Below are 57,671 nucleotides of genomic sequence, written 5' to 3'. Positions count from 1 at the left end.
AAAAGGCTACCGGCAGGGTCACGAACATGAGCCCCGGGCCGGAGGCCGGATCCATGCCCTGGGAGAAAACGATCGAGAAGATGGCAACGCCCGCCAGCAGCGCCACCAGAATATCCAGCAGTGCGACGGTGACCACGGCGCGGGGCACGCTCTGGCCTTCCGGCATATAAGCGCCGTAAGCCATCAGCGCGCCGGCGCCCACGGCCAGGGTAAAGAAGGCATGCCCCATGGCATTGAGCACCACCATGAAGGAAATGGCCCTGGGGTCAGGCCAGAAAAGCCAGTTCAGCGCCGTACCGAACCCTGTGGTGGTGGCCGCATAGCCGACCAATACCAGAAGCAGCAGGTACAAAAGCGGCATCAGGAGATTATTGAGTCGCTCAAGACCACTGCCCACCCCGAAGGCCACTACGGCCATCGTCAGCACCATGAAAAGGGTCTGGTTGAAGATGACCCGCCCGGGGCTTGCCAGAAAGGCATCAAAGGCGGCACCGATCTCCTCGGGCGAGCGGGAGGCGAAATCGCCGCTGAACGCATCGACCAGATATTCCAGTGACCAGCCCGACACGACCGCATAGAAGGAGAGAATCAGAAAAAGCGTGATCCCCCCCAGCAGTCCCAGAAGCCGCCAGTGCCGGCTGCCACCCGCCTCGCAGGCCAGAAAGGTCAGGGCCTGCATGGGCGTGCGCCGTCCTGCCCGCCCAATCAGGATTTCAGCCACCATGACCGGCAACCCCAGCAGCAGCACAAAGGCCACATACAGCAGAAGAAAGACCGACCCTCCGTTTTCACCCACCATCCAGGGAAAGCGCCAGATATTGCCCAGACCCACTGCCGCACCCGTCACCGCTATAATGAACGCACGGCGCGACCCCCAGCGCTCTACCACTTCGGACATGTCCTGCATCCCTTCCATCGCGCCATGATGCGCACTGAATCAACTCACGCTGCCGCGCGCCTGCATTGAAACCGGCACCCGACACCCTCATTGTCAGCAGTATATCTTTCGCCAACCGCGAGGTCGCTCCATGTCTACCAATCCCCTGCTCGAATCCCATGCGCTTCCTCCGTTCGAGGCCATCACGCCCGATATCATCGAGCCGGCCGTGGACGATCTGCTCGCGCGTAACCGGGCCGCCATTGAAACGCTGGTCGAGAAAGGCGACTACACTTGGCAGGGGCTGGCCGCACCGCTTGAAGCCATCAATGACCAGCTCTCCCAGGCCTGGTCGCCGGTTTCGCATCTCAATGCCACCATGAATTCACCGGCACTGCGCGAGGCCTATCAGGCCTGTCTGCCAAAGCTCTCGGCCTATGGCACCTGGCTGGGTCAGCATGAAGGGCTTTTCAAGGCCTTCCAGACACTGGCCGACAGCGATGAATACGCGCAGCTGGATCAGGGTCAGCGCAAGTCGATCGACAATACCCTGCGCGATTTCCGCCTGGCAGGGGTCGATCTGCCCGCTGAAAAGAAAGCCCGATTCGGCGAAATCCAGGCAAGGCTATCAACGCTTTCCAACACCTTCTCCAATAACGTGCTCGATGCCACCCAGGCCTGGCACCTGGATGTCCCGCGCAAGCGTCTGGGCGGTCTGCCGCAGAGTGCGCTGGAGACTCTGGCCGCCAATGCCGAGGCCAAGGGCGTCGAGGGCTATCGCATCACGCTCGACTTCCCGAGCTTTTTTCCGATCATGAGCCATGCCGACGATCGCGCCCTGCGCGAAGAGGTGTATACCGCCTTCGTCACCCGGGCCTCCGATCAGGGTCCCGGTGCCGGCGAATTCGACAACTCGGAGGTCATGGCCGAGATCGTAACGCTGCGCCAGGAGATCGCTTCACTGGCCGGCTTTGACACCTACGCCGACTACTCGATGGCCACCAAGATGGCCGACAGTCCGGATCAGGTGCTCGACTTTCTTCATGACCTGGCTGAGCGCGCGGTCCCGCAGGCCACGAAAGAATTTCGCAATCTCAGCGACTTCGCCCGCGATGAGCTGGGCATCGAGACTCTGGCCCCCTGGGATACCGGCTATGCCAGCGAAAAGCTGCGCGAAGCGCGCTACGCCATTTCACAGGAAGAATTGCGCCCCTACTTTCCTGCGCCCGGCGCGGTTGACGGGCTTTTTCGGGTCATCGGCAAACTCTTTAACGTCAGCTTTCGCGAAAACACCCAGGCCCCGCGCTGGCACAGCGATGTACGCTTTTTCGATATTCTGGAAGGTGACGACGTCATCGCCGGGTTCTATCTCGATCTCTATGCCCGGGAAAGCAAGCGCGGGGGCGCATGGATGGATGAATGTCGTGTCAGACGCGTTCGTGGCGATGGCGACATTCAGCTGCCGGTCGCCTACCTGACCTGCAACTTCACCCGACCAGTGGGCGATCGACCGGCCCTTCTGACCCACGATGAAGTTCTGACGCTGTTCCACGAGTTCGGCCACGGCCTGCATCACATGCTGACCCGCCAGCAGGTGGCGGACATTTCCGGCATCAATGGTGTGGCATGGGACGCCGTCGAGCTGCCCAGCCAGTTCATGGAAAACTACTGCTGGGTACGCGAAGGCCTTGATCTGATCGCCTCGCATGTCGATACCGGTGAGCCCCTGCCGGATGACCTGCTGGAGCGCCTGCAGGCGGCCCGCAACTTCCAGTCCGCCATGACCATGGTGCGTCAGCTCGAGTTCTCGCTGTTTGATCTGCGTCTGCACCGTGAACACCAGACGCCTGATGCCGGGGACATTCAGTCCCTGCTGGACAGCGTTCGTCAGCAGGTCTCGGTGGTGCCCAGAGTCGAGTTCAACCGCTTCCAGCACGGCTTCAGTCATATCTTTGCCGGTGGCTACGCGGCCGGCTACTACAGCTACAAGTGGGCCGAAGTGCTTTCGGCAGATGCCTGGTCGGCCTTTGAAGAGGCCGGCGTTTTCGATCAGACCACCGGCATGCGCTTTCGCACCAGCATCCTGGAACAGGGCGGCGCTCGCGATGCCGCGGTCCTGTTTGAGGAGTTTCGTGGACGTGAACCCAGCATCGAACCGCTGCTGCGTCACAGCGGCATTGTTCAAACCACCTGATCCCTGTATCACGACCGGCAGATCATCCCTGCCGGTCAGGAGATTTGATGAGCCAGTCAACACCCAAACGCTTTATTGCCGGCGCCATCTGCCCGCGCTGCAGTGCCATGGACCGTATCCGTAGCTGGGAAAGCAATGGCACCCGCTATCGGGAATGTGTCAGCTGCGACTTTTTCGAGCAGTTACCCATGACCGAAGAGGCGCATGACGCGCTGGAGACGCGCGTCTCCAAAAGCCAGCCGGCCGAGGAGAGCGAAGATTTCCAGCCCGTCAGGATCATCGACCCCGGCAAGCACTAGAAACCGGACGATACAACAGCCACAAAAAGGCCCTGCCGGTTATCCCGGCAGGGCCTTTTAACGAACGATCAGCTGTCCTGACTCAGCGGGCGCCTTCGATCACGCCGCAGGCCCAGCGTCCACCGCCGCCGCCCAGATGCGGGGGCTCATTATAGGTGTCGCCGCCTTCATGAATGATAACGGCGTGACCGGCGAGATCACTCTCTTTCAGGCGAGGTGCCAGCACCGGCGTTCTGATGTTGCCATCATTGTCCGCGACCACCAGCGGCATGTCGCCCAGATGGCTGTCCTCGACATAGGGGCCGGCGTGCGCACCTGTCTCTTCCGGATCAAAGTGGCCACCGGCGGCGCCGGCCGGGGTCACTTCACCATCGTCGGTGGAGGGATCACAGCTGGGGTTGGTGTGCAGATGAAAACCATGCATGCCAAAACCCGGCAGACCGGAAATATCGGGCGTGGCCAGAAGCCCGTAATCGGTATCCTCGAAGGTTACGGTCCCCACGGAGTCACCAACGCCCTCATCCGTTGCCTTGTGCAGCTCTACAGTGGTGTCGGCCATGGCCAGTGGACTCAGTGCCAGCAGTGCTGAAGCCAGAAACAGTCTTTTCATTGGAAGTCCTCTCGATGCGGCTCATTAACAATTACCGTACCCACAAGACTAGTTCGTCTATCCGAACGCCACCAATCAATGGCCAATCTTATCAAGCGAGAGATCAGTCACGATATTCGTACAGGTCTCTGCCTGGTTAAGCGTGTAAAAGTGCAGCCCCGGCGCGCCCTGATCCAGCAGTTGCTGACAAAGGCGTGTCACTACGTCATGGCCAAAGGCCCGAATGCTCTCACTGTCATCGCCGTAGGCTTCAAGTTGTCGACGCACCCAGCGCGGAATCTCGGCACCACACATTTCGGAAAAGCGAGCAAGCTTGGTGTAGTTGGTAATCGGCATGATGCCCGGGATGATCGGCACATCCACGCCGCGGGCGCGAACCCGATCCACGAAATGATGGTAGGCGTCCGGATTGAAGAAATACTGCGTGATGGCCATGTCAGCGCCGGCACGCACCTTGTCGGCAAAATGATCGATATCACGCTCGAAGCTGCTCGCCTGTGGGTGGCACTCGGGATAGGCCGCCACGGTCAGATCAAAATGATCTCCGGTCTCTTCACGAATGAAGTCGACAAGATTGCGCGCGTAGCGAAACTCCCCGACCCCCAGCATGCCCGAAGGCATGTCACCACGGAGGGCCACGATTCGCTTGATGCCATGCTCGCGATATTGCCTCAGGAGCCTGCGAAGATCGTCCTTGTCGCTGGCCACGCAGGAGAGATGCGGCGCCGTACAGATGCCGGTATCACGTGACATGCTTTTAACCGCATCAAAGGTGAAATCACGCGTTGTCCCCCCGGCGCCAAAGGTTACCGAAAAAAAGCGCGGATTGAGTTCAGCCAGGCGGGTATAGACCTCCGGCAGCCGGTCACGGCCCGCGTCGGTACGCGGCGGAAAGAACTCGAAGCTGATGTCGGGTGAACGAGGGTCACTCATGGGTCTAAAGATCCTTTTGACAAGTCACGCCGTTGACCGAACCAAAGCACTTAGCACCTCTGGCCTGCCGATGGCCGGCAGCGGTCAATCATCGATTGATGCCGTGTATTGTGACGACGCCAATGGATCAAACCAAATGAAAGATTCGGGGGGTCTTATCAAGCAGGATTCATGATCAAACGCGGGAGGGGTATTTGAAAGGAGATCAGACGGCAGGGAAATCCCTGCATTGACACTGGACTGAAATGGCGGAAAGGCGTGGGAGTCGAACCCACCAGGGACTGCTGGCAGCCCCTCTCGGGTTTGAAGCCCGAGCGCCCCACCGGGGAACGAAGCCTTTCCGCAACCAGACGATTTCAGCAGGTGTTACAACGTGGCCGCATGATAGCCTAATTAATGCCACATGTCGGCCCGACGCACGATATGATCATCGCGTACCCGCCGTGTATAGCCGATTCGATCAAAAAATTCGAGGATCAGAACAGCCAGCTTGCGCCCGACACCCAGCTGATCCCGAAAGCTTGCCACATGCGCAGCCCCCTGCTGTGCCTCAAGCTGCTGAATCATGTCGGCCATGTCATGCACTGACCGGGCCAGGAAAAAATGGTCCCGGCGCACATGATAGACACGCCCCAGACGAGCGGCGGAGGTTAACATCTGGCGCACCTGCGCCTCTTCGATATTTTCCAGACCGGCCAGATCACGCACTCTCGGCGGGTCAAAGGGCGCTGCGGAAAGGTGCGGCTCTATCTGCTGCCAGAGCCTTTCATCCTCGGCCGAAAGCGCCGCCTGATGCTCCGGCAGTGACAGAAAGGGCCCCTGCTGTTTCAACGTCCCCGCTGTCATCAGCGGCTGAACGATCTGACGAAACAGGGCACTGGGCAGCCCCGGCATCACCTGACGACGCAGACGCTCACGCTCGGTACCCAGCATGGCCGGCTCACGCTCGTGGTTGTCGGTGACCACCTCGAGAATCCGTGCCCGCAGCGACTCCAGCGCCTGTGGTGAAAAGGCCCGCATGTCCTGCCCGGCACTGATGACCCGGGCGCCGAGAGCCTCGAATTCCCTGGCCAGCGAGGCCGGGGTGCGATTGAAGTTTCGCGCCAGGCCATAAACGTCCGGACCGTCCTGGCGCAGCGTCAGGGCCACCCTGAGCGGCTCGGCCAGAGGCATGTCATTGGAGCTGTCCATGACCGCCTGCCGACAGCTTTCGAGCCATTGAAGTCGTGCCGGCGAGCGCTGTCCACGACGCGGCGGGGCACCATCAAGCACGACGGCACCGCCAATGGTATGGCGCGCACCATGATCACGGACAATGACCCGATCCCCCATGCAGGCGTGTAATGGCGTCTCCAGTATCATCTGGGCCAGCATACGCTGGCCGGGCAGTAGCTGCTGCCCCTCCAGCAGGGAAATGCGCCCGGTGACATGCGACGCGCCCAGATGCAGATGCACACCCGACCAGTGACTCAAGGGCGGTGCATCCTCGAGAAGCTCAAGCGCAATATCCACGCGCGTCAGCGACGGTGTAGGGAGTGCCTGGGCCACCACCCAGTCACCGCGCTGAACGGTTTCCCGATCAACGCCGGGACCTGCCAGGTTCAGGGCAAGCCTGTCACCCTGACGAGCATGTTCTGCCACCCGCCCCTGGCGACGAAGCCCTCTGACGCGCGCATCGCGACTTGAGGGAAACAGTCTGACGCTGTCGCCGACCGAGATGTCGCCGGCCACAACCGTGCCCGTGACCACCAGCCCCGAGCCGGTCTTGGTGAAGGCGCGATCCACGGCCATACGAAAGTTGCCCTGAGCTACCTCAATATCGCTGGCCTGCGCCCGTTGCCAGAGCTCGTCCTTCAGTTCGGCAATACCTTCACCGGTACGGCTGGACACTTCAAAGATGCGCGAGTCTGCCAGTGGCGAGCCTGCCAGCAGGAACTGAATCTGCTCACGCACCTCGACAAGCCGCTGCCGCTCGACCAGATCACACTTGGTCAACGCCACCACACCGCGACCGATGCCCAAAAGACGCAGTATCTGCATGTGCTCCCGGGTCTGGGGCATGACGCCATCATCGGCGGCTACCACCAGCAGCATGGTATCAATGCCCGCCACGCCCGAGAGCATGTTGTGGATAAACTTTTCGTGCCCGGGCACATCGATAAAGCCCAGTTCGAACTCGTCAACCAGTTCGGGATAGGCATAGCCGGCCTCAATGGTCAGGCCGCGTGCCTGCTCTTCCTGCAGACGATCGGTACTGATGCCGGTCAGAGAGTGAATCAGGGCTGTCTTGCCATGATCTACATGGCCTGCCGTTCCTACGATCATGATCCCTGTTCCCGATTGAGCGAGAGATGGCAAAGCTGTTCCATGAAGGCATGTTCATCGGACTCGCTCTGAAGACAGCGCAGATCAAGCCACAGTGCACCATCATGCAGCCGCCCGATCACGGGTCTTGGCAGCTGCCTGAAAGCGGCCTCGATCTGGCGTAACGAGCGCTCACCAGAGCGGCGCTCATGCGTTGCCGGGGTGATGACGAGGGCGCGACTGGGCAGACGATCCACCGGCAGCGCGCCACTGCCCAGCTGGCTTTTGCACGCGGCGATGCTGACCTGCATCTGAGGCAGACGCTCGGCAACGATGGGCAGCAGACGCTCGGCCGTGGCCGCGATGTCGGCCTCGGCACGCGTCAGTAGCGCCAGGGTCGGAATATCGCGCTCGATCTCGTCGCTGTCCCGATAAAGCTGGAGGGTAGCCTCCAGCGCGCTCATGATCAGCTTGTCCACACGCAACGCACGCTTGAGCGGATGGCGACGGATCCGATCGATACAGTCACGGCTGCCCACGATCAGACCGCACTGAGGCCCGCCAAGGAGCTTGTCACCGCTGAAGGTCACCACGTCGGCCCCGGCCTCGATACTCTGCCGGGGGCGTGCCTCGTCGGGCAGCCCCAGGGCGGCCATGTCGGTGAGCGCACCGCTGCCCAGATCAACGATAAAGGGGACATCGCGTGCATGCGCAATGCGCGCCAGCTCGCTCTCTTCCACGGCAGCCTTAAAGCCTTCGACGGCATAGTTGGAGGTATGCGCCTTGAAGATCATGCCGGTGGCCTCCCCCATGGCCTGCTCGAAATCACGCGCGTGTGTGCGGTTGGTCGTCCCGACTTCGCGCAGATAGCAGCCCGAGGTATGCATGATGTCGGGCAGGCGAAACGAGCCGCCGATCTCGATCAGCTCGCCACGTGAAATGACGGCTTCGCGACCGGCGCCCAGCGCCGACAGTGTCAGCACGACGGCCGCGGCATTGTTGTTGACCACGGTGGCGGCTTCGGCACCGGTCAGTTCACACAGCAGCGATTCAACGACCTGGTCGCGATCGCCCCGCTGCCCGCTGTCGATATCGTATTCCAGCGCCAGCGACTGCCGAGCAGCACGTGTCAGGGCTTCGATGGCGGATTCAGCCAGCGGCGCTCGTCCCAGATTGGTATGAATCACGGTGCCGGTCAGGTTGAAAACGCTGGGCGCATTGGAAGCGGCCAGCGCCTTTGCCCTGACAAGCGCCCTCGTGGCCAGCTGCTCCTGATCGAGGGACGTCGCGTTGGCTTGAGAAAGACGCTTGCGTTCCTCGATCAGGAGGTCGCGTACGGCGCGTCTTTTGAGACGACGGCTGACCTGCGAGCGTTCCATCGCCTGATGGGACAGCAATACATCAACTGCCGGCAGATAACGTCGCGGGTCATCCATCGAGAGCTCCTTTCATGGGACGAGGGCGTTCATGCATGACACACGTCTCATCTTGTAATACAGGCACTACCATTCATCCAGACGCATGCGAGAGGACAGGCAGTGACAGACGGGATTTGAACCATATGGTACACCATCGTTCAAGCCGGTCATCATCCCTTAAAAAAGTATTGAAACAAGCGCCGGGCATCGTTTTCAGAGACCGTTTTAATATAACAACATAAAAAAACGCGCTCATATTGAGCGCGTTAACAACAGCAGGCCGCAGGGATCAGCCGGCAATCAGCCAGGGGTTATAGCTGCTGCGTCCGATATCACGTTCATTGGCAATCATGATATCAAGCCCAAGACTGGCCAAGTCATCCGCCAGGGCATCGGCATCTACCTCGGTGTCAAGATGCACGATCTTCACATAGCTTTCGCAGGCGCCGCAGGTTTCCGCCCTTACCGGAAGCGGACGCTTGCCGTCCTCGCCTTCAAGACTGACGTAATCCAGCTGACCGGTTTCAAAGCAGGTCGTACAGCGCGCCCGTTCCATATACCACTCGGCGGCACAGATCGAGCACTGCATATAGCGCACACGTGAACGCTCCCGCCCTACCTGAATGAGACTCGCCACCGGCAGCGCACCGCAGCAGGGGCAGACAGTCTGCGCCGTGCCTTCTGCTCGTTTGGGAGGGCGCGGCAGAACGCTGCACTGACGCAGCCAGGCCACCTGCAGGGCAGCGGCCACCAGAGGCATGAAGGCTCGAGTATCCTCCGTACCGCTGCCGGCACTGAGCACCTCGCTCGCGATCTCTCGACGTACAGCAGGGTCCAGCGCCCGCAGCTGGTGAATCAGCTGCTGCTGGGCCTGTCCCACGTTGAGCTCCAGGGCGTCACAAATCGCGTCCAGATCCTCCTGCCAGTCCAGGTCCGTCTGCAGTGACTGTACCGAAAGCGGCGGCATACCGTGCTCCAGTGCCAGATCAAAGGCCTGACTGTCCGGCTGGAAAGTGCTGGTACGCTTTTGTAATACCTGATGCTGGGCCTGTGCCAGGCGCGCGGCAAAACCGAGAAAATCGGCCATCGAGCGCATACGCCTGGAAAGATCGCGCAGACGTCGCGCCCGCTGGCTGAAAAGACGCCGTTCGGGCAGCACCACGGCGGGGGGTTCAACAACCCCGCCGGGGGCAGCACCATAATCATGTTCAGCCTGATGTTCGGCCGTCATTGCGAGCTCCGTGATGGGATGTCGTGTCACGCTCGGAAGCGTCCTCGTCTCCCGCACGCTGCGAGGGCTTTTCCATTTCTTCTTCATACCAGAGCGGATGATGATGCTTCGCCCAGGCATGGGTCACCCGACCTCGGGTCATGGCCTTGACCGATCCCTTGACCCAGATGGCGGCATACACATGCACGATAATGGTCGCAATCCCGATAAAGGCGGCCAGTGCGTGCACAAGACTTGCCACACGAATCAGCGGGATGGGAAAGAAACCGGCAAACCAGGGTCGCCACATGATCACACCCGTGATCAACAGCACCGGAATGCACAGGATCAGCGCCCAGTAGACCATCTTCTGGCCCGGGTTGTACTTGCCAATCGGCGGCAGCTTGTCATCCCGGTTGTTGAGCACATCGCCCATCTGGCGCATCCACTGCACATCGTTTTTCATCAGCATGTTGTACTTGAGCTGTCGCACTGCAATGATGACAAACAGCACAAACAGCACCACGCCGATAAAGGGGTGCAGGACCCGCGACCAGACCGGCCCGCCCAGCGAGTGACTGAAAAAGAAAAACGGTGGATGAAAGAAGGCAAGTCCTGACAGCGTCAGCAAAATGAAGGCGCCTGCCATGGCCCAGTGGTTGGCCCGGGTCCCCGGGCCGTAACGCAGCATGGTCTTTTGTTTCTTGAAATTCATGACCGATGCTCCTCTTCACGTGACACACGATGATGATCATCGTCTTCGCCGAAGACTTCCTCATCCGTGGGCTCTTCCTTCGGGCCCTTGGTGATGTAGTGGAAGAAACCGGCAAACGCCGTGATCCCCAGAATGGCGGACATGATGGGCTTGGTAATGCCCTTCCAGGCACCGACGACCGGCGAAATGCGCGGATCCTTCGCCAGACCGCTGTAAAGCCCGGGCTCGTCGCTGTGGTGCAGCACATACATGACGTGCGTGCCGCCCACACCGGCCGGATCATAGATCCCGGCCTGCTCGTAGCCACGCTCTTTCAGGTCGTTCACGCGCTTGTCGGCGCGCGCCAGCATGTCCTTCTTGCTGCCAAACTCGATGCAGTTGGTCGGACAGGCCTTGACGCAGGCCGGCTCCAGTCCCACGTTGACGCGATCAGAGCACAGGGTGCACTTGTAGGACTTGCTGTCCTTTTCCGAGATGCGCGGAATATTGAACGGACAACCCGTGATGCAATAGCCGCAGCCGATGCAGTTGTTGGAATCAAAGTCGACGATGCCGTTGGCATACTTGACGATCGCACCCGGGGCCGGGCAGGCCTCAAGACAGCCCGGCTCGGCGCAGTGCATGCAGCCATCCTTGCGGATCAGCCAGGAGAGTTCCTTCTCCTTGCTGACATCCTCGCCGCCCACGAAGTCCGTTTCGACTTCGTTAAAGCGCATCACCGTCCATGAATCGGCCGTCAGGTCCATGGGGTTGTCATACACCCCATGGCACTCGCCGACCTCATCACGCAGATCATTCCACTCCATGCAGGCGACCTGGCAGGCCTTGCAACCGATGCACTTGGAGACATCGATAAGCTTGGCCACTTCCACCACGTCGTCACGTACATGGGGTGCCGGCAGTGTCGTCGCGGAACGGGCAACGATATTTTGTGAGTTGATCATATGCCCTCCCTTATGCCTTTTCGACCTTGACGATGAATGACTTGTATTCCGGTGTCTGGGTATTGGCATCCCCCACGACAGGCGTCAGGGCATTGATCAGATAGCCCTTTTTCGCCACGCCGGTGAAGCCCCAGTGAATCGGAATACCCACGTGATGCACATCACGATCCCCGATGCGCAGTGGCTGCATGCGTTTGGTCACCACCGCCACGGCCTTGATAAAGCCGCGATTGGAGGAGACTCGCACCCAGTCACCCGCTACCACGCCGACTTCCTCGGCAAGCTGATGGCTGATTTCCACAAACTGCTCCGGCTGCACGACAGCGTTGAGACGGGCGTGCTTGGTCCAGAAGTGGAAATGCTCGGTCAGACGATAGGTCGTGGCGGCATGCGGGAACTCTTCTCGAGTGCCCAGCGCCTTGCGATCCTCGTCATAGATCCGGCCTGCCGGATTGTTTTTCGCCAGCGGGTTGTTCGGATGCAACGGGTTGTTGTCGATCGGCGATTCGAACGGTTCGTAGTGTTCCGGGAACGGACCATCCACCATGCTCTGGCCGGCGAAGAAGTGACCCACGCCTTCCGGCTGCATGATAAACGGGCCCTGGCCCAGCGCAGGATCGGAGGTGACCGGGAAGTCCGGAATATCGGCACCCACCCAGCGGCCCTGCTCACTGCTCCACCAGACAAACGCCTTCTCCTTGCCCCAGGGCCTGCCCTGCGTATCGGCACTGGCGCGGTTGTAGAGCACGCGGCGATTGGCCGGCCATGCCCATGCCCAGCCCAGCGTATTGCCGGTCCCGTAAGGATCAGAGTTGTCGCGCCGCGCCATCTGGTTGCCGTCCTGGGTCCAGGCACCGGAAAATATCCAGCAGCCCGAAGCCGTACGGCCATCAGCGGTCATTTCCGAAAAGCTCGACAGCAGCTCGCCGGCCCGACGGGTGACGTTGCCGTTATCGTCGGTCAGATCGACCAGCGCACGCCCGTTATACTCCTGCGCCAGCTCTTCCGAGGAAGGCGCTTCGGGGATGTCGTAATCCCAGTCCAGATTCAGGATCGGGTCGGGGAAAACGCCACCCTCCTCGCGATACAGATCACGAATACGGATGAAAAGCTCACCCATGATGCGTGTATCCGGACGCGCCTCTCCCGGCCCCTGAGCGGCCGCCCAGTGCCACTGCAGCCAGCGGGCACTATTGGTGATCGAGCCGTCATCCTCGGCAAAGCAGGTCGTGGGCAGACGAATGACTTCGGTCTGGATCTGTGAAGAATCCACATCGTTGTATTCGCCGTAGTTTTTCCAGAACTCGCTGGTTTCGGTATTCAACGGGTCCATGACGACCAGATACTTCAGCCTGGAAAGTCCCTCGGTCACCTTCTGGCGATTGGGGAACGATGCCAGCGGATTGAAGCCCTGACAGAAATAGCCGGTGAGCTCGCCCTTGTGCATGCGCTCAAAGGTATCGAGCACGTCATACAGCGGCTTGGAAAGCTTGGGCAGCCAGTCAAAGCACCAGTTGTTGTCCTCGGTGGCGGCATCGCCGAACCAGGACTTCATCAGGCTGACATGGAATTTCTCGTAGTTTTTCCAGTACGAGACCTCGCCTTCCAGAATCGGCTGCTTGGCACGCTTTTGAATGTAGGCGCTATAGTCCTGTTCTTTTGCGTTGGCCAGCGACATGTAGCCCGGCAGCAGCTGAGACAAAAGACCCAGGTCCGTCAGACCCTGGATATTGGAGTGACCGCGCAGGGCGTTGATACCGCCCCCCGGCATCCCCATGTTGCCCAGCAGCAGCTGCACCATGGCCGCAGTACGGATGATCTGTGATCCGATCGAGTGCTGCGTCCAGCCCAGCGCATAGAGAATCGTCATGGTCTGATGGGGCACGGCCATCTTGCCGATTTCCGACCAGATATGCTCGATGTGCTCCCTGGGCATGCCACAGATGCTCGACACCGTATCGATGTCATAGCGGCTGTAGTGCTCGCGCATCAGCTGATAGACGCACCTCGGGTGCTGAAGCGACATGTCACGCAGGGCGTAGCCGTCATCGCCCAGCTCATACATCCAGGACGACTTGTCGTCGTAGGAGTGATTGTCGGGGTTGTAGCCGGTGAAAATACCGTCTTCGAAGCCATAGTCTTCACGCACCAGAAGCGAGGCATCGGTGTAATGAAGAACGTATTCACGCTGGATCTGATCGGTCGTGATCAAATAATGGATCAGACCGCCCAGAAACGTGATATCGGTTCCGGTACGAATAAAGGCCTTGTAGTCAGCGACCGCACAGGTACGCGTATAACGCGGATCAATGCAGATCAACTTGGCCTTGTTGTGCTCGATGGCTTCGGTGACCCAGCGAAAGCCCACGGGGTGAGCCTCGGCAGAGTTTCCGCCCATCGAAAGAATCATGTTGGCATTGCGGATGTCGACCCAGTGATTGGTCATGGCACCGCGACCGAATGAAGGGGCAAGACCTGCCACCGTCGGTCCGTGTCAGACGCGCGCCTGGTTGTCGAACGCTACCATGCCAAGGTTACGCACCACCTTGTGGGTGATATAGCCGGCCTCATTGGATGAGCCTGAAGCGGCCAGAAAGCCGGTTGTGGTCCAGTGATTGACCGTACCGCCATTGTCGTCACGCTCGACGAAGTTGGCATCGCGATCATCCTTGATGTAGCGCGCGATCTTGTCGAGCGCCTCATCCCAACTGACGCGCTTCCACTCGCTGGAGCCCGGCGCACGTACCTGCGGGTATTCCAGACGACCTTCGCTGCGCACAAAGTCCAGAAGTCCTGACCCCTTCGGGCACAGTGAACCACGGGATACCGGATGGTCCGGGTCCCCCTCGATGTGGAAAACTTCCTGCCGCACATTCTTGGACCCATCGCCGTGGCTATAGATCAGAACGCCGCAGCCGACCGAGCAGTAGGTGCAGTTGTTGCGGGTTTCCTTGGCATGCGTCAGCTTGAAATGACGCACGGACGCTTCAGCCGATTCCGGGGCAAACCCCATCATCGCCATACTGGAAGAGGCCACACCGGCCGCCCCCAGCTTGAAGAACTGTCTTCGGGTTACATTAACCGTCATGGGTCAATCTCCTCATCGCCTGCCGGAGTACCAGCTGTCAGGGTGGGCAGGCGTCATGCTTGAACATCGGCCAGGGGCACGATGTGACCAGTCACTGTTTATCGGCATGACCTCACCGATTATTAATACTTTCCATGATTGGAATAGTTTTTATCAGGTACTGCAAAGAAGGGAATCAGGATCTGACAATGCCATCGGCATCATAAAGACAAAATGTCGCACAGGGCGATTTTCCGGCACATTCTACGTTCTGTCATCATCGGGTTTCAAAAGTAAACGTCACAATTTTTTAAAATCTTTTAAAACCCGATATGATTCAGTTTGTTACAAGACTAACAAAGCGGCCCTGAAATTAATTTTTTTTAACCAGGGGCAACTCCGACCTCTTCATCGGCCAGCCAGTCTTCCGCTTCGGTCTTTTCACGCTGGCCGGAGGGAGGCCTTGGATCATCCACCAGCGTCTTGTTTTCCCAGTCTACCAGCCTCAGCCGGCCATCAAATTCTTCGACCAGCGCCGTGCAGTTTTCTACCCAGTCGCCATCGTTACAGTAGACAAAGCCTTCGCACTCGCCGAAAAACGGGATGTGAATATGCCCGCCGATATAGCCATCCACGTTTTCCCGACGCACGCGTGCCAGAGCCGATTGACGAAAGGCGCCGGCAAAGGTTTTCACGTTGCTGGAGCGGCGCTTGAGCGCCGCCGACAGCGACCAGTACGGCCGACCCATGCGACGCCGGGCCTGAACCGTCCAGCGATTGGTACGACGCATGGTATGCAGCGCCATCTCTCCGACGACCAGCTTCCACCTGGGTGCCTTGAAATGACCGTCGAACTCGTCCCCGTGGCTGACCAGCAGTCGCCTGCCATCCTTTGTGACATGCACGGCGTCGCGGCGGACTTCGATGCTGCGAAAGGTTTCACCACAAAAGGTCCGAAAGGCAGCATCGTGATTGCCCGGGATATAGATCACCTCGCAGCCGGTGCGGGCCAGTCGCAGGATATGGCGTACCAGCCGCTGCTGATGGGTATCCAGTACCGATATTGCCCGGCGCTTCATGGCAATCAGATCAAAGACATCTCCGACCAGATACAGCCTTTCGGGGCGCACCAGCCGCATCAGATTGAGCAGCAGTTGTGCCTGGGCATCAGGCGTGCCCAGATGAAGATCGGACACAAACAGGGTGCGTGCATTAGGCCTTCGGGCCATCGGATCCTCCCGGACAGTCTCGACAACGCATGACCTGCGTCGCATTAAATACCTTCAATGACGGACAATTATCGACATAACATCGACATCCGTCGAATCTCCCCCAATAGAGGGTAACAAGAGCGGCTACGCTTATTATGCATGCATCGCGTTGCCATTATTAAAGGAGAACACTGATGTCCGCTGTCAGCGAAAAGGTCTTTATCAGCCCCGCCCGCTATGTCCAGGGCGCCAACACCCTCTCCCGCGCCGGCCACTACGTCTCGCAGCTGGGCCAACAGGCCCTGATCATCGCCGACGATTTTGTCTGGAAGATGGTTGGTGAGACGTTGAGTGACAGTCTCAAGGGCAGCGATATCAGCTTTGAACGTGCCATCTTTGAAGGTGAATCCTCCACTGCCGAAATCGATCGGCTGGTAGCGCAGGGCGAAAAGTACCAGGCAGGTGTGGTTATCGGTTTTGGCGGCGGCAAGACGCTGGATACCGCCAAGGGCGTGGCCGACAGAATGAATGCGGCCTGCGCCGTGCTGCCAACAACCGCCTCCACGGATGCCCCGACCAGTGCGCTGTCAGTGATCTACAGTGACGATGGCGAGTTCGAGTCCTACCGTTTCTACGACAAGAACCCCAACCTGGTGCTGGTGGATACGGCCATTATCGTCAAGGCGCCTCCGCGCTTTCTGGCCTCCGGGATCGCCGATGCCTTGGCCACCTGGGTCGAGGCGCGCGCCGCCATTCGATCCAGCGCCACCAACATGGCCGGCGGCCAGGCCACCCTTCTGGGCCAGACCATTGGCGAGAAGTGCGAAGAAGTGCTCTTTGATCATGCCCTGCTCGCCTGGCAGGCCAACGAAGCCCAGATCGTGACACCCTCGTTTGAAGCCGTGGTCGAGGCCAATACGCTTCTAAGCGGACTGGGCTTTGAAAGCGGCGGGCTGGCAGGCGCTCATGCCATCCATAACGGCTTTACCGCCCTGCACGGCGAGATTCATGAACTGACCCACGGCGAAAAGGTGGCCTACGGTACCGTGGCCCAGCTGATTCTTGATCAGACCCCGCAGGCTGAGCTGGAAGAGTATCTCGATCTCTACCTGGCGCTGGGGCTGCCGATGACGCTGGAAGCACTCAAGCTCAAGGATGTCAGTGACGACGACCTTTATCGCGTGGCCGAAGCCGCGCTCAAGGAAGGGGAATCGATCCATAATCTGGCCTATACGCTCACGCCGGATCAGGTCGTTTATGCCATCAAGGCCGTCGACGTGCACGCGCGCGCCTACATGGAAAAGCTCGGCTGGGAGTGATTCCCACCTTTCAGGAAGGGCCGCCCTGCGGCCCTTTTTTTATGCCTGTCATTGGCAGCCTCCGGGGGTCTGGCGACGAAAAAAACCCGGGACCCCACTACGCTGACAGCAGTTCTGACCCTCCTCTCATGTGACCGGATCGGAAGCCGAGACCCATGCAAAACGCCGATATTGCCCGTACCCTCAACCGCCTGGCGAACCTGCTGGATATCGAAGGCGCCAACGCCTTTCGCGTGCGTGCCTATCGCAGTGCAGCACAGGCCATTGAATCCCACCCTCACGCCCTGCAGGAGATGGTGGCCCGTGATGAGCCGCTGACTGAGCTGTCCGGTATCGGCCGCGACCTGGCCGAGAAGATCACCGAACTGATCAACACCGGTCACCTGTCGGTACTTGAAGAGGCCGAAAAGCGCCTGCCACCCGGGCTTTTACAGCTGATGCGCGTCAGCCAGCTGGGCCCCAGACGCGTGCGCCAGCTTTTTGAGGAGCTGGGCATCGACAGCCTCGAGGCCCTGAAAAAGGCCGCACGGGAAGGTCGTATCAATACCCTCGAGGGCTTCGGCAAAAAGACCGAAGCCGGGATTCTCAAGGAGGCCGAGCGCCTGGATGAGGCCCCACCGCGCACGCGCCTTGATGAAGCTCACCAGGCTGCCGCCGATCTGATTGCCTGGCTTGAACGCGCCGAGGGCGCACAGCGACTCAGCGCGGCCGGCAGCCTGCGCCGTGGCCGCGAGACCGTCGGCGATCTTGATATTCTGGTCAGCAGCGATGACGGCCCGGTCATCATGGCGCACCTGATGGACTATCCGGAAATTGCCGAAACCGTCTCTCACGGCAAAACCAAATCCACCCTCCATCTGCACTCGGGTTTGCAGGTGGACGTTCGCGTGGTCGACGACGAGAGCTTCGGCGCCGCCCTTTACTATTTCACCGGCTCTCAGGCACACAACATTGCCGCTCGAAAAATGGCCACCGATCGCGGACTCAAGATCAATGAGTACGGGGTCTACAAGGGTGAGCAACAGCTGGCCGGCCGCACCGAAGAAGAAGTGCTGGCACAGATCGACCTGCCCTGGATCCCCCCCCGAACTACGTGAAAATCGTGGTGAGATCGAGGCCGCACGGGAAGGCACGCTGCCGGAGCTCGTCACGCTGGATGACATCCGCGGCGATCTGCACATGCACACCACCGCTTCCGACGGCAAGGCAAACCTCGAGGAGATGGTGAGCGCCGCCAGACAACGCGGCTATCGCTATATCGCCATTACCGATCACTCAAAGCGTCTGGCGATGGCCAACGGCCTGGACGCCAAACGCCTGCGCGAGCAGATGGCAGAGATTGATGCGCTCAACGAACGGCTGAAGAATTTCACCGTTTTAAAGGGTAACGAAGTGGATATTCTGGAAGATGGCGCACTGGATATCCCTGACGACGTCCTCAAGGAGCTCGATGTCTGTGTCTTCTCGGTGCACTCGAAGTTCAACCTGTCCCGAGAGAAACAGACCCGCCGCATTCTGCGCGCCATGGACAATCCGCACGTCAATATTCTGGCGCACCCGACCGGGCGCATCATCAACGGCCGTGAAGGGTACGATGTGGATATTGAGGCCGTATTGCACGGCGCGAAAGAGCGCGGCGTCTTTCTTGAAATCAACGCCCAGCCCGCCCGGCTTGATCTTGCTGATCGCTGGATACGCATGGCACGCGACATCGGCGTGGCGCTTGCCATCAATACCGATGCCCACGCCACCGATCAGCTGGGCCACATGGCGCTGGGCGTGACCCAGGCCCGTCGCGGCTTGCTGGAAAGTAAGGATGTGCTCAATACCCGCACCGTGACCCAGCTTAAAAAGCTGATGGCGCGCTAGCGGCCGCCGGCCTCAGACAGCACCGAACATCAAAAACGCGCCGCCGGCAGCGATCGCGACACCGCTGGCACGCTGTACCCACTGCATGGCATTGCCTCTGGCCACGGCCAGTACCATCAGTACACCAAGGCTGTGCAGCGCCGCGGTGGACAACATGAAGCCTGCCAGATACGGCCCCACATGACCGCTGGCCTCGGTGGCATGGGCGTGACCATGCAGTACGGCAAAAAGCCCGATACAGGCCAGAGACGCTTTGGTCACTCTGGAGGATTGCTGCTGCCCGCCGGTGAGCGTCAAAAGCCCGAACACCACCACCGACAACAAAATGCCGGGTTCCACCAGCGCCATGCTCACACCTGCCCAGCCCAGCAACGCGCCACCGGCCATGGCTGTCATGAAGGTCAGGGGTGCGATCAGCATCCGCTGTGGCATGACAAACCCGGCCCAGAGCCCGACAGCAATCATGGCCAGCAGATGATCCATCCCGGTCAGCGGATGCAGGAGTCCGGCGACCAGGCCCGAGCCATGCTCATGCCCGGGGTGCGCCATCGCCGGGAGAGAAAGTGTCATCAACATGGCTGCCGATACAAGGGACAAGGGAGCGCGCATGGGGGGGTTAACCTCTGGACGTTGAATCAATGGCCGGCACTGTCGCGGGACAGAACAGGGCCTTTTGCAGGTGGGCCATTATGTCGTACTTGTTTGTCAGGCCCAGTGTCCTGCGACGAAGGATTAATACCCCCGGCCCATCATCGCCTCCGCCAGCACCGGTGTGACCTCCCTTCCCCATATAACAAAAACCGCCCCGAAAGCCCCTCTCGGGACCGTCGGGGCGGCTTTATTGTGGATCAGACCGGCATCATATCGCCGATCAGGTCATCACTCAGTAGCGATACTCATGCGGCTTGAACGGCCCTTCCTGCGGCACACCCAGGTACTCGGCCTGCGTCTGAGTCATTTTGGTGAGCGTGCCACCAAAGCCTTCGACCATGTAGCGGGCAACTTCCTCATCAAGCTGCTTGGGCAGCACTTCCACCGTGACTTCCGGACGCTCATTCACTGGAATATCGGCGAATTTGCGCTCATAGAGGTGAATCTGTGCCAGCACCTGGTCGGCAAAGGAGCCGTCCATGACGCGCGACGGATGGCCCGTGGCATTGCCCAGGTTCACCAGACGCCCTTCGGAGAGCAGCAGCAGATAGTCCGCGCTGGTCGGGTCAAAGTTCCCCGGCGTACTGTCGCGATAGATCTTGTGCACCTGCGGCTTGATCTCTTCCCACGCCCAGTTCTTGCGCATGTAGGCGGTGTCGATCTCGTTGTCGAAGTGGCCGATGTTGCAGACCACGGCGCCCTTTTTGATCGCGCCCAGCATGCCGGCGTCACAGACGTTGATGTTGCCGGTGGTGGTCACCAGCACATCGATCTTGCCCAGCATATAGGTATCGAGGTTGCTGCCCGACTCGTCGTTGGCACCGTCGATATAGGGCGAGACAACCTCGTAGCCGTCCATGCAGGCCTGCATGGCGCAGATCGGGTCGACTTCGCTGACCTTGACGATCATGCCTTCGTTACGAAGACCGGCGGCCGAGCCCTTGCCCACATCGCCGTAGCCGATCACCAGCGCCTGCTTGCCGGAGAGCAGATGGTCCAGACCGCGCTTGATGGCGTCCGACAGCGAGTGGCGGCAGCCATACTTGTTGTCGTTTTTCGACTTGGTCACCGAGTCGTTGACGTTGATGGCCGGGACACGCAGCGTACCCTTGCGCATCATCTCGACCAGACGGTGGACCCCGGTGGTGGTCTCTTCGCTGATGCCGTGGATGGCGTCCAGAAGCTCGGGATGCTCATCGTGGAGCATCAGGGTCAGGTCGCCGCCATCGTCGAGCACCATGTTCGGGCGCCAGCCTTCCGGCCCCTCGATGGTCTGCTGGATGCACCACCAGAACTCCTCTTCGGTCTCGCCCTTCCAGGCAAACACCGGCGTGCCGGCCGCAGCGATCGCCGCCGCCGCCTGGTCCTGGGTCGAGAAGATGTTGCACGACGACCAGCGCACGCTGGCGCCCAGTTCAATCAGCGTCTCGATCAGCACCGCGGTCTGAATGGTCATGTGGATGCAGCCAGCAATGCGAGCGCCCTTGAGCGGCTGCTGATCACGATACTTGGCGCGAATTTTCATCAGCGCCGGCATTTCGGTCTCGGCGATGCGAATTTCGCGGCGGCCCCAGTCGGCCAGACTGATATCGGCGACCTTGTAGTCCTGATTGACGGCGTTTTCGGCAGTAGCCATGAAACACTCCTGGCAGATAGCGGGCGCCGTTGAATCCGGTGTATCCATCCCGAGCCTCGCAAGAGCCGTGCCCCTGCTGCAGCGCCCCTCGGGCGGACATGACATCCCACGAAGACGTGGAACATGAGAATCTGGTGCAAATTATAGCGGGCTGGCGCCTTGAATGGTCAACACCCAACACAAAAGCCGCCAGCCCCGCTCGTACTATCGGCATTTCAGCGCGAAACACGAGGCCCGGGATCAATGATGTTACGAGTCGCCGGAAGACGGATCGACACCCGGCACCACATGACCGACCAGTTTACCGATGGTCAGCCCCTGCACCAGGATGGAAAACAGCACGATGATGTAGGTGATCATCACGATCGGCTCGCGGTAGTCGCTTTCGGGCAGGCCAAGCGCCAGCGCCACAGAGATACCGCCACGCAGCCCGCCCCAGGTGAGCACCCGAGTGGTGCCGCGGCGATAGTCGGCCCAGCGACGCATGACCATCATCGGCAGGCCGATGGTGACCAGGCGTACCGTCAGGATGATCACGATCAGCGGTGCAGCGACCATCAGATAGCTCCATTCAAACGGAATCAGCAACAGCTCCAGCCCGATCAGGACAAACAGCACGGCGTTGAGAATCTCGTCGATCAGCTCCCAGAAGCCGTCCACATAACGCCGGGTGTTTTCCGACATGGCATGCTCACGGCCGCGGTTGCCGATGAAAAGTCCGGCAATCACCATCGCGATCGGCCCGGAGACTTCAAGCCAGGTGGCGAGCGCATAGCCGCCCAGCACCAGCGCCAGACTGATCAGCACCTCGACCTGATACTGATCGATGCTTTTCATCATCTGATAGGCGATATAGCCCATGATCAGACCCAGCAGCAGGCCGCCGCCGGCCTCCTCACCAAACAGCATCAGCGAATGGGTCGCCGTGAGCTGCTCACCGGCGGTGGCCGCGCCCGCCAGCAGGGTGAAGACCACTACCGCCACGCCGTCGTTAAAGAGCGACTCGCCCACGATCTTGATCTCCATGTCCTCCGGGGCGCCGGCGCTTTGCATGATGCCCAGCACCGCGATCGGGTCGGTCGGGGAAATCAGCGCGCCAAAGACCAGGCAGTAGAGATAGGGCACCTCGATATGGAAGGTGGCAAACAGCCACCAGGCGGCGCTGCCGATCGCCAGCGTCGAGACCACCACGCCGATCGAGGCCAGAAAGCCGATCGAATAGCGATAGCGCTTGAGCTTGTCGATATCCACGTGCAGGGCGCCGGCAAAGAGCAGAAACGACAGCATGCCGTCCATCAACAGTGCGTTGAAGTTGATGCTGCCCAGCCACTGCTCGGTCAGATCCGTTATATAGGTGAAGCCCAGATGGTCCAGTCCGATCAGCGCCAGCGACATGACCAGCGCGATCACCATCACCCCGATGGTGGCCGGCAGGCGGACAAAACGGTAGTTGAACCACGCAAACAGCGCGGTGACGGTAATAAACAGTGCAGCAATGTTCAGCATAAAAAACGTGCTCGATCGAAGGGTCGGTCTGTTCAGGGCAGGCAAGCGCCCTTGAGCATAGCCAATCTTCAGGCATAAAAAAGCCCACGCAAGCGTGGGCCTTTCAACCAGACCGGGGCGTGGCCCCGGCCTGTTGTGCAGAACCTACAGTCCGGCCGCGTCGCGCAGCGCCTCGGCCCGGTCGATCTTCTCCCACGGGAAGGCTGTGAAGGTCTCGGTCTGTTCCTCGCCGTTGACGTCACGCCAGGTATAGGTGTGTTCGAACGGTTCCCGCCCGAAGTGCCCGTAGGAGGCGGTGAGCTGATACATCGGATGGAGCAGATCCAGCATGCGGGTGATCGCATAGGGGCGCAGGTCAAAATGCTCGCGCACCAGTTCGATGATCTGCTCATCACTGATTTTGCCGGTGCCAAAGGTATTGATGGACACCGAGGTGGGCTGGGCCACGCCGATCGCATACGAGATCTGGATCTCACACTTGTCGGCGATGCCGGAGGCCACCACGTTCTTGGCCACGTAACGGCCGGCATAGGCCGCACTGCGATCCACCTTGGACGGGTCCTTGCCGGAGAAGGCACCGCCGCCGTGGCGTGCCATGCCGCCATAGGTATCGACGATGATCTTGCGCCCGGTCAGACCACAGTCGCCCACCGGCCCGCCGATCACGAACTTGCCGGTCGGGTTGATGTGAAAGCGCGTCGACTCGGTGATCCACTCGGCCGGCAACACGTCACGAATGATCAGCTCCTCGACCGCGTGACGCAGCTCTTCCTGCGAGATGCTGTCATCGTGCTGAGTGGACAGCACCACCGCATCGACCGCGACCGGCTTGCCATTCTCATCGTAGCGGAAGGTGACCTGGCTTTTGGCATCCGGGCGCAGCCAGGACAGCGTACCGTTGCGACGCAGCTGTGACTGACGCTCGACCAGGCGATGCGAGTAGTGGATCGGCGCCGGCATATAGGACGGCGTCTCGTTGGTGGCATAGCCAAACATCAATCCCTGATCGCCCGCGCCCTGATCTTCGGGTTTGGAGCGATCCACGCCCTGAGCAATGTCAATGCTCTGCTTGCCGATCAGATTGAGCACACCGCAGGTCGCGCCATCAAAACCGACTTCGGAAGAGGTATAGCCGATGTCTGAAATTACCCGGCGCACCAGGTCCTCCAGATCCACCCAGGCGCTGGTGGTGATCTCGCCGGCCACGATCGCCACTCCCGTCTTGACCAGCGTCTCGCACGCTACGCGCGCCTGCTTGTCCCGGGCAATCAGGGCATCAAGCACCGCATCGGAAATTTGATCGGCAATCTTGTCCGGATGCCCTTCGGAGACGGATTCGGAGGTAAACAGGGAGTATTCGCTCATGAAAGCTCTGGATCCTTTTGTCGCTCATTCCTGAGCAGAAAACATGGAAGGTCAGGTCGTGCTGTACGCCACGCACGCCCTGTCATCAATAGGGATACCGATACTATCGGCATAGGCCAAAAAGTTTACACCCGGTAAAAGCAAAGTGCCTAACCGGCCCCCGTGCAGAGTCTTCAAGACCATCACGCATGATATTCATGGCCCCCGGGCGCCTGTCGAAGCGCCAGACCATGGTTGATGAGGTCTTCAACGCCAGGCAGCCCTACACTCACAGGCTAGAGTACAAGGAGCACGGCTGTAACCCTTGTTCCTTCACATCCAAAAAAAGGTGGGCACATGTCATCACCGCAATCCCTTTTTGCCTATATCGGCTGTGGCGGCGCCGGCGACGTCTGCCTCGTGCGCTATGCCAATGACAGTCTCGAGCTGATCGAGCGCGTCACGCTGCCCGGTCTTGAAAAGGCCGGTGGCTCCATGCCGCTGTGTTTGAGCCCGGACCAGCGCCACCTGTATGCCGCCGGTCGAGGCACCCCCATGGGCATCTTCACCTTTGCCATCGACAGCGAAAGCCATCGCCTGTCCCCGGTCTCGACCTTTCCCATCGAGGAAAGCGTTGCGTATCTCGCCTGCACCACGCGGGATGGCCGTCTCTTCTCGGCGTCCTATCACCACAATCTTGTCGCCGCCTACGAGCTCTCCTCCGAAGGCGGTGTCCAGGGCGAACAGGGGCGACACGACACCGAGCCCAATGCCCACTGCATTCTCCCCGACCCGGATCAGCGCAATCTGCTGTTCACAAGTCTGGGCGGCGACCGGCTCTACTGCGCCAGTCTCGAGGCACAGCCACCCTTTTCCGATACGACCGAGGTCACCCTCCCCCATGGAACAGGCCCCAGACACCTGATCTTCAACGACGCCGGCACGCAGCTCTATCTGCTGGGCGAGCTGGACGGCTCCATTACGCTGTTCGACTACGACAGCAGCACCCGGACCATGAAGGAAAAACAAAGGGTCGTGGTGGACAAGGGCGAGGCCGACACCTTCTGGGCCGCGGATATCCATCTCGACGCCGAGGGTGGCTATCTGTTTGCCTCCGAGCGCAGCAGCTCGCTGGTGACCTCCTTCGAGGTCGACGCCGACAGCGGTGAGCTCACGCGCATTGACGCCTTTGAGGTCGAGGCACAGCCCAGAGGGTTCGCACTGGATGCCAGCGGGCAGGTGATGCTGGTGGCCGGCCAGGCCTCGCACCACGTCGCCGCCTATCGCCTTGATCAGGGCAGGCTTGAATTCATTGACCGCGTGGAAGTCGCTCAGTCACCGGACTGGGTCGAGATGGTCTAAACGTTGACGACGGCAGGCGCCCGGGGCGCCTGCCATGGGTGCCTGTCAGTGAGTTTTACGGGCCTCCCGCGGCTCAGCATGATCACTTTGATCCACCTTCAGCCAGTGCAGCATCACGAAGGCACAGGCGTAGAGCGCCACAAATGTCCACACTACCCCGGTGTTGCCGACCAGCGGCTGCATGACCGCCACCACGCCGGTGCCGAGGAAAATCGCACCGCCGGCGGCCGTGGTGTACATCGCCATCGCAGCGCCCTTGTGGGCGGGCACCAGCGCCGGCATGATCGCGCCCATCGGCACGAAGCCGGCCAGCATAATGCCGAACACGGTACCGGCAGCCAGTGAGGCGAAATAGCCCCAGTCGGAGCCTGCCGGCACCATGTGGGGCACATACCACCACAGCAGAAGCCCCACGGCCGAGCCCACTACGCCAAACCAGCGCACCGTACGTGTCCAGCCCCATTTATCCCCCAGCGCACCAAAGGCGGCGTTGAACAAAATGTTGCCGCCGTAGACCACCGACGTCATCAGAAGCCAGCGGGACTGCCCCCAGCCCAGCTCATCGGCAATGATGGCCGGCAGGATCACGAACATGCCGAACTCCGGCGCGGTATTGATCAACCGCACCAGAAAGCCCATCGCCACCCGTGGCTCACGAAAGGTCAGACGCAGACCGCTGGTCATCACGTCAGCAGCGGACTCTCCCTCGGGCGCCAGCCGCAAGCGTCCGGTCGGTTCGCGCACACCGAACCAGGCCAGTATAAAGCCTACCGTCACCAGCCCCATCGACGCCCACATGGTAGCTGTCTCGCCCAGATGACCGCCGCCAAAGGCGGGAATGGCGATGACCGCAAACAGCGAGCCCAGCGTCGGCAGCCCGCCGGTAAACATCACATAGAACCAGCCCACCGCGGCACCGTTGCGACTGCGCGGCGCCACGGCGTTGATCCATACCAGAAAGGCAAAGGCAAACAGTGGAAAGCCGAAACCGCGAAAGAAGTAACTTAAAAAGACCAGCACCACCGAGTCGAGGCGCAGCGACAGCAAAAAGAGGATCTCGAATACGACCCAGACGCCAAAGCCCAGCAGCATGACGCGTCGCGGCCCGAACAGATCCGCCAGCGCTCCGGACAGATAGGAGGCAATCAGCACCGCCAGGCTGTACATGGCGATGATGGTCGGCACCAGCGGTGCCCCCGCCTCCCCGAGCGCGTTGCTCATGTGAGGGGCGATAAAATTGGACTCGACACCGTTGCCGGTCATAAAGATCAATACACCCAGAAACCCCCAGCGCAGGCTGTGAGGTATCCCGATACGGTCGAGACGGTTCTCCCCCGCCTCACCCGCGACAGCTTTGGTAGTCATGACAATTTCCGTGAGCTGTAGGTCTGCCATTCAGAAATGAGCGCACAAAAAAAACAGCGCGGCGTCTTCGCCGCGCTGTCTACGTGATGGGCTCAGGGTACCAGTACGATCTTGAGCGACTTCGCCCCGCTGGTCATGAGCTCAAAGCCTTCGTTGAACTTCTCCAGCGGCAGCTGGTGGGTCACCACACCCTCGGTGGGGAAGTCACCATTCTTGATGCCTTCGATCACCAGCGGATAGCAGTACGGCCCCAGGTGTGAACCGAGCACATCGAGCTCCTTGCGATCGGAGATGATGCTCCAGTCGACGCTGACCGGGTCCTTGAACACGCTGAACTCGACGAAGCGCCCGAGCTTTCGAATCATCGACAGCCCCTGCTCGACCGACTTCGGGTGTCCGGTGGCTTCGATATACACATCACAGCCGTAACCGCCGGTCATCTCCTTGATGATCGACACCACATCGTCGTTTTTGGGGTTGAGCACCACATCGGCGCCAAACTGCTTTGCCAGCTCCAGACGCTCATCAAACAAATCCAGCACGACCAGCTTTTCGGCACCGGCCTTCTTGGCGGCCCCGACCATGCCAAGGCCCAGTGTCCCGGCGCCGGAAAGCACCACCACATCGCCAAGCTCGATTTTCGCGCGCTGTACGGCATGCAGCGAGCAGGCGTACGGCTCGATCAGGATGGCCTTTTCAAGCGGCAGCTCTTCGGGGACGTGGTAGTTGATCGCTTCTTTGGTGAACTTCATGTACTCGGCCATGCCGCCGTTCACGTTGTTCTGGAAGCCATAGAGATCGTGCTTTTCACACATCCAGTACTGGCCGCGACCGCAGAAGCGGCAGTCCCAGCAGGGCACGATCTGCTCGGAGATCACGCGGTCGCCGGGCTTGTAGTCGGTCACCGCATCACCGACCTTGACCACGCGGCCGATAAACTCGTGCCCCGGAATCATGGGCGCCTTGATGTAGGCCGGCTGATACTCGTCACCCCAGAAACTCGGCGCGCCGTCGAAGGACTTGATATCGCCGGCACAGATCCCGCAGCCCTCGACCTTCACCAGAATTTCGCGGTCATTGTCCAGCGTCGGAACCGGCACCTCTTCGTAGCGATAGTCACCTGGGCCATAGGCGACCACGGCGTGCATGGTTTTGGGAATCTCGTGCTGGGAAACGTTGTCCTGCGTCAGCGTGTCAGACATGATCACCTCGTGGCGTTCTGCAAAATCATTTGTTCCTGCCGTGGACAAATGAAATAACGCTACTACCTGTGGCCGGTCAATCAAATGCCGCCCCAAAAGGCTTATACTTTAGCGCAATGATTTTTTAACTTTTTGATTTAATTATATTTTTAGAAGAGACCTGTAACAAACACCTTACCTGATCCTCTCAATATCAAATGCGCTCTTAATGGTCGATTTGTGAACATTTGAACAGCGACCAATCGGTTGGATCAGTGACAATACGCATCACATACGGTCCAGCCCTTAACGAAAAAAGCCGCCATAAAAGGCGGCTTCGACACTTCCTTGCAATACCAACGCTTACTGTTCCAGCACGAAGGGTGAGGTCACCTGATCAACGTTGTCCGGCGTGATCAGCAGGCAGTCAAAGAGCTGCTTTTCGCTGTCCATGCCGGTTTCACCGGTACGAATGAACTGGTCGGCCAGTTCCACGGCGCGCTTTGAAAAGATCGCCACCGGCTGCAGCACGGTATAGGCCATGTCACCGGCCTTCACTGCCTCGACCGCATCGGGAGAACCGTCAAAGCCACCGACGACCACCTCACTGAGCTTGCCGGATTCGCGCAGGGCGGCAATCGCGCCCAGCGCCATCTCATCGTTGCCGCTGATCAAACCCTGAACGTCCGGGTTGGCCTGCAGCATGCTTTGCGTCTTGTTGTAGCCCTGGGTGCGGTCCCAGTTGGCCACATCAGACGCCACCAGCTCGAGATCCGGATACTGGCTCAACACGGTCTGATAGCCGTTGGAGCGGGTCGCCGCGTTGTTGTCGGACGGTGCGCCCTTGAGCTCGACATAGCGTGCGCTGTCACCCACCGCCTCGATCCACTGCTGCGCGCCCAGCGCCGCGCCCTGGGCGTTATTGGAGACCAGCTGGGCCTTCGCCAGCCCCTGCTGGTTGATCTCGGCATTGACGATAAAGACCGGGATGCCGGCATTGACCGCCTTTTTCACCGCGCCGATAGAGCCATCGGCGTTGGCCGGATCAAGAATGATGGCCTTGGCCTGGTTGGTGATCGCAGTATCGATCTGACGGCTTTCGGCATTGGTATCCCCCTTGTGGGCGCTGACGTTGGCGCTGTAGCCCATCTCCTCGGCCGTCTCGCGAGCAATCTGACCCTCGGTAAGCCAGTACGGATTGGAGGGGTCATTGACGATGACCGAGATCAATCCCTTCTGCTGATCCTGCGCCAGTGCATTCCCCCCCAGCACCATGGCCCCGACGGCCAGGCCTGCGATCAAAAGACGCTTTCCCTTTTTCAACATGATGCTGCTCCTTGTCTTGACGATTGAAGTGCCGGCAAACCGGCGTTCTGATACCCCATGATTCGGCTCACGACGCCCCGGAGGGTGCCGGCGGCGTCTTCTGATCCTTGGCGCTTGCGGAGCGCTTCTTGCGAGGCTTGTACTGAATGCTGTTCAAAAGCACTGCCAGCACGATCACTGCGCCCATGAACACGGTCTGCCAGTAGGAGGACACCCCGATGATGACCAGACCATCGGAGAGAAAGCCGATCACGAACGCCCCCAGCAGCGTGCCACGCACGTTGCCACGCCCACCGGTCAGTGCCGCGCCGCCGATCACCACCCCGGCGATCGCGGTCAGCTCATAGGTGGTGCCGGCGGTCGGGCCGGCCGAAGTCAGCTGTGAAGAGAGCACCAGACCTGCAATAGCGGCGCATACGCCGGAGAGTACATAAACCCAGACCTGCACCCGCTTGACCGGCACCCCGGAAAGCTCCGCGGCGCGCGCGTTGCCGCCGGAGGCGTAGACCCAGCGCCCGAAGGGTGTGCGATTGAGCGCAAACATGCAGGCAATGGCCACTGCGGCGAAAATCAGCACACCTACCGGCACGCCGAACAGCCGGTTGAAGCCCAGCCAGTCAAAGCCGGTGTTGCCGAATTCGGGGTTACCGCCCAGGTTGTTGTAGGTCAGTCCATCGGTCATCAAAAGCGCCACGCCGCGCGCCACATAGAGCGTGCCCAGGGTCGCGACAAAGGCCGGCACCTTGAAAATCGATACCAGTACACCGTTGATCATGCCCACGAAAGCCCCGGCCACACAGGTCAGCACCACCACCGCCCAGACCGGCGGATAGAGCGTCATCCCGAATATATCCAGCGACACCCCCTGCATCATGAACCCGGCGATGACGCCCGCCAGCCCCATGGTCGAGCCGACCGACAGATCGATACCACCGGTCAGGATTACCAGCAGCATGCCGACCGACAGCAGCCCGAAGATGGCCACGTGCGACGACATGGTCAGAAAGTTGCTGGTCGAGAAATAGACCGGCGAGAGCATCGAAAAGATGATGACAATGGCAATCAGGGCAAAAAAGGCACGCCCCTCAAGCAGAATGCGCCCCAGATCGAATCCGCCGGCGCGACGCGACGCCGAACGGGAAGACGATTGATCGGAGGCTGCGGGTGCAGCACTGCGCTGAACATCGGACATGGTAATGGCCCCTGCTGTACACGTATTTCAGCCTTCGGCGGATTCACCGGAGGCCGCCATGATCTCTTCCCGGGTCACATCGGCCCCGAACTCTGCGCTGATGCGACCGCGACTCATCACCACGATGCGATGCGCCACGCTCAAACACTCCCCCACTTCCGAGGTCGAATAGATCACCGCCAGCCCCTTCGAGGCCCCCTCGGCCAGCAGCCGAAACACCTCGGCCTTGGCGCCGATATCGATGCCGCGGCTGGGCTCGTCGAGCAGCACCACCCGGGGTTGGGTCGCCAGCATCTTGCCGATGACCACCTTTTGCTGATTGCCGCCGGACAGCGAGCCGATGCCGGCCGCGCCGCCGTCGGTCTTGATATGCACGTTGCGAATCGAGTCATCGATGACGGTCTGCTCGCGGCGGCGCGAGGTCAAAAGCCCGCGGGTAAAGGCACCGATGCTGGCCAGCGACAGGTTCTCGCCAACCGCCATCGTCTGTACCAGACCGTCACGCTGGCGGTCTTCGGGCACCAGTACCAGCCCGCGTTCGATGCGCTCGGCGATGCTCAGCCGGGAGATATTTTCCCCTTCGAGCATGATCCGGCCACCGTTTGGCGACACGCGCCCGGCGGCGCACTCCAGAAGCTCCGTGCGCCCGGCGCCCATCAGCCCGTAGATGCACACGATTTCACCGGCACGCACCGACAGCGACAGTCGATCCACCACCGAGCGCTCGGGAACGGCCACATCCGCCACGCTGATGTCTTCAAACGACAGCGCCACCTCCCCCATCGTATGGCCGGTCGGCGGCGAGCCCAGATCGAAGTTCTCGCCCACCATGTGGCGCACGATCCACTCCAGATCGATCTCGCACCGCTCGGCGTAGGCGGTCATCGCCCCGTCACGCAGCACCACGGCGTGGTCGGTAATGGTCAGCGCCTCCTCCAGATGGTGCGAGATATAGACAATCGATACCCCACGGCTTTTCAGGTCCGCGATGACCCGAAACAGCACCTCCACCTCGGAGGCCGACAGCGCCGAGGTCGGCTCATCCATGATCAGAATGCGTGAGTTCACCGACAGCGCCCGGGCAATCTCGACAATCTGCTGCTGCCCCAGACGCAGGTCCTCCACCAGCGTCAGCGGGTCGATGGGCTCGTCGAGCTCAACCATCAGCCGCTCGGTCTCGCGGGCCTCTTCGGCGTAATTCACCCCGCCCGGCCCGCCCAGCTCACGTCCCATGAAAATGTTGTCGCGCACGGTCATGTTGGGCGCGAGGCTCAGCTCCTGATGGATGATCGAGATGCCGTGGCGCTGGGCATCGACGGTGGAGGCAAAGCTGACCGACTCGCCGTCCAGCACGATCTCACCTGAACTTGGCTGGATCACACCAGAGAGAATCTTCATCAGCGTCGACTTGCCCGCACCGTTTTCACCAAACAGCGTGGTGACCTGCCCGCGACGAATATCGAAGTTGACGCTTTTGAGCGCGTGCACGCTGCCAAAGGACCTGGACACGTTGCGCGCCGACAGCACAACCCCACCCGTTGCGTCTTCCGGGGCCGTCGGCCGGTCCATGACACTCTCTTCACTGCTCATGAATCACTCCAGTCATCATCCGGCCTACTGCACATTGAGGGCCACTGGTGTCACCAGCCAGTTGCTGGGGTTGATCATCTGAAACACGCCGGTGACCTCAACGGTCTTGCCGCTCAACGCCGCAGTATCCACCCCCTCGAGCACCTCGGCCTTCATGGCCTCATTGATGGCCGCCCCCGCATTCTGGTATTCAATCTGATTGGTAAACTGACCAAAGCTGATCTCGCCGGTCGCATCCCGCAGCACCGTGCCGTTGATCGCCGGGCCCGTCTGGACCCGTACGGTGGTGCCTTCCGGCATATCGGGGATACTGACCGTGTAAATACCGGACCTGCCCTCGCCAACCGTCCCGGTGAAGTGCACCGGCAATAGCGGCCCGATGTTGCCGGACACGCCATACTGCTCGCCGGCGGCGCTGGCATCATCACTGAGCGCCTGCGCCAGCTCCGGCGCTTCGACGGCGCGCGACTCAACGCTTTCGCGGATTTGCGGGAACTGCTCCTGTCCGTAGCGCTCGGCCGAAAACTGCCCGCTCTGGGCATCAGACTGCGCGCCATGCTCGACCACATGCGTGTCCCAGGCGATCGCCGCCGCCACCACAACGACCACCGCTGCCGTAATGACACGACCATATTTTTTGCGCGAGCGTGGGCGGGCATGGGTACTGGAATCTGCTGTCATATCAAACCGGTCTCCGCTGCAGGGGCAGGTATCTTCAAAGGGTTCAAGACGCCCCGGACATGGCATTCATGCTGCCTGATCCGAATCATTTACCCCGCCGTCGTTCAAATGTATTAACGCCACAGCGCCCCTGGCCTGCAATCCCCTGGGCCGCATCCAGCGCTAAGACTTTGTGCTTAATGTCTTTAACAGACTGAAATAAAAAGCAATAAATTGATTATCCAACAGCCCGTGAGACTAAAGTTATTGGCTGTGAAGGGCGCTGAGAATGCGAACATTTCTGCACATAAGGATCATTGGTACGGCTCCTGCATGCATTTGTTAACAGTTTACAATGCCCTAAAGGACTATTCTGATCTCTGCGTTACCGCCTCAACAGGAGCTTTCCATGAGCATTAAAAGCCTTCAGCGCACCACCCTTCGTGACCAGTGTCTGAATGGGTTGCGGTCGGCCATCACTTCGGGACAGCTGCCGGCCGGCCATCATCTGGTGGAAACCGAGCTTTCGGAGGCATTCGGGGTCAGTCGCGGCACCCTGCGTGAGGCCATGCGCCGCCTGGAACAGGAAGGCCTGCTGGTAGCAGGTCCCAGAGGTCAGCTGCGGGTGCGGGAAATCAACGAAGGCGAAATCGGTCACCTTTATCAGGTGCGCGCCGCGCTTGAAGTGCTGGCGGCGCGAAGCCTGTGTCAGCACGCCGACTTCCCGGACCGGCTGGAAACCCTGCGTGAATGCCTTGCGCGGCTGCACGCGGTCGAGGGCAATCTTGGCGAGCAGATCGAGGCAGATCTCTCCTTTCACCGCACCCTGTGCGAGCTGAGCGGCAATTCGGTACTGCTGTCGAGCTGGCTGGCGCTGGAGGGGCCGGTGCGCGTCACCATCATGCATGCCGGTATCGAACGAGCGCTGAACAACATGTCATCATCCCGTCACGACCACCTGCTCGAGGTGCTCTCGCAGCGCGATCCGGCGCACATTGAAAGGGTGCTCGTCGAGCACATGGATGAGGCTGCACAGCGACTGATGCAGGCCATGGAAACGCAGAGCGCCGGCTGATTGCCGGCGCTCCGGAATCGGTGCCCTGCATCGGGGCGCCGGTATATATCGCCTGCGCGGGTCTCAGTACATGTGCATGCCGCCGTTGATATCCAGCGCTGCACCAGTGGTATAGGAAGAGAGTTCGGAGGCCAAAAACAGGAAGCCTCGCGCCACATCCGCGGCATCGCCCAGGCGATTGAGCGGAATGCCGGTCAGAATCTGCGTTTTCATCTCATCGGTCAGCTTGCCACCGGTGATATCGGTCTGGATCAGGCCGGGTGTGACCGAATTGACACGGATGTTGTGTACGCCAAATTCACGCGCCATCGCCTTGGAAAGCCCCAGCATACCGGCCTTGGCCGCGCTGTAGTGTGGGCCGCCGAAGATACCGCCGCCGCGCTGGGCCGATACTGACGAGGTATTGGCAATCGAGCCGCCCTTCTGCTCGACCATGTACGGCAGCACCGCCTGCGACATGTAGAGCATGCCGCGCAGGCTGACATCGGTGACCTGCTCATAGTTCTCCGGCGTGATCTCCAGCGTCTTGAGCGGCTGGGTGATACCGGCATTGTTGATCAGCACGTCGATACGCCCGTATTGCTCCATCACCTTTTTGGCGGCTGCCTCGCAGGAGGCCTTGTCGGTAACGTCGCAGACGACACCCATGGTGCGCTCATCGGCAATTTCCCTGGCTGCTTCCTGGCTCTTTGTCTCATCCAGATCGGCAATCACTACCGTCGCGCCATGCTCATGAAAGAGTTTGGCCGTGGCCTTGCCGATGCCGCGTGGACCAGCGCCGCCAGTGATGATGCATACCTTGTCTTCCAACAATCCTTTCATGATCTACTCCCCGAGAAGGTTAAAAGTGGATTACCACAGGTGATTACAGGCCCGGATGGTGCTGTGCCATCCAGTGCAGAGACTCGGCCACACCGTTCTCGATCTCCTCGAGCGGCAGTGGTTCGGGCCGTTTGTCGGGCTGGGCGTTTTCATCACGCCGCAGCCGGAAAGGCAGTTCCAGGCTGAAGGGCAGCCCGCGCGCTGCCAGCGCCGCAACGATGGGCGCATAGTCGATGTCACCGGTCCCCAGCGCATCGAAGTGATAACCACCGGACTGGCGGCTGACCGCCTTGAGGTGCAGGTGATCACTCAAGGGTATCGCCTCGAGCGCATCCTCGACCGGCGACAGCGCGGGGCGATGCGATATCAGATTGCCCGGGTCGTAGTTGATGCCCGTAGCGGAGGTATCGAGCCGCTCCAGCAGCCCTGGTAGTTCACTGGCCTGATTGATCAGGTTGTCGCTGCCATCGCCGGGGTTTTCGAACAGCAGTTTGATGCCCGCCTCGCGCGCGGCGGCCATCATGTGATCGAGCCCCTGCTCGAAATTGTCGCGTCCGGCAAGACTCGCGGCATTGGAGATCAGATAGCGCGCCCCCAGGGCAGCCGCGAAGCGGATGCGCACCGCCATGCTTTCGGCCGCTCCTGGCTCGCCGAGGTCGATATGCGCTGAAAGCACCGTGCAGCGCTGTCCGTGTTGGGCCATCAGTTCGCGCAGCTTCTCCGCCAGCTCGGTGTTGAGATCGGCATCGGTAAATTCGTTGACGTAGCCCTTGATGAAGGCCAGCTCAACATCGGCAATATTGAGCCGCGCCATTGAGGCGAAGACATCGGGCCAGTCGTAGCCATCCCATGCGGCAGTACTGACGGCCATCCCGATATCGCGCATCTGTTCAGCGCTGGGTAACGTGGCGTTCATGACAGATCCTCCAGAAGACGATGACCCCACATGCGGCCTCCCTTTTGTTGACTGTTAACAATGGAAACGGACAAATTTTGGCGCGGCTTACTGTCGGCAAGCCGCGCCCTGTATCAACCCGCCGGGAACAGCGCCGGCACGTAGCTCACCAGCACCAGCACCAGCAGTGCAAAGATATAAAACGGCACCAGTGCCCTGGCGGTCTGCTCGATACGCACGCCCGCAATCGAGGAGGAGATGAACAGCGTGGTCCCTACCGGCGGCGTAAACAGTCCGATCGCCAGGTTGAGCACCATCATGATGCCCAACTGAATCAGGCTCATGTCGATCGACTCGGCCAGCGGGATCATGATCGGCGCCAGCAGCAGAATGGCCGGTGTCATGTCGATCACGGCACCGACCAACAGCATCAGCAGATTCATGAACACGATCACCAGTACATCGGCCAGGCCCAGTTCATTGATGAAGTCCACCAGCCGGGAAGGCAGCTGATCCACGGTCATGACCCACCCCAGTACCGACGACGCCATGATCAGAAGCAGTACCGCACCGGTGGCCTGGCCGGCGCTCAGCACCGAACCGAGCAGCCCGCGTGGCGTCAGATCGCGATAGCACACGCGCACCACCAGCGCATAGAACACCGCAATCACACTGATCTCGGTGGGTGTGGCGATACCACCGATCAATGCGCCCAGGATAATCACCGGCATCAACAGCGCCGGCAGCGAGGCGAAAAAACCACGGATGACCGGCCCGATCGCAAACGGCTGGTCGCTGCGCGGAAAGTTGCCACGCCGGGCGATCAGGTAGACGGCCACCAGGCTCGCACCGCCGAAGATCAGCCCCGGGATGATGCCGGCCAGAAAGAGTGCGCCCACCGAGACCTGAGAGACGCTTGAATAGATGATCAATGGAATCGACGGCGGGATGATCACGCCGATCACCGAGCTGGCCGAATTGACGGCCGCGGCAAAGGGGGCCGGATAGCCTTCGCGCTTTTGCCAGGGGATCAGCACCGAACCGAGCGCCGAAGCGTCTGCCACGGCCGAGCCCGACACACCGGCAAAAAGCATCGAGGTCACCACGCTCACCTGTCCCAGCGCGCCACGTACTCGCCCGACCAGAATGCCGGCGAAATGAATGATGCGCTGACCCAGGGTGCCGGCGATCAACAGCTCACCGGCCAGGATAAAGAAGGGAATCGCCAGCAGCAGCGAGCTTTGCGTGGCATCGAAAAAACGCTGCGCAGCAATCGACAGCGGATAGCTGCCGCTCAGGGCGATACCGATACTGCTCGCTCCCAGCAGGGCATAGCCAATCGGCAGTGCCATGGCCAGCAACAGCAGAAACAGTGGCAGGGCAATGACCGTCATGGGGTGAGCTCCTTGATGGGGGCTTCGCTACCACTGGCAAGCCCGATCAGATCGATAATGGCCAGCAGCAGCACGCCGCCGGCGCCCAATGGCAGGCTATAGAAGGCCCAGGTAGCGGACCAGCCCAGCACTGGCGTGGTCTGATACTGCATGTACTGCAGCAGCACCGATGACTGCTGGATCAGCAGTACCATCAATGCGACCACCATCAGGCGCACCACGACCATCATCGCCCGTGCCGCCCCAGGTGACAGCTTGCGGACAAAAAAATCCACCCCCAGATGCTGATGACGTGCCGCCGCCATGACCACGCCCCCCATGATCAGCCATGGAAAAAGAATTACCGGCAGCTCGTTGCCCCAGGCCAGCGAGCCAGCCAGGAAATAGCGCACGATGACACCTGCCATCAAGGTGATGCCGATCACCGCCGTGGTGATCACCACCACTGTGCTGCCAATGGCATAAAACAGCTCCCGGCCACGATCCAGCCATCGCGACAGCGACGATGCCGGGGAGCGGTTGTCTGCTTTCATTGCGTCATGTTCCTGGCTCATTGTCCTCTCCATCACATCAGGCGCTGGCGCCGCCCCTGCAGGGCATGGATCCGGTTTCGGACCCGGGGGTTCCCGGGTCCGAGCCGATCATCAGGACGCGGACGCCCCGCCGGTGGTGGCCTGATGGGCCTGGTTGGCCTCGTCGGCTGCTTCGCGAGTACGCTCGACGATATCGCCCAGCTTGTCCTGCCAGGTGTCATAAACCGGCTTCGTGGCTTCACGGAAGGCATCGGTATCCACGGTATTGATCTCCATGGCACCGTTGTCGCGCAGCTCGGCGAGCAGATTGTCGGTCTGCTCGATCAGCGTCTGACGCTGAAAGTCACCGGCCTCCCGGGCGGCCTGCTGCAGTGCCTGCCGGTTCTCTTCGGAGAGACGCTGCCAGGTCGGCATACCGATCACGATTGGTGTGGTTTCGTAGCGGTAGTCGGACAGCGACAGATACTGCTGCACTTCTTCAAGATGAGAGGACATGATGTTGACCACCGGGTTTTCCTGACCATCCACCGTGCCCTGCTTGAGCGCCACGTAGAGCTCGCCGAAAGCCATCGGGGTCGGGTTGGCGCCCAGGGTTCGCAGGGTATCAATGGTCACCGCGTCCTGAGAGGTACGCATCTTGAGGCCCTCGAGATCCGAGGGAGACTCGATCGGACGCTCGTTATTGGTGAACTGGCGCAGTCCATTGTCCCACCAGGCCAGAACCTTCAGGCCGCGCTCTTCGGCCTGTTGGGCCACTTCATCACCGATCGGGCCGTCCGCGACTTCCCAGGCCGCCTGCGGGGAATCAAACAGAAACGGCAGGCCGAACACGTTGGCCTTGGGAACGATGGAGGCCAGCGACCCCTGACTGTTGGCGGTCAGACCGATCGCGCCGCTCTGGGTCTGCTGCAGCATCTGCACATCCGATCCCAGCTGTTCAGACCCCTGAATGCGCAGCTCGAGATCACCATCGCTGTATTGTGAGGCCAGCTCGGCCATGCGATCGGCGGCCAGCGAACGAGGGTTGCCGGGGGCCGCGCCATGCCCCAGCACCAGCGTCTGCGCCTGTACCATCCCGGCCATCGCCGCGGCCACCAGCCCCGTGCTCAGTAGCATTGCCGCTCTCAAACCATGCTTTCGGCCCTGCCGGACTGCCGGGCTCTGCGTCTGTACGACATCTTTCATGGTCTCTCTCCTGACGATTGAAAGGATCGGGCCGCAGCTCCCTGAATCATCGAACGCCCCGGCCGGCTCTGTTACTGCAGTATTCGGATTCATTGTTAACAGTCAACAAAGAACCCTGTGAGACTTTCGCCGCACTCCGCAAACCTTTGAAAAAGCGAACGTTTTTAGGCCTTGAAATGGAACCTAAGACCAAAGACGCGGGTGATGTAGTCGGGTGTCAGGGGTTATCGCACCCTCAGGGCGTCATTGCAGAGACGATCTCGGCGGGCGCCGGGGGCAGGCCCGGCAGTAGAAAGGGGAAACGGTGACGGCGCGGACAAGGGCTTATCCCTCGTCGTTGATGCGGGTCGCCTCATCCAGATGCAGAAGGGTATGGGCATTGGTGGCACTGGTCGCCAGCACATCAATGACGCCGGTGCGCAGCGCCCCCAGGATACCGGCGGCCTTGGTGCTCTCGCTGGCGATCGCGATCACCTCGGGAATGCGCGCCAGATCCGGGATGGTCAGCCCGATCACGCGGCCCTGCATGGGGGTGGTGGAGGCATTGCCGTTCAGGTCGATGAAGTCATAGCCCATCATGTCCCCGACGGTGCCGGACAGGCGCGCCTCGGCAATCTCCGAGGGCGAGAACCAGCCCATGCGCACCATGTTGCTGTCTTCTGATAGATCGCCCACGCCGATCATGGCGATATCGGCCCGTCGGGCACGATCCAGCGTCTGACGCACGGTCGGGTTGTCCAGCATGGCATCGCGCAGCTCGGCGCTGGCGACCATGGCCGGGGCATAAAGCGTTTCACTCTCACCGCCGAACTTCGCCGCCAGCCGTCGACAGATATGATCAGGATTCATGTACTCCCCGGCGCGCAGCGAGCCGCCGATGGCGCAGATGAATGAGCACTGCCGGGTGCGCTGGGTGAAGACGTTGTCGGCCACGGTACCGACGTTGCGCCCCATGCCGACCGCCACCATGGTGCCGTCTTCCAGCGTTCTCGACAGGTGATCGGCCACCAGACTCGAGACTTCGTGGCGCTGCTGTTCGGCATCGGCGCAGTCCAGCGCGATCAGCGCCCGACGGATGCCGAAGCGACGAATCAGCGCCTGCTCGATCTCGGCGGCCACCGAGGGGTGGTGGCGGACCCGCACATCGACGATGCCTTCGGCCTGCGCGCGCTTGAGCATGCGCCCGACCTTGATGCGCGACATGCCCATTCGCCCGGCGATCGCCTCCTGGGTCTCGCCGTGCATGTAGTACAGGCTGGCAATCTCGGTCATCAGCGCGATATCGGGATCGGCACGCTCACTCATCAGATACTGCTCCCAAAAGGGGTCCTGCCCTGCCAGGTGCGGCCAATCAGGGCGTCAATATGAAAACGGCGCATCATGAGATGCGCCGCTGCGTCATTCAACCCCTCGCCTGCCGGTTAGCGCCGGAAGTGCATCCGGGTCAGGATATTGTCGGCCGGGCGCGTCTCAGCCGTTGGCGCTGTCGCTGCTCAGGCCACGCTCGTATTCGTTGATACGATCTACCTTGGCCTGCGAACCGCCGCCGCTGAATTCGCTTTCCAGAAAGGATTCGGCGATTTTCTTGGCCAGTTCCACACCGATCACGCGTGCACCCATGGTCAGGATCTGGGCGTCGTTGCTCTTGCGCGCCCGCTCGGCGGAATAGGTATCGTGCGCCTGCGCGGCACGGATGCCCGGCACCTTGTTGGCCGAGATGGCAACGCCAATGCCGGTACCGCAGATCAGGATGGCACGATCAACCTTGCCGTCCTTGACGGCGTGGGCCGCGGCAAAGGCGATATCGGGATAAAGCACCGGCTCGGCATCGTAGGTACCGAAGTCTTCGACCTCGTGACCCAGCGAGCGGACGTGCTCCACCATGGCCTGCTTCATGTCATAAGCGGCTTCATCGCAACCCAGTGCGACCCGAAGCTTTTTGGTTTCTGCTGTCATGATCTCTCCCGGTGATTGATCACCCTTATACGTTGACACTGCCTAGATTACGCCTCACCGATCATATGAACAAAGCGTATTCATATGAAAAATATTGTAGATCGCCCGGCCCGAACAGAGAAACTGTATTTAAAAGTCAACAATATCATCTGTCTACCAAAAAATAACCGGAGATCTGCTCTGCAAAAGGCGATCATAGAACCAAAGTCTCATGCGAAGAGACGCGACACGGCGCTAATATAACCTGAATATTCTTAACAAATGTACATGTCAGGATCATATTATCGTTCTGACAATTTCCTGTTCGGGTGTAACGCACATCCGAAGGGGAGAGAGGCACCGAACGGCCTGCATGAGCCGACAGGTCGTACCCGGTGCCGGATCATTGTCGCCTCATCAGGAGTACGCCCGTCATGACACGCCTTTTCAACGACCCCGTTGCCTTTGTCGACGAAGCCACCGAAGGCTTTGTGGCCGCTCATTCCCATCGGGTACGCCAGGTGCCCGGCGGCGTTATCCGTAGCACGAAAAGCGAGCCGAACACCGTCGCGGTGGTCATCGGTGGCGGCTCCGGCCACTACCCCGCCTTTTGCGGCCTGGTCGGCCAGGGGCTGGCCCACGGTGCCGCGATGGGCAACCTGTTTGCCTCGCCTTCTGCCCAGCAGATTTATTCGGTCGCCCGCGCCGCCAACAACGGTGCCGGCGTGCTGCTGAGCTACGGCAACTATGCCGGCGACGTGCTTCATTTTGGTCAGGCCCGCGATCGCCTGATCAGCGAGGGCATTCCCTGCGAGATGGTCAAGGTCATCGATGACGTCTCCAGCGCCAGCCTTGAAGAGATTCAAAAGCGTCGCGGCATTGCCGGCGACCTGACCGTGTTCAAGATTGCCTCGGCCGCCGCCGAAGCCGGCTATTCGCTTGAAGAGGTGGTGCGCGCGGCAGAAGCCGCCAACCTGCGGACCCGTTCCTTCGGCGTGGCCTTTGACGGCTGCACCCTGCCCGGCGCCGACGACGCCCTCTTCCATGTGCCGGAAGGCAAGATGGCCGTCGGCCTTGGCATTCACGGTGAGCCCGGTATCAGCGAACAGGATATCCCGAGTGCCGATGAACTGGCAGAGCTGCTGGTCAAGCGGCTGCTGGAAGAGCTGCCTGAAGGCGTGAAAAGTGCAAAGGGCGCGCGGGCTTCGGTGCTGCTCAACGGTCTGGGCACCGTCAAGTATGAAGAGCTGTTCGTCGTCTATCGCCGCGTCAATCAGCTGTTAAAGGATGCCGGACTCGAGATTGTCGAACCCGAGGTGGGCGAACTGGTGACCAGCCTCGACATGGCCGGCGCCTCATTGACACTGTTCTGGCTCGACGAGGAGCTCGAGAAGTTCTGGGCCGCCCCCTGCGATACGCCCGCCTACAGCAAGGGCAGCGTGGTCAGCGCCGAGCAGCTCGACGCGGCCGAGCTCGACATTCCCGACCCGGACGCCATCCCCGAGGCCACCAGCGAGTCGCAGGAAGCGGCCGAAAAGGTGCTTGCCGCGCTTGAGGCCACCTATAAGGTCATCGAGGACAACGAAGAAGAGTTCGGGCGTATTGATGCCGTGGCCGGTGACGGCGATCACGGCATCGGCATGGCCCGCGGCGGCAAGGCAGCGCTGGAAAAGGGTCGCGAAGTGAAGGAGCGCGGCGCCGGCGCCGGTTCGCTGCTGCGCATGGCGGGTGACGCCTGGGCCGATCGAGCCGGCGGCACGTCAGGGGCCATCTGGGGCGCGGCGCTGCACTCGCTGGCGATGGCCATCGGCGACGAGCAAAAGCCGGATGCTGCACGCATTGCCCAGGGCGTCCGGGATGCCCGCGACAACATCATGCACTTTGGCAAGGCGAAGGTCGGTGACAAGACACTGATCGATGTGCTGGTGCCCTTCAGTGAGGTGCTCAGCGAGCGGGTCGAGGCCGGCGATGATCTGAAAACCGCCTGGCAGGCCGGCGCCGAGCGCGCCGAACAGGCTGCGCAAGACACCGCTGATCTCGTGCCGAAGATCGGCCGCGCCCGCCCGCTGGCAGAAAAGAGCAAGGGCACCCCGGATGCCGGCGCCGTGTCGCTGTCCATGATCATCCGCGCCGTCGTGGATGTGCTGTAATTCATTCTCAACGGTCTGCCCCAGGAGAGAGACATGACTGCGCCCCTGCTTATCGGCACCAGCCTCAAGATGTATTTCGGCTATCAGCAGACGCTGGACTGGTGTCGTCAGGTAACGGATATCGCCCGTCGACATCCTGCCGTGACGCAGGGGCATGCAGCGCTTTTCATCATGCCCTCGTTTCCGACCCTGGCGCCGGTGCTGGAGATGGTGCGCGGCACCGATATCCGCATCGGGGCGCAGAACCTGTCCGACCAGCCCCCCGGCGCCTGGACCGGCGAGGTCAGCGCCGCCATGCTCGCCGAGATGGGCTGTCGCTGCGTCGAGATCGGTCATGCCGAACGCCGTCGTCACTTTCATGAAGATGAGACGCTGGTTGCCGCCAAGACCGCGCTGGCCATGACGCACGGGCTCTCGCCGGTGCTGTGTGTCGGCGAGGGTGAGGAAGGTGACCCGGAGGCAGCCGCCAGCGAGTGCATCCGACAGATGGAAAGTGCGCTGGCCGAGACCCCGCACCCCCGGGAAGCCGACCTGATCGTGGCCTATGAGCCCCACTGGGCGATTGGCGCCAGCCAGCCAGCCTCAAGCGAGCACATCAGCGCCGTCTGCATGAAGCTTCAGGCGTATCTGGACGGCCACGGCGGCGGGTGCGTCATCTATGGCGGCAGCGCCGGTCCGGGGCTGTTGTCACGTCTTGAAGGCAGCGTTCAGGGCATGTTTCTGGGGCGTTTCGTGCACGACGCCCGCGCCTTTGAGCAGATTCTCGATGAGGTCATGACGCTTCATGCAGCGTCTCGTTGATGGCAGCGCATGGCCTGGCACACCGGTTTCGGCACATCCTTCTTGAAACCTGGGGGGCGACATCACCATTTCATGCAGCTACTCTTGGCGAATAAACATGTACGGAATCGATGCGGGCCCGGCACCAGTGACGCAGTGACGTGATTGATGATGCCGCCGGCCCCCTTTCACTACCACTATCAGGCAGGAGTTCACCTAGATATGACCTCGCGTCGTCACCTCGCCAATGCCATCCGAGCGCTTTCGATGGATGCCGTGCAGAAGGCCAATTCCGGCCACCCGGGCATGCCGATGGGCATGGCTGACATCGCAGAAGTGCTCTGGAACGACCACCTCAGACACAATCCGGCCAACCCGGACTGGGCTGAACGCGACCGTTTCATCCTCTCCAACGGCCACGGCTCGATGCTGCACTATTCGCTGCTGCACCTGACCGGTTACGACCTGCCGCTGGAAGAGATCAAGAACTTCCGCCAGATCGGCTCAAAGACCCCGGGCCACCCGGAGCACGGCTACACGCCGGGCATCGAGACCACCACCGGGCCGCTGGGTCAGGGGCTGGCCAACGCCGTGGGCATGGCCGTTGCCGAGCGTACGCTGGCGGCCCAGTTCAACCGCGACGGTCATGAAATCATCAACCACCGCACCTGGGTCTTCGCCGGTGACGGCTGCATGATGGAAGGCGTCAGCCACGAGGCCTGCTCGCTGGCCGGCCACCTGGGCCTGGGCAATCTGACCGTCTTTTATGATGACAACGGCATCTCGATCGACGGTGAAGTCTCCGGCTGGTTCTCCGATGACACCGCCAAGCGCTTTGAAGGCTATCACTGGAACGTCATTCGCGACGTGGACGGTCACGATGCCGAACAGATCGATGCTGCCATTCGCGAAGCGAAGGACGTCACCGACAAGCCGACCCTGATCATCTGCAAGACCGTGATCGGCTTTGGCTCGCCCAACAAGGCCGGCAAGGAAGAGAGCCACGGCGCTGCCCTGGGCGAAGAGGAAGTCGAAGCCGCACGCAAGCAGCTCGGCTGGGAGCACGGCGCCTTCGAGATTCCCGATGACCTCTACAAGGCATGGGATGCTCGCGACAAGGGCCAGCAGCTCGAAGACGAGTACAAGCAGAAGATGGCCGCGTATGAAAAGGCCCATCCTGAACTCGCTAAAGAGCTTCAGCGTCGTTACAACGGCGAGCTGCCGGAAAACTTCGACGGTGAAGCCCTGATCCAGCGCGCACAGGAAAAATCCGAGACCACCGCCTCACGCAAGGCCTCGCTGGGCGTGCTCAACGAGCTGGCCCCGGACCTGCCCGAGCTCTTTGGCGGCAGCGCCGACCTGGCCCCGTCCAACCTGACCCTCTGGAAAGGGGCGAAGGCGATCAGCAAGGACAATTTCGACGGCAGCTACCTGCACTATGGTGTGCGCGAGTTCGGCATGGGCGCGATTGCCAACGGCATCGCCACCCACGGCGGCTTCATTCCCTATGACGCCACCTTCCTGGTGTTCATGGAATACATGCACAACGCCGTTCGCATGTCGGCCCTGTCGCACACGCGCATCATCCACGTCTTTACCCACGACTCCATCGGTCTGGGCGAAGACGGACCGACCCACCAGCCGGTCGAGCAGCTGGCCGATCTGCGCAATCTGCCGGGTCTGGCCACATGGCGCCCCTGTGATGCGACCGAAACCGCCGCCTCCTGGGTGGAAGGTCTCGAGCGCGAAACCGGCCCCACGGCGCTGATCTTCTCGCGTCAGGACCTGCCGGCGCAGTCGCGCGATCACGAGCAGGTGAAAAACATCCGCCGCGGCGGCTACATCCTGCATGACTGCGACGGCCAGCCCGAGCTGATCCTGATCGCCACCGGCTCCGAAGTGGGTCTGGCGATGGACGCCGCCAAAGAGATCGAAGGCAAGGGCACGAAGGTGCGCGTGGTCTCCATGCCCTGCACCACCAAGTTCGATGAGCAGGATCAGGGCTATCGCGATTCCGTCCTGCCGCCGTCGGTGCGCAACCGCATGGCGATCGAAGCGGCCATCCCGTCGACCTGGTACAAGTACGTCGGCCTGGACGGCCACGTGTTCGGCATGACCACCTACGGCGAATCCGGCAAGGGTGGCGATCTGTTCAAGCACTTCGGCTTCACCGTCGAGAAGGTTGTCGAGCGCGCCGAGCAGATGCTCAAGGCGTAACCCGCCGACAGTGCCCGGGCGACCAGCGTCGTCCGGGTCCCTTCGAGGCGATCCTGTTTCAGGGATCGATGTTCGAAGACAAAAGAAAGGGCCCGGCAATCATTGCCGGGCCCTTTTGCGTGACGCTCATAACCTGCCGATCAGGCGATGGTGACGTCCTTGTCGAGGTAGACATCCTGAATGGCGTTCAACAGGGCCACACCCTCTTCGCGCGGCTTCTGGAAGGCCTTGCGGCCGGAAATCAGGCCCATGCCGCCGGCACGCTTGTTGATGACCGCGGTACGTACGGCCTCACCCATGTCGGAGTGGCCCTTGGAGCCACCGCCGGAGTTGATCAGCCCGGCACGACCCATGAAGCTGTTGACGACCTGATAGCGCGCCCAGTCGATCGGGTTGTCGCTGACGAGCTCGTCATAGACGCGGTCATGGGTATGACCAAAGCCGACCGCGCGATAGCCACCGTTGTTCTCCGGCAGCTTCTGCTTGACGATATCGGCATTGATGGTCGCCGCCAGATGCACGGCCTGACTGGTGAGGTCAGAGGAGACGTGATAGTCAGTGCCATCTTTCTTGAACTCGGGGTTACGCAGGTAGGACCACAGTACGGTGACCATGCCCAGCTCGTGCGCGCGCTCAAACGCCTCGCTGATCTCCTGGATCTGGCGACGGCTTTCGGGCGAACCGAAGTAGATGGTGGCACCGACCGCGACACAGCCCATGTCATGGGCCTGCTCGACCTGGGCGAACAGCGTCTGGTCGTAGATGGCCGGATAGGTCAGCGTCTCGTTGTGGTTGAGCTTGACCATCATCGGGATGCGGTGCGAGTAGCGACGCGCCACCGAGGACAAAACGCCCAGCGTGGAGGCGACGCAGTTACACCCACCTTCAATGGCCAGTTCAATGATGTTTTTCGGATCAAAGTACTGGGGATTGAGGGCAAAGGAGGCACCGGCCGAGTGCTCGATGCCCTGGTCGACCGGCAGCATGCTGACGTAGCCCGTGCCACCGAGTCGGCCGTGGTTAAAGATGCTCTGCATGTTGCGCAACACATGCGGCGAGCGGCTGCTGTCCATCATGACCCGATCGATGAAATCGGGACCCGGCAGGTGCAGGTCTTCTTTCCTGAACCCGGCACAGGTATGGTTCAACAGGCTATCCGCTTCCTCTCCCAGCAGCCTGGCGATATCTGTCATTATCTTCATCCTCTTTTCTACGAAAGATTTTGCATCGCCGCAGGCCAATGCCGCGGCCTGAACAGCATAAGCAACTATACGTTGCAGTTCATGTCATGTTTTGTCAGTAGTATTCACGCATGAAGAAAGCTGCACGACATGTCTGTCACAGACGACCACGTGCTCAGCGCCGCCATGACTGGTTCACATTGTGAGGCGTGGGTGACACGCCCCACTTGACCGCGGTGCGCGCCACTGCCACCCCCTGGACGAAAGTCTCATGCCTGCCGAAGTGCGCAAAACGTCGATAATGACGCCCGGCGTGGCTGTCTTCGTTTTCCGTGTCCCTGCTATGCTGGAGACAGTTGCCAGGTTGGCCCTGCAGGTGATGTCAGGGTCATTGTTACCGCTCAATGCTTACCACTTAACACCAATACGGGAGTAGCGACATGACTGTGCGCAAGATGTCCGAGCTGAATCTCGCCGGCCAGCGTGTCCTGATTCGTCAGGATTTCAACGTGCCGATCAAGGATGGAAAGGTCACCTCGGATGCCCGCATTCGTGCCAGCCTGCCCACCATCCGCACGGCCCTTGAACAGAATGCGCGCATCATGCTGATGAGCCATCTGGGACGTCCGACCGAAGGGGAGCCCAACGATGAAGAGTCACTGGCGCCGGTAGCCAATCATCTGGGTGAACTGCTGGGCATGACGGTACGCCTGGAGCGCGATTATCTGGAGCAGGACCCCGAGGTGAAGGAAGGCGAGGTCGTGCTACTGGAGAACGTGCGCTTCAACAAGGGCGAGAAAAAGGATGACGAGTCGCTGGCAAGGAAATACGCCAGTCTCTGCGATATCTACGTGATGGACGCCTTCGGCACCTCGCATCGTGCCGAGGCCTCGACCCACGGTGTGGCCCGCTTTGCCCCGGATGCCTGCGCCGGGCCGCTGCTCTCCTCGGAGCTGGACGCGCTCGAAAAGGCGCTGGCCAATCCGAAGCGCCCGATGGTCGCCATCGTCGGCGGCTCCAAGGTCTCGACCAAGCTTGAGGTCCTCAATGCCCTGTCCGAGAAGTGCGACCAGCTGATCGTGGGCGGCGGTATCGCCAATACCTTCATCGCCGCCGCCGGCTACAACGTGGGCAAGTCGCTGTACGAGGCCGACCTGGTGGATCAGGCGAAAGCCCTGATGGACAAGGTCAACGTGCCCCTGCCCATCGACGTGGTTGTGGCCACGGAGTTCTCCGACAAGGCCGAGGCAGTGACCCGTAACGTCGATGAAGTCCGTGATGACGAGATGATCCTCGATGTCGGCCCGCAGACGGCACAGACCTACGCCGACGCCCTGCGTGAAGCCGGCACCATCCTCTGGAACGGCCCGGCCGGCGTATTCGAGATCGAGCAGTTCAGCGCCGGCACCCGGGCCATGGCCAATGCCATCGCCGACAGCAACGGCTTCTCGATCGCCGGCGGCGGCGACACCCTGGCGGCGATCGATCAGTTCGGCGTCACCGATCGGATCTCCTATATCTCCACCGGCGGCGGCGCCTTCCTCGAATACGTGGAAGGCAAGACCCTGCCGGCCGTCAGCGCCCTGCGTGACGCCGCGAAGTAATCCTCGCCACCGGTACTGACCCATAGGAAAAAGGCCCTGCCTTCAAAAGAAGGCAGGGCCTTTTGTGTAACGCCGTTTTACCATCATGTTTCCGTGCTGCCTTCTCGGCGCTACACTGCGACAAAGTGCAAGAAAGGCCCTTCATGAACAAACGACTCTTTTATGCCGGTAGCTGGCCGGATTCGGCCGCCCTGCTCGAAGGCGCCCTATGGGTAGGCTATGCCTGGAGCATCCAGTGGTCACTGGTGAATCATCAGAGTCTCGCCTTTCTGCTGGCAACCCTGCTGGTACTGATCTGTGCTCTCACCACGCTGCTCTGGCAGCCGTTGAAACTGACGCTGGCACGCTACCGGGTCAGAAAGCGTCGCACCGAAATGTGGATGCACATTCTCTATCCGCCGATGCTGCTGGCCCCGCCGCTGTGGTGGCTGCTGGAGCGCATTGTCGGCACCCTCCCCGATGCCCAGCAGTGGACCCTGGCCTGCCTTTTGATGACGGTGGGCTGGCTGGTGTTTTTGATCTCGCTTTTGATCAAGCGCCTGATCCGCCAGTACCGTCGGTCGTTGAGCGATCACGCCGCGGACTGACAGCCCACCCGGGGCATCTTCTGCCCCTAAAAGCTTTCCCACTCATCGACCGTGGCTGTCCGGGATGGCGCACGAGGCGCTTCCGGTCGGGAGAGGCTGCCCTTTGAGGTGTCAGGCCTTTTAACGTTTTTTGAAGCGGGCGTCGGCATCGAATGCGCCGGTGCCTCAAAAGCACGAGCCGGCACGGCCGCTGCAGCGCTGCCTGTCGTTGAATGGGCCAGACGGAACACCGAGACGGCTTTGACCAATGCCTGCGACTGCTGATGGAGCCTGCGGGACGCCTCACCGTTTTGCTCGACCATATGTGCATTGTGCTGCGTGGTCTGATCCAGCTGCCCGATGGCCTCGCCCACCTGGCTGACACCGGTGCTCTGCTCGGCGCTGGCACGGCTGATATCCCCCATGATGTGGTGAACACGCTTGATGGAGGTCACTACTTCCTCGATGGTTTGTCCGGCCTGATCCACCAGTGCCGTGCCCTCTTCGGTACGGGTCACGCTTGCCGAGATCAGCGCATTGATCTCACGTGCCGCCTCGGCACTGCGGCTGGCCAGACTCCTGACCTCGCCGGCCACGACCGCGAAGCCACGCCCCTGCTCGCCGGCCCGGGCCGCCTCGACCGAGGCGTTGAGCGCCAGGATATTGGTCTGAAAGGCGATATTGTCGATCACGTTGATGATCTCCGAGATACGCCGGGCACCGTCGTTGATCTCCTTCATGGTCACCACGACGTTACCGAAGACCTCACCACCGCGTTCGGCCACGCTGGCGGCGCTGGTGGCCAGCTGTTCGGCATCACGAGCGTTATCAGCGTTTTGACGTACCGTGGCACTGAGCTCCTCCATGGCGGCGGCTGTCTGCTCCAGCGCACTGGCCTGCTGCTCGGTGCGCGAGGAGAGCTGGCTGTTGCCCTGCTCGATACGGCCACTGGCATGAGACACTTCATGGGCAGTGTGGCGGACATTGGCCACCGTCTCCTGCAGCCGGTCGGTCGTACGGCTCAGGGCAGCCATGATGCTACGATCGTGTTCACCATAGGCCCAGCGTGAGACATCAAGCTCACCCCGTCCGATCGCTTCGGCCAGCGCGCGCACCTCACCCGGCTCGGCGCCCAGCGTTTTCAAAAGCCCGCGCGTAATCAACGTGGCAATCACGATGCCCAGCAGCACTGCCAGCGTGCACAGGGTAATCATGGTGGCCTTGAAGCCGCCGCTGATGCCGCGCACCACACCCACCCGCCATACCCCGATGGCGGTCAGCAATACGATCAAAAAGAGCACGGCAGAGAAGCCGAGTATCATGCGGCTACGCACACGCATGTTTGAAAAAGTTGAGACGCCTGACGCCATTGCCATGTGAGCCACCTGTCTTTATTAACGCACCATTAAATAGTGCGCTATTCGTATGGACAGAGGTTACCGCCATGACGACCCGAAATCTGAAGTGCTCCCGCCATTCAAAATACTCATGGCGGTCATAAAGACCGCCACCTTGTCGAAATGCCACACGCCCGCCTGTCGCTACTAACGCTTTAGCACCAGCAGCGGATCGATACGGGTATCAAACCAGTTCATGCCCCAGTGCAGATGCGGCCCGGTCGCACGCCCGGTCGCACCCACCTCACCGATCACATCGCCCTGCGCCACGCGATCGCCGACCTTCACATCAAGCTTTGACAGATGCAGGAAGTTGGAGCTGATGCCGTAGCCGTGATCGATCAGCACCGTGCCCCCGGTCAGATACAGATCCGGGTTGGCAAAGGTCACGATACCGCCAGCGGGTGCCTTGACCGGCGTACCGGTGGGCACCGCAATATCCATGCCCGAATGGGCCGAGCCTGGCGTGCCGTTATAGACGCGCTGATTGCCAAAGCGCCCACTGATACGCCCCTTGACCGGCCAGATGAAATCCTCGGTGAAATCGGTAATGCGCTCATCGCGGGTGCGCGCCTGGCTGACGCCGGCCTGTTCGCGGCGAATGCGCTCGGCGATCTCCGGCGGCGGCGACACGGTCTTTGGCGGCACGCCGTCGATGCGCTCGACGGGGAAATCACGCGACGTCACCCGAATACCCACCGTGCGCGATTGCCCGTCGGGCGGCGTAATCTCGACCCGGCTTTCACCTTCGGCCTCGCGACCGATGCCAAACACCACCGTGCCGTAGTCGGTCACGCCCAGCGTGCGTCCGGCGTGCGTCACCTGACTGCCGGGCGGCACCCGCCCGATCACCATGCTGCCCTGCTGAACCTGCTCGGGAAAGACGATGGGCACCGGCGTCTCGGCTGCTGCCGGCCCGGCCACAAACGCGCTGACCATCATCAGCGCCGGCAGCAGCCTCGACAGGGCGCGTCGCAGGCCGGTCATTGAACTCATTACATCAAGGGACATGGTTCACTCACTCTCGGGTCGATATCAGGTGGGCAGCAGATAAGGGAGATAAACGATCAGGGCAATCAGGGCCAGATGCCCGGGGTACCATGACAGCCACAGCCAGCGCGGCATGCGCACCACGCCTGGTATCCAGCGCGCCAGACCCGCGGCAATCACCAGCACCACCAGCGTGGTCGAAAACGCCACGGTCTTGCTGATCGTATAGATGTTGAGCTGGGCCGTGATCAAAAGGATCGGCACGCCGGCAAGCCAGGCCCAGATGCGCGCCACGCCGTGATCGAAGCGCTGATAACACGCCATCGCCAACATGAATCCCGGCACCATCAACAGACCAAAACGGCCGTACTCCAGCAATGGCCCCACGGTGTACCAGACGATCAGAGAAAGCGCCACACCCGCGGCAGTGATGATCCGAGTGCGCCCGTCTCTGGGCGGTGACACCAACAGCTGACGCAGCCAGGCCCCCCAGACCAGCCCAAAGGCCAGCGTAAAGCACACGTTGATCACCAGCACGCTGGAGTAGCGCGGCATCAGCATATAGGGTAACTGGGCGATCAGACCGATGATCAGGATGCGGCGCGCATAGCGCATGGGATTGCGGGTATCGAAAAGCCCGTGCCAGGCCACCATGGCGGCAAACAGCGGAAACGCGACCCGCCCGATGGTGGAACTGGCCCAGCCGAACTGCCAGGAGAGTTCGTTGGACAGCGCATAGCGCACCACGTGGTCCACGGTCATCGAGATCAGGGCCAGCCACTTGCCCCAGTCTGTCCAGCGCGACAGGATGGCGTGTCTGGAGCCCGGCGGTGGCTGAGTGGTTGTATCGGTCATGCGCGCACCCTTGTTCGATCAGGTTGGGAAAGATGACATCACAGGCCGCAGACGACGCGGCCACGTCCACAGGATGACACGGAGGTAATCCATGCACTCCCCTCTCAAGACCGTCATTATCGGCTACGGGCTGGTCGGGCGCGTCTTTCATGCGCCCCTGCTTCGCCATACCGATGGCATGACCCTCAAGGGCGTGGTGTCCAGCCGCCCTGACGATGTTCACGCTGATCTGCCCGATACCGAGGTCTACTCGAGTGCCGAGCAGGCCTTCAAGGACCCCGAGGTTGATCTGATCGTGATCGCCACGCCCAACGACACCCACGCAGATCTTGCCGTGGCGGCGCTGGAGGCCGGCAAGCATGTGGTGATCGACAAGCCCGTGGCGCTTGATGGCAAGGAGCTTGAGCGCATCATCGCCTGCGCCCGCTATCATGACAGAGTTTTCAGCGTCTTCCAGAACCGGCGCTGGGACGCCGACTTTTTGACCCTCAAGGGGCTGCTGGATGCCGACCGCCTGGGCAGTGTCACCCGCTGCCACCTGCACTATGACCGCTTTCGCCCCGAGGTACGCGACCGCTGGCGCGAGCGCCCCGGCCCCGGCAGCGGTGCCTGGTATGATCTGGGCGCGCATCTGGCCGATCAGGCCGTGACCCTGTTCGGCACACCAAAAGCCGTCTACGCCGACCTGGCCACCCTGCGACCCAGCGGCGGTGCCGTGGATTATTTCCACGTCCTGCTGCGCTATGACGACCGTCGGGTGGTGCTCTCAAGCCACGCCCTGAGCGCCTGTGACAGCCTGCGCTACGCCGTCGACGGCACTCGTGCCTCTTATATCAAGCACGGTCTGGATACCCAGGAACAGACCCTGCGCGATGGCGGCACGCCGGGTCAGCCCGGCTGGGGGGAAGACCCGACGCGCGGCGTGCTCTACCAGGGCGAAACCGGCGACAGTGAAACCATCGACAATGTCCGCGGCGACTACCGCGCCTACTATGACAATCTCGTCGCGCACCTCAGGGGCGAGGCCGAGCTGGCCGTGACGCCCGAGCAGGCGTTTGATGTGATGCGCGTGATCGACGCCGCCCATGAGAGCAGCGCCACCGGGCGCGAGATCGTACTCGACTAGCGCGAGCCTTTGGCCGAGCCCGGCGCCGAGATGAGACGATGGCGCTGGGCCTTTTGCAACTCGCTTTCCATGCGGTTGAGCACCTCGGCCTCATACTCCACCGAGTGCCCACCACCGTAGGCGGTGTCATGGCCGCTCATCAGCGCCACATAGCCGTCACGGGCGACATCGGCCGGGTCGAACTTCTCCATCGCGCCGACTTCGGTCTCATCCTGACCGGCGCGGTGGAAGAAGTTGGTTTCGGTCGGCCCGGGCAGCAGCAGCGTCATCTGCACCCCGCTGCCCTGGATCTCGTTGCGCACCGCGTAGAAAAACGAATTGATGAAGGCCTTTGAGGCGCCATAGATGGCCTCAAACGGGATCGGCGTGGTGCCCGAGATCGATGAGGTTAGCAACAGCTTCCCCTCGCCGCGCTCGACCATGGCCGGCAACAGCCGCTTGGTGAGCTGCACCGTCGACATCACGTTGATCTGAATCAGCGAGAACTCGTCTTCCAGCGCCGTACCATCAACAAACGCACCGCCCAGCCCTATGCCTGCATTGAGCGCGGCGGCATCGAGGGTGCGACCGCTGTCGGTCACGGCCTGACAAACCTTGTCGACTTCATCGGATCGGGTCAGATCCGCCGCGCAGGTGGTCACTGTCACGCCATAGCCTTCCAGCATCTCGCACGTCTCTTCCAGGCCGCTGCCCCGAGAGACGATCAAAAGGTCATAACCGTCATTGGCAAAGCATTTGGCCAGTTCCAGACCGATGCCGTTGGTGGCACCGGTCACCAGTGCGAACGTCCTGTTCGATGTCGTCATCCCTGTCTCCTCTGCTCTGAATACACATGAATCTGCAACCACGCGTTTACGTACCGCAGAAGGTACGAAATACGCCCTCATCGGGCCCGGCCGGCAACGTCCAGGCCTCACGCCCGGGCTGCTCGTCAAACGGGTGGGCGAGAACCTCGCGCAGCGTCTCGAACGGCTCGAAGTTGCCCTCGGCGGCCGCACTGAGCGCCTGCTCGACCTGATGGTTGCGCGGAATATAGAGCGGGTTGACCGCATGCATCCGACGTGCGATCTCGTCACCGCTGGCCGCCTCGCGGGTCAGACGCTGACGCCAGCGCGGCAGCCAGTCGCGCATGTCGGCATCCTGTTCAAACAGCGCCAGCAAAGCGTCATCTGCCGCCTCGTCACGGGCGCACTCGCCGAGCTGTCGAAAGGTCAGGGTGAAATCGGCGCGCCCGACCCGCATGGCCTCCTGCAGGGCCTCGATCAGCTCCTGATCGTTGTCTTCTTCGTGATGTCGAAGACCGATCTTGTCACGCATGACCGCAAGCCAGGCCGCCTGATACTGCTCGGAGAACCCCTGCACCACCTCGGTGGCACGCTCGATCGCGCGCTGCTCGTCCTCGTCGAACAGCGGCAGCATCGCCTCGGCCAGACGCGCCATGTTCCACTGCAGAATCACCGGCTGATTGACATAAGCATAGCGCCCGCCGGTATCGATCGAGCTGAACACGGTCTTTGGGTCATAGCGCTCCATAAAGGCGCAGGGGCCGAAGTCGATGGTCTCGCCCGCAATCGAGGTGTTGTCGGTGTTCATCACGCCATGAATAAAGCCCACCCCCATCCAGCGCGCCACCAGTTCGGCCTGGCGCTGCTGAATGGCTTTCAAAAGCGCCATGTAGCGATCTGTCTCGGGCGTTTCAAGCAGCTCGGGGTAGTGGCGCTCGATCACGTGATCGGCAAGCGTCTTCACGGCCTCGGCATCATGGCGCGAGCCAAAGTACTGGAAGGTGCCCACCCGGATATGGCTCGACGCCACGCGCGTCAGCACCGCCCCGGGTTCAGGCATGCGCCGCATCACCCGCTCACCGGTGGTCACCGCCGCCAGCGCCCGCGTGGTGGGAATGCCCATGACATGCATGGCCTCGCTGAGCAGATACTCGCGCAACACCGGTCCCAGCGGCGCACGGCCATCGCCGCCGCGGGAAAACGGCGTGCGCCCGGCGCCCTTGAGCTGAATGTCCCGCAGCGCGCCGTCGCGGTCGGTCACCTCGCCCAGCAGCACAGCGCGGCCATCGCCCAGCCGCGGCGAGAAACCACCGAACTGGTGGCCGGCATAGGCCTGGGCGACCGGCTCGGCACCGGGCGGCACTTCATTGCCGGAAAACCAGTCGGTGGCCGTTTTCTCATCAAAGGCTGACAGATCAAAACCGAGCGTTTCGGCCAGTTCGCGGTTGAACGCCACCAGCTCGGGCTTCTCGACGGTGACCGGGGTAAAGGGTTCAAAAAAATGGGTCGGCAGGCGCGCATAGCGCAGGGTAAAGGTCGGAAACATGGTGACTCCAGCGGCAGATGCCGCGTATTGATGAAATGATCCGTCCGGATTGAAAAGGGTAGAACATCACTGACGCAAAGATCCGGCACTCCTCTCGGAGGCCGGGCCCTTGACAAGCCGGTCAGCGGTCGGGATCAGTCGTTTTGCTGCATGGCTGCCGCCAGCTGGTCAACATTGAAGCGGAACATGTCGACGTAGGTGGGAGCCGGCCCATCGGCATCGGAGAGCGCCCCCACGTAGAGCGTCCCGCCGGGCCGGGCATCCGTGGCACGCGCGATCTGCTCGACCAGCCGCGGGTCGTTGGTGTTTTCAAGGAAGTAGCTGCCAATGTGTTCCTCACGCATCTGGGTGATGAGCCCTGCGACATCCCGCGCCGAGGCCTCGCTGTCGGTGGTCGTCCCCAGCGGTGACAAAAAGGTCACGCCGTAGCGATCGCCCAGATAGCCGAAGGCGTCATGGGAAGTCAGGATTCTGCGCCGGTCCTCGGGGATCGCCTCGAACTGCGCTCGAGCGTAGTCATCCAGGGATGCGAGCTCCTGCTTGTAAGCGTCGCCGTTGGCCCGATACGCGTCGGCCCCGGCCGGGTCCACTTTTGACAGCGCGCTGACGATATTGTCGACCCACACCTCGACATTGGAAGGGTCGTTCCAGACGTGCGGGTCGGGCCCGTCATGAGCGTGATGATGGCCGCCGTCATGAGCGTGGGCGTCATCGTCGTGACCGTGCGCGTCATCGTGACCGTGTTCATCGCCATGGCCGTCCCCTCCGTCATGACCGTGGCCGTGTTCATCCTCACCCATCTCGCGGGTATGGATATTGTCGGAGACCACCACCGGGCTGCCCTTGAACCCCGAGGCTTCGATCAACCGGCCCATCCAGCCTTCAAGCCCCAGCCCACTCATGAACACCACGTCGGCGTCGCGGACCCGGCGCACATCGTTTGGCGTCGGCTCGTAGGCGTGCGGGTCGCCGTTGGGCCCGATCAGACTCGACACCTCCACCCGGTCGCCGCCCACCTCGCTGACCACATCGGCCAGCAGGGTAAAGGAGGCCACCGCCCTGACTTCGGCGGCCTGCGCCACTGCGGCTGACAGCGGCGACAGTGCCAGCATTGCGGCCCCGGCCCACCAGACTCTGACGTTCATGCCTGTTCCCCGTTTAACAGTGAAACACCCGGCTAACCAGCCAGATGCGGTCGTGACAAACGCTGACGCACGATGCCCAGCCGCCCGAAAAGAAACGACAGCAGATAGATCCCGCTGGCCGAGAGCACGATGGTCGGGCCCGACGCCACGCCGGTATGAAAGGAGATGTTGAGTCCGATGATGCCGGCCATGAAGGCCACCAGCATGGCGCTGAACATCATCCCCGGCAGGCTTACCGCCCAGAAGCGCGCCGCCACCGCCGGCAGCATCATCAGCCCCACCGCCATGAGCGTGCCCAGCGACTGAAAGCCGGCCACCAGGTTGAGCACCACCAGCAACAGAAACAGTACGTGATAGAGATGCCCGCGCCCGCCGACTGCGCGTAAAAAGCCCGGGTCAAAGCACTCCATCACCAGCGGTCGATAGATCAGTGCGAGCAGCACCAGCGTCAGCGACGAGATACCGGCAATCAGATACAGCGCGTTCTGATCGATGGCCAGAATGGTGCCAAAGAGCACGTGCAGCAGATCCACACTCGAGCCCTTGAGTGATACGATCAACACCCCCGCCGCCAGCGAGGTGAGATAAAAACTGGCAAAGCTTGCATCCTCGCGCACCGCTGTCGTGCGGCTGACCAGCCCCGACAGCAGCGCCACCGCAAGCCCCACGATCAGACCGCCCAACCCCATCGCCGGCAGCGACAGACC

At 61.1% G+C, this 57,671-nt stretch carries 49 protein-coding genes, 1 tRNA gene and 1 riboswitch (2 of these 51 cut by a window edge); of the genes, 13 read left to right on the top strand and 37 right to left on the bottom strand.

The window, feature by feature from the left end; all coding sequences use genetic code 11:
* Positions 1-898, bottom strand: partial view of a sodium-dependent transporter gene (locus C8D72_RS10970; RefSeq protein WP_115854506.1) — the 5' portion only. Its footprint begins 443 nt before the window's first position; 898 of the gene's 1,341 nt are visible here — the first part of the coding sequence; it begins with the start codon at positions 896-898; its stop codon lies off the left edge, out of view.
* A gap of 130 nt (positions 899-1,028) precedes the next feature.
* On the opposite strand from C8D72_RS10970, the gene prlC reads away from it, so the two are divergent.
* Together prlC and C8D72_RS10960 are read left to right on the top strand one after the other, a co-directional pair.
* A complete protein-coding gene (gene prlC / locus C8D72_RS10965) occupies positions 1,029-3,071 on the top strand; it encodes an oligopeptidase A (RefSeq protein WP_115854432.1) in 2,043 nt (680 codons plus the stop codon).
* A gap of 47 nt (positions 3,072-3,118) precedes the next feature.
* On the top strand, positions 3,119-3,370 hold the full coding sequence (locus tag C8D72_RS10960) for a YheV family putative zinc ribbon protein (protein WP_115854431.1): 252 nt from the start codon (positions 3,119-3,121) through the stop codon (positions 3,368-3,370).
* An 82-nt stretch (positions 3,371-3,452) separates the two neighbouring features.
* Here C8D72_RS10960 and sodC read toward each other — a convergent pair whose 3' ends face one another.
* The 11 genes from sodC to C8D72_RS10910 all read right to left on the bottom strand — a co-directional run bounded on the left by sodC (position 3,453) and on the right by C8D72_RS10910 (position 15,800).
* Positions 3,453-3,980 (bottom strand): superoxide dismutase family protein, encoded by a 528-nt coding sequence (gene sodC, locus C8D72_RS10955; protein ID WP_115854430.1) that lies wholly within the window; start codon positions 3,978-3,980, stop codon positions 3,453-3,455.
* A 75-nt stretch (positions 3,981-4,055) separates the two neighbouring features.
* Positions 4,056-4,913, bottom strand: a complete 858-nt coding sequence (gene metF, locus C8D72_RS10950) for a methylenetetrahydrofolate reductase [NAD(P)H] (RefSeq protein WP_115854429.1) — start codon at positions 4,911-4,913, stop codon at positions 4,056-4,058.
* A 246-nt stretch (positions 4,914-5,159) separates the two neighbouring features.
* A tRNA-Sec gene (locus C8D72_RS17540) sits at positions 5,160-5,255 on the bottom strand.
* Positions 5,256-5,306: 51 nt separating this feature from the next.
* Positions 5,307-7,238 carry a selenocysteine-specific translation elongation factor gene (gene selB, locus C8D72_RS10945; RefSeq protein WP_115854428.1) on the bottom strand — a complete coding sequence of 644 codons (1,932 nt, stop codon included), beginning with the start codon at positions 7,236-7,238 and terminating at the stop codon, positions 5,307-5,309.
* The gene (gene selA, locus C8D72_RS10940) at positions 7,235-8,653 is read right to left on the bottom strand and encodes an L-seryl-tRNA(Sec) selenium transferase (protein WP_115854427.1); all 1,419 of its coding nucleotides are present in this window, start codon (positions 8,651-8,653) and stop codon (positions 7,235-7,237) included. The genes selB and selA overlap by 4 nt, the downstream gene beginning before the upstream one ends.
* A gap of 271 nt (positions 8,654-8,924) precedes the next feature.
* Positions 8,925-9,866: a formate dehydrogenase accessory protein FdhE gene (fdhE, locus tag C8D72_RS10935; RefSeq protein WP_115854426.1), complete on the bottom strand. Its 942-nt coding sequence runs from the start codon at positions 9,864-9,866 to the stop codon at positions 8,925-8,927.
* The gene (locus C8D72_RS10930; RefSeq protein WP_115854425.1) at positions 9,844-10,560 is read right to left on the bottom strand and encodes a formate dehydrogenase subunit gamma; all 717 of its coding nucleotides are present in this window, start codon (positions 10,558-10,560) and stop codon (positions 9,844-9,846) included. Before C8D72_RS10930 ends, fdhE begins: the two co-directional genes overlap by 23 nt.
* A complete protein-coding gene (gene fdxH, locus C8D72_RS10925) occupies positions 10,557-11,504 on the bottom strand; it encodes a formate dehydrogenase subunit beta (RefSeq protein ID WP_115854424.1) in 948 nt (315 codons plus the stop codon). Before fdxH ends, C8D72_RS10930 begins: the two co-directional genes overlap by 4 nt.
* Before the next feature lie 10 nt (positions 11,505-11,514).
* Entirely contained in the window at positions 11,515-13,986 is a 2,472-nt protein-coding gene (fdnG, locus tag C8D72_RS10920) for a formate dehydrogenase-N subunit alpha (RefSeq protein WP_115854423.1), read from the bottom strand.
* 12 nt (positions 13,987-13,998) lie between these two features.
* Positions 13,999-14,592 (bottom strand): molybdopterin-binding domain-containing protein, encoded by a 594-nt coding sequence (locus C8D72_RS17880; RefSeq protein ID WP_115854422.1) that lies wholly within the window; start codon positions 14,590-14,592, stop codon positions 13,999-14,001.
* 362 nt (positions 14,593-14,954) lie between these two features.
* Positions 14,955-15,800, bottom strand: coding sequence for a UDP-2,3-diacylglucosamine diphosphatase (locus C8D72_RS10910; protein WP_115854421.1), 846 nt, complete (start codon positions 15,798-15,800; stop codon positions 14,955-14,957).
* Positions 15,801-15,976: 176 nt separating this feature from the next.
* Between C8D72_RS10910 and C8D72_RS10905 the strand changes: the two genes are divergently transcribed.
* From C8D72_RS10905 to C8D72_RS17595, 3 genes are all read left to right on the top strand, one after another.
* On the top strand, positions 15,977-17,101 hold the full coding sequence (locus C8D72_RS10905) for a glycerol dehydrogenase (protein WP_115854420.1): 1,125 nt from the start codon (positions 15,977-15,979) through the stop codon (positions 17,099-17,101).
* Positions 17,102-17,256: 155 nt separating this feature from the next.
* On the top strand, positions 17,257-18,198 hold the full coding sequence (locus tag C8D72_RS17600) for a helix-hairpin-helix domain-containing protein (RefSeq protein ID WP_211308835.1): 942 nt from the start codon (positions 17,257-17,259) through the stop codon (positions 18,196-18,198).
* Complete coding sequence (locus C8D72_RS17595; protein ID WP_245955228.1) at positions 18,095-18,970, top strand: PHP domain-containing protein; 876 nt, start codon at positions 18,095-18,097, stop codon at positions 18,968-18,970. Before C8D72_RS17600 ends, C8D72_RS17595 begins: the two co-directional genes overlap by 104 nt.
* Positions 18,971-18,982: 12 nt before the next feature.
* On the opposite strand, the gene C8D72_RS10895 is transcribed toward C8D72_RS17595, so the two are convergent.
* The 4 genes from C8D72_RS10895 to metK form a co-directional block, all read right to left on the bottom strand.
* A complete protein-coding gene (locus tag C8D72_RS10895) occupies positions 18,983-19,540 on the bottom strand; it encodes a HupE/UreJ family protein (RefSeq protein WP_211308833.1) in 558 nt (185 codons plus the stop codon).
* 313 nt (positions 19,541-19,853) lie between these two features.
* Complete coding sequence (gene ahcY / locus C8D72_RS10890) at positions 19,854-21,257, bottom strand: adenosylhomocysteinase (protein ID WP_115854418.1); 1,404 nt, start codon at positions 21,255-21,257, stop codon at positions 19,854-19,856.
* Between the two features lie 14 nt (positions 21,258-21,271).
* A riboswitch (S-adenosyl-L-homocysteine riboswitch) is annotated at positions 21,272-21,353 on the bottom strand.
* Positions 21,354-21,506: 153 nt separating this feature from the next.
* The gene (locus tag C8D72_RS10885; protein ID WP_115854417.1) at positions 21,507-22,763 is read right to left on the bottom strand and encodes a cation:proton antiporter; all 1,257 of its coding nucleotides are present in this window, start codon (positions 22,761-22,763) and stop codon (positions 21,507-21,509) included.
* 144 nt (positions 22,764-22,907) lie between these two features.
* Complete coding sequence (gene metK, locus C8D72_RS10880) at positions 22,908-24,128, bottom strand: methionine adenosyltransferase (RefSeq protein ID WP_115854416.1); 1,221 nt, start codon at positions 24,126-24,128, stop codon at positions 22,908-22,910.
* 336 nt (positions 24,129-24,464) lie between these two features.
* On the opposite strand from metK, the gene C8D72_RS10875 reads away from it, so the two are divergent.
* Positions 24,465-25,469 carry a lactonase family protein gene (locus tag C8D72_RS10875; protein ID WP_115854415.1) on the top strand — a complete coding sequence of 335 codons (1,005 nt, stop codon included), beginning with the start codon at positions 24,465-24,467 and terminating at the stop codon, positions 25,467-25,469.
* A 45-nt stretch (positions 25,470-25,514) separates the two neighbouring features.
* Here the strand turns inward: C8D72_RS10875 and C8D72_RS10870 are convergent, their stop codons facing one another.
* The 6 genes from C8D72_RS10870 to C8D72_RS10845 all read right to left on the bottom strand — a co-directional run bounded on the left by C8D72_RS10870 (position 25,515) and on the right by C8D72_RS10845 (position 32,804).
* Positions 25,515-26,834, bottom strand: coding sequence for an MFS transporter (locus C8D72_RS10870; RefSeq protein ID WP_115854414.1), 1,320 nt, complete (start codon positions 26,832-26,834; stop codon positions 25,515-25,517).
* A 92-nt stretch (positions 26,835-26,926) separates the two neighbouring features.
* The gene (locus C8D72_RS10865) at positions 26,927-28,036 is read right to left on the bottom strand and encodes an MDR/zinc-dependent alcohol dehydrogenase-like family protein (RefSeq protein ID WP_115854413.1); all 1,110 of its coding nucleotides are present in this window, start codon (positions 28,034-28,036) and stop codon (positions 26,927-26,929) included.
* Positions 28,037-28,378: 342 nt separating this feature from the next.
* Positions 28,379-29,341, bottom strand: coding sequence for a D-ribose ABC transporter substrate-binding protein (locus C8D72_RS10860; protein WP_115854412.1), 963 nt, complete (start codon positions 29,339-29,341; stop codon positions 28,379-28,381).
* A gap of 67 nt (positions 29,342-29,408) precedes the next feature.
* Positions 29,409-30,533, bottom strand: a complete 1,125-nt coding sequence (locus C8D72_RS10855) for an ABC transporter permease (protein WP_115854411.1) — start codon at positions 30,531-30,533, stop codon at positions 29,409-29,411.
* Between the two features lie 27 nt (positions 30,534-30,560).
* Positions 30,561-32,123 carry a sugar ABC transporter ATP-binding protein gene (locus C8D72_RS10850; RefSeq protein ID WP_245955227.1) on the bottom strand — a complete coding sequence of 521 codons (1,563 nt, stop codon included), beginning with the start codon at positions 32,121-32,123 and terminating at the stop codon, positions 30,561-30,563.
* Positions 32,124-32,147: 24 nt separating this feature from the next.
* Positions 32,148-32,804 (bottom strand): DUF2291 family protein, encoded by a 657-nt coding sequence (locus C8D72_RS10845; protein WP_115854504.1) that lies wholly within the window; start codon positions 32,802-32,804, stop codon positions 32,148-32,150.
* 388 nt (positions 32,805-33,192) lie between these two features.
* On the opposite strand from C8D72_RS10845, the gene C8D72_RS10840 reads away from it, so the two are divergent.
* Positions 33,193-33,858, top strand: coding sequence for a GntR family transcriptional regulator (locus C8D72_RS10840; RefSeq protein ID WP_115854410.1), 666 nt, complete (start codon positions 33,193-33,195; stop codon positions 33,856-33,858).
* A gap of 63 nt (positions 33,859-33,921) precedes the next feature.
* Here the strand turns inward: C8D72_RS10840 and C8D72_RS10835 are convergent, their stop codons facing one another.
* The 7 genes from C8D72_RS10835 to rpiB all read right to left on the bottom strand — a co-directional run bounded on the left by C8D72_RS10835 (position 33,922) and on the right by rpiB (position 40,643).
* The gene (locus C8D72_RS10835; RefSeq protein ID WP_115854409.1) at positions 33,922-34,680 is read right to left on the bottom strand and encodes an SDR family NAD(P)-dependent oxidoreductase; all 759 of its coding nucleotides are present in this window, start codon (positions 34,678-34,680) and stop codon (positions 33,922-33,924) included.
* 43 nt (positions 34,681-34,723) lie between these two features.
* Positions 34,724-35,596: a sugar phosphate isomerase/epimerase family protein gene (locus C8D72_RS10830; RefSeq protein WP_115854408.1), complete on the bottom strand. Its 873-nt coding sequence runs from the start codon at positions 35,594-35,596 to the stop codon at positions 34,724-34,726.
* Positions 35,597-35,709: 113 nt separating this feature from the next.
* Positions 35,710-36,969, bottom strand: coding sequence for a TRAP transporter large permease (locus C8D72_RS10825; protein ID WP_115854407.1), 1,260 nt, complete (start codon positions 36,967-36,969; stop codon positions 35,710-35,712).
* The gene (locus C8D72_RS10820) at positions 36,966-37,502 is read right to left on the bottom strand and encodes a TRAP transporter small permease (protein ID WP_170140572.1); all 537 of its coding nucleotides are present in this window, start codon (positions 37,500-37,502) and stop codon (positions 36,966-36,968) included. The genes C8D72_RS10825 and C8D72_RS10820 overlap by 4 nt, the downstream gene beginning before the upstream one ends.
* A 111-nt stretch (positions 37,503-37,613) precedes the next feature.
* Positions 37,614-38,687 carry a TRAP transporter substrate-binding protein gene (locus tag C8D72_RS10815; RefSeq protein WP_170140571.1) on the bottom strand — a complete coding sequence of 358 codons (1,074 nt, stop codon included), beginning with the start codon at positions 38,685-38,687 and terminating at the stop codon, positions 37,614-37,616.
* Positions 38,688-39,011: 324 nt separating this feature from the next.
* The gene (locus C8D72_RS10810; RefSeq protein WP_115854404.1) at positions 39,012-39,992 is read right to left on the bottom strand and encodes a sugar-binding transcriptional regulator; all 981 of its coding nucleotides are present in this window, start codon (positions 39,990-39,992) and stop codon (positions 39,012-39,014) included.
* A 165-nt stretch (positions 39,993-40,157) separates the two neighbouring features.
* Positions 40,158-40,643: a ribose 5-phosphate isomerase B gene (rpiB, locus tag C8D72_RS10805; RefSeq protein ID WP_115854403.1), complete on the bottom strand. Its 486-nt coding sequence runs from the start codon at positions 40,641-40,643 to the stop codon at positions 40,158-40,160.
* A 413-nt stretch (positions 40,644-41,056) separates the two neighbouring features.
* Between rpiB and C8D72_RS10800 the strand changes: the two genes are divergently transcribed.
* The 3 genes from C8D72_RS10800 (at position 41,057) to tkt (ending at position 45,769) form a co-directional block, all read left to right on the top strand.
* Complete coding sequence (locus tag C8D72_RS10800) at positions 41,057-42,772, top strand: dihydroxyacetone kinase family protein (RefSeq protein ID WP_115854402.1); 1,716 nt, start codon at positions 41,057-41,059, stop codon at positions 42,770-42,772.
* Positions 42,773-42,805: 33 nt separating this feature from the next.
* On the top strand, positions 42,806-43,573 hold the full coding sequence (locus tag C8D72_RS10795; protein WP_115854401.1) for a triose-phosphate isomerase family protein: 768 nt from the start codon (positions 42,806-42,808) through the stop codon (positions 43,571-43,573).
* 201 nt (positions 43,574-43,774) lie between these two features.
* A complete protein-coding gene (gene tkt, locus C8D72_RS10790; RefSeq protein WP_115854400.1) occupies positions 43,775-45,769 on the top strand; it encodes a transketolase in 1,995 nt (664 codons plus the stop codon).
* Between the two features lie 140 nt (positions 45,770-45,909).
* On the opposite strand, the gene C8D72_RS10785 is transcribed toward tkt, so the two are convergent.
* Positions 45,910-46,962: a class I fructose-bisphosphate aldolase gene (locus tag C8D72_RS10785; RefSeq protein ID WP_115854399.1), complete on the bottom strand. Its 1,053-nt coding sequence runs from the start codon at positions 46,960-46,962 to the stop codon at positions 45,910-45,912.
* Between the two features lie 428 nt (positions 46,963-47,390).
* On the opposite strand from C8D72_RS10785, the gene C8D72_RS10780 reads away from it, so the two are divergent.
* Together C8D72_RS10780 and C8D72_RS10775 are read left to right on the top strand one after the other, a co-directional pair.
* The gene (locus C8D72_RS10780) at positions 47,391-48,554 is read left to right on the top strand and encodes a phosphoglycerate kinase (RefSeq protein ID WP_115854398.1); all 1,164 of its coding nucleotides are present in this window, start codon (positions 47,391-47,393) and stop codon (positions 48,552-48,554) included.
* Between the two features lie 143 nt (positions 48,555-48,697).
* Positions 48,698-49,141: a hypothetical protein gene (locus C8D72_RS10775; RefSeq protein WP_115854397.1), complete on the top strand. Its 444-nt coding sequence runs from the start codon at positions 48,698-48,700 to the stop codon at positions 49,139-49,141.
* A gap of 26 nt (positions 49,142-49,167) precedes the next feature.
* Here the strand turns inward: C8D72_RS10775 and C8D72_RS10770 are convergent, their stop codons facing one another.
* The 3 genes from C8D72_RS10770 to C8D72_RS10760 form a co-directional block, all read right to left on the bottom strand.
* Complete coding sequence (locus C8D72_RS10770) at positions 49,168-50,496, bottom strand: methyl-accepting chemotaxis protein (protein WP_115854396.1); 1,329 nt, start codon at positions 50,494-50,496, stop codon at positions 49,168-49,170.
* Between the two features lie 168 nt (positions 50,497-50,664).
* Entirely contained in the window at positions 50,665-51,528 is an 864-nt protein-coding gene (locus tag C8D72_RS10765) for a M23 family metallopeptidase (protein ID WP_211308832.1), read from the bottom strand.
* A gap of 24 nt (positions 51,529-51,552) precedes the next feature.
* Positions 51,553-52,362, bottom strand: a complete 810-nt coding sequence (locus tag C8D72_RS10760; RefSeq protein ID WP_115854394.1) for a TraX family protein — start codon at positions 52,360-52,362, stop codon at positions 51,553-51,555.
* Between the two features lie 91 nt (positions 52,363-52,453).
* On the opposite strand from C8D72_RS10760, the gene C8D72_RS10755 reads away from it, so the two are divergent.
* Positions 52,454-53,488, top strand: a complete 1,035-nt coding sequence (locus C8D72_RS10755) for an oxidoreductase (RefSeq protein WP_115854393.1) — start codon at positions 52,454-52,456, stop codon at positions 53,486-53,488.
* On the opposite strand, the gene C8D72_RS10750 is transcribed toward C8D72_RS10755, so the two are convergent.
* The 4 genes from C8D72_RS10750 to C8D72_RS10735 all read right to left on the bottom strand — a co-directional run.
* Complete coding sequence (locus C8D72_RS10750; protein WP_115854392.1) at positions 53,485-54,294, bottom strand: SDR family NAD(P)-dependent oxidoreductase; 810 nt, start codon at positions 54,292-54,294, stop codon at positions 53,485-53,487. The genes C8D72_RS10755 and C8D72_RS10750 overlap by 4 nt on opposite strands.
* Before the next feature lie 46 nt (positions 54,295-54,340).
* Positions 54,341-55,819, bottom strand: coding sequence for a protein adenylyltransferase SelO (locus C8D72_RS10745; protein WP_115854391.1), 1,479 nt, complete (start codon positions 55,817-55,819; stop codon positions 54,341-54,343).
* Between the two features lie 134 nt (positions 55,820-55,953).
* Positions 55,954-56,964, bottom strand: coding sequence for a metal ABC transporter solute-binding protein, Zn/Mn family (locus C8D72_RS10740; RefSeq protein WP_115854390.1), 1,011 nt, complete (start codon positions 56,962-56,964; stop codon positions 55,954-55,956).
* 32 nt (positions 56,965-56,996) lie between these two features.
* A protein-coding gene (locus tag C8D72_RS10735) for a metal ABC transporter permease (protein WP_245955226.1) crosses the window boundary here: on the bottom strand, positions 56,997-57,671 show its 3' portion. 207 nt of this gene lie beyond the right edge of the window; only the last 675 of its 882 coding nucleotides appear in the window; its start codon lies beyond the right edge, outside the window; its stop codon occupies positions 56,997-56,999.

Source organism: Kushneria indalinina DSM 14324 (assembly GCF_003385845.1).
GTDB classification, from domain to species: Bacteria; Pseudomonadota; Gammaproteobacteria; order Pseudomonadales; family Halomonadaceae; genus Kushneria; species Kushneria indalinina.
Note: the sequence above shows the minus strand (reverse complement) of the source record. Positions and strands in the feature narration are given on the sequence as shown.

Excerpts from the sequence above, each read along its gene's own strand:
- prlC (WP_115854432.1), top strand. The coding sequence starts at position 1,029 with ATGTCTACCAATCCCCTGCTCGAATCCCATGCGCTTCCTCCGTTCGAG.
- C8D72_RS10960 (WP_115854431.1), top strand. The coding sequence starts at position 3,119 with ATGAGCCAGTCAACACCCAAACGCTTTATTGCCGGCGCCATCTGCCCG.
- sodC (WP_115854430.1), bottom strand. The coding sequence starts at position 3,980 with ATGAAAAGACTGTTTCTGGCTTCAGCACTGCTGGCACTGAGTCCACTG.
- metF (WP_115854429.1), bottom strand. The coding sequence starts at position 4,913 with ATGAGTGACCCTCGTTCACCCGACATCAGCTTCGAGTTCTTTCCGCCG.
- selB (WP_115854428.1), bottom strand. The coding sequence starts at position 7,238 with ATGATCGTAGGAACGGCAGGCCATGTAGATCATGGCAAGACAGCCCTG.
- selA (WP_115854427.1), bottom strand. The coding sequence starts at position 8,653 with ATGGATGACCCGCGACGTTATCTGCCGGCAGTTGATGTATTGCTGTCC.
- fdhE (WP_115854426.1), bottom strand. The coding sequence starts at position 9,866 with ATGACGGCCGAACATCAGGCTGAACATGATTATGGTGCTGCCCCCGGC.
- C8D72_RS10930 (WP_115854425.1), bottom strand. The coding sequence starts at position 10,560 with ATGAATTTCAAGAAACAAAAGACCATGCTGCGTTACGGCCCGGGGACC.
- fdxH (WP_115854424.1), bottom strand. The coding sequence starts at position 11,504 with ATGATCAACTCACAAAATATCGTTGCCCGTTCCGCGACGACACTGCCG.
- C8D72_RS17880 (WP_115854422.1), bottom strand. The coding sequence starts at position 14,592 with ATGACGGTTAATGTAACCCGAAGACAGTTCTTCAAGCTGGGGGCGGCC.
- C8D72_RS10910 (WP_115854421.1), bottom strand. The coding sequence starts at position 15,800 with ATGGCCCGAAGGCCTAATGCACGCACCCTGTTTGTGTCCGATCTTCAT.
- C8D72_RS10905 (WP_115854420.1), top strand. The coding sequence starts at position 15,977 with ATGTCCGCTGTCAGCGAAAAGGTCTTTATCAGCCCCGCCCGCTATGTC.
- C8D72_RS17600 (WP_211308835.1), top strand. The coding sequence starts at position 17,257 with ATGCAAAACGCCGATATTGCCCGTACCCTCAACCGCCTGGCGAACCTG.
- C8D72_RS17595 (WP_245955228.1), top strand. The coding sequence starts at position 18,095 with ATGAGTACGGGGTCTACAAGGGTGAGCAACAGCTGGCCGGCCGCACCG.
- C8D72_RS10895 (WP_211308833.1), bottom strand. The coding sequence starts at position 19,540 with ATGACACTTTCTCTCCCGGCGATGGCGCACCCCGGGCATGAGCATGGC.
- ahcY (WP_115854418.1), bottom strand. The coding sequence starts at position 21,257 with ATGGCTACTGCCGAAAACGCCGTCAATCAGGACTACAAGGTCGCCGAT.
- C8D72_RS10885 (WP_115854417.1), bottom strand. The coding sequence starts at position 22,763 with ATGCTGAACATTGCTGCACTGTTTATTACCGTCACCGCGCTGTTTGCG.
- metK (WP_115854416.1), bottom strand. The coding sequence starts at position 24,128 with ATGAGCGAATACTCCCTGTTTACCTCCGAATCCGTCTCCGAAGGGCAT.
- C8D72_RS10875 (WP_115854415.1), top strand. The coding sequence starts at position 24,465 with ATGTCATCACCGCAATCCCTTTTTGCCTATATCGGCTGTGGCGGCGCC.
- C8D72_RS10870 (WP_115854414.1), bottom strand. The coding sequence starts at position 26,834 with ATGACTACCAAAGCTGTCGCGGGTGAGGCGGGGGAGAACCGTCTCGAC.
- C8D72_RS10865 (WP_115854413.1), bottom strand. The coding sequence starts at position 28,036 with ATGTCTGACACGCTGACGCAGGACAACGTTTCCCAGCACGAGATTCCC.
- C8D72_RS10860 (WP_115854412.1), bottom strand. The coding sequence starts at position 29,341 with ATGTTGAAAAAGGGAAAGCGTCTTTTGATCGCAGGCCTGGCCGTCGGG.
- C8D72_RS10855 (WP_115854411.1), bottom strand. The coding sequence starts at position 30,533 with ATGTCCGATGTTCAGCGCAGTGCTGCACCCGCAGCCTCCGATCAATCG.
- C8D72_RS10850 (WP_245955227.1), bottom strand. The coding sequence starts at position 32,123 with ATGAGCAGTGAAGAGAGTGTCATGGACCGGCCGACGGCCCCGGAAGAC.
- C8D72_RS10845 (WP_115854504.1), bottom strand. The coding sequence starts at position 32,804 with ATGACAGCAGATTCCAGTACCCATGCCCGCCCACGCTCGCGCAAAAAA.
- C8D72_RS10840 (WP_115854410.1), top strand. The coding sequence starts at position 33,193 with ATGAGCATTAAAAGCCTTCAGCGCACCACCCTTCGTGACCAGTGTCTG.
- C8D72_RS10835 (WP_115854409.1), bottom strand. The coding sequence starts at position 34,680 with ATGAAAGGATTGTTGGAAGACAAGGTATGCATCATCACTGGCGGCGCT.
- C8D72_RS10830 (WP_115854408.1), bottom strand. The coding sequence starts at position 35,596 with ATGAACGCCACGTTACCCAGCGCTGAACAGATGCGCGATATCGGGATG.
- C8D72_RS10825 (WP_115854407.1), bottom strand. The coding sequence starts at position 36,969 with ATGACGGTCATTGCCCTGCCACTGTTTCTGCTGTTGCTGGCCATGGCA.
- C8D72_RS10820 (WP_170140572.1), bottom strand. The coding sequence starts at position 37,502 with ATGAAAGCAGACAACCGCTCCCCGGCATCGTCGCTGTCGCGATGGCTG.
- C8D72_RS10815 (WP_170140571.1), bottom strand. The coding sequence starts at position 38,687 with ATGAAAGATGTCGTACAGACGCAGAGCCCGGCAGTCCGGCAGGGCCGA.
- C8D72_RS10810 (WP_115854404.1), bottom strand. The coding sequence starts at position 39,992 with ATGAGTGAGCGTGCCGATCCCGATATCGCGCTGATGACCGAGATTGCC.
- rpiB (WP_115854403.1), bottom strand. The coding sequence starts at position 40,643 with ATGACAGCAGAAACCAAAAAGCTTCGGGTCGCACTGGGTTGCGATGAA.
- C8D72_RS10800 (WP_115854402.1), top strand. The coding sequence starts at position 41,057 with ATGACACGCCTTTTCAACGACCCCGTTGCCTTTGTCGACGAAGCCACC.
- C8D72_RS10795 (WP_115854401.1), top strand. The coding sequence starts at position 42,806 with ATGACTGCGCCCCTGCTTATCGGCACCAGCCTCAAGATGTATTTCGGC.
- tkt (WP_115854400.1), top strand. The coding sequence starts at position 43,775 with ATGACCTCGCGTCGTCACCTCGCCAATGCCATCCGAGCGCTTTCGATG.
- C8D72_RS10785 (WP_115854399.1), bottom strand. The coding sequence starts at position 46,962 with ATGACAGATATCGCCAGGCTGCTGGGAGAGGAAGCGGATAGCCTGTTG.
- C8D72_RS10780 (WP_115854398.1), top strand. The coding sequence starts at position 47,391 with ATGACTGTGCGCAAGATGTCCGAGCTGAATCTCGCCGGCCAGCGTGTC.
- C8D72_RS10775 (WP_115854397.1), top strand. The coding sequence starts at position 48,698 with ATGAACAAACGACTCTTTTATGCCGGTAGCTGGCCGGATTCGGCCGCC.
- C8D72_RS10770 (WP_115854396.1), bottom strand. The coding sequence starts at position 50,496 with ATGGCAATGGCGTCAGGCGTCTCAACTTTTTCAAACATGCGTGTGCGT.
- C8D72_RS10765 (WP_211308832.1), bottom strand. The coding sequence starts at position 51,528 with ATGTCCCTTGATGTAATGAGTTCAATGACCGGCCTGCGACGCGCCCTG.
- C8D72_RS10760 (WP_115854394.1), bottom strand. The coding sequence starts at position 52,362 with ATGACCGATACAACCACTCAGCCACCGCCGGGCTCCAGACACGCCATC.
- C8D72_RS10755 (WP_115854393.1), top strand. The coding sequence starts at position 52,454 with ATGCACTCCCCTCTCAAGACCGTCATTATCGGCTACGGGCTGGTCGGG.
- C8D72_RS10750 (WP_115854392.1), bottom strand. The coding sequence starts at position 54,294 with ATGACGACATCGAACAGGACGTTCGCACTGGTGACCGGTGCCACCAAC.
- C8D72_RS10745 (WP_115854391.1), bottom strand. The coding sequence starts at position 55,819 with ATGTTTCCGACCTTTACCCTGCGCTATGCGCGCCTGCCGACCCATTTT.
- C8D72_RS10740 (WP_115854390.1), bottom strand. The coding sequence starts at position 56,964 with ATGAACGTCAGAGTCTGGTGGGCCGGGGCCGCAATGCTGGCACTGTCG.